The organism is Rhizobium sp. AC27/96 (assembly GCF_001692325.1).
Classification (GTDB): Bacteria; Pseudomonadota; Alphaproteobacteria; order Rhizobiales; family Rhizobiaceae; genus Rhizobium.
This window is the reverse complement of sequence record NZ_LXKN01000020.1, coordinates 1-57147: the sequence shown is the minus strand read 5'-3', so window position 1 is coordinate 57147 and position 57147 is coordinate 1. Positions and strand designations below refer to the sequence as shown.

Genomic DNA, 57147 nt, shown 5'->3' with positions numbered 1-57147 from the left:
CATGGGCACGGCGTGGAAGCCTTCGAGGCACTTGTCCATGGCATGCTGAACCGTCTGTGTTTGCAGGAAGACATCCGGCTGCAGATCGACGATCTTGTGCTGCAATTCCTTGTAGATATCGGCCTGCTGTTTGGCGTCTGCCGTTTCACGCGCCTTGTCGATCAAGGCGTCGATGGCCGGGTCCTGCAGCCATTCCGCCGAGGCCCAGGTACCGGCAGCCTTCGAATGATACTGCGTGAAGAACATCGAGTCCGGCGACGGATAGGTCGGGCCGAAGAATATCTGGCTGACGGCAGGTGTCGTGTCGACCTTGTTGGAAATCTCGGTGATGCGGTTCCACGGATCGGCCTGCTGCGTCACCTTGAAGCCGAGTTGCTCGAGGTTCGATTGCATCAGCAGGCTGATCTCTTCCTCGAACTTGGTGCCGGCGACATAGCCGAGCGTGATCGGGATTTCCTGGCCGGCATATTTCGACTGGGCAATCTCGGCCTTGGCCGCATCCATATCGAACTTCGGTGCCTGAAGGTCGTTGGCATAAAAATCGGCAAATCCGGGAGGCAGCGGGCCATTCAACTGACCGCCCGGCACGATGACGTTGCGCACCGTGTCGTAGTCGGTGGCGTAGGCGAGTGCCTTGCGGATATGGATGTCATCCGTGGGCGGCACCTTGGTATTGAGCTTCAGGTAGAAACCGATCGTCGTATCACTGCTGACGATGTTGAAACGGCCCATCTCCTTCAATGCCTTGTAGGTATCGGGTGACTGGTACTGGCTGCTCATCGTCAGCTCGCCCGATGCGGCAAGCGAGCGGACGGTCGCCTCGTCATTGGTGATGATCCAGCGGACCTCGTCGATCGGACCTTCGCCAAAACCCTTGTAGTATTTCGGATCACGCTCGATCGTCATCGACGCACCGCGATCCCAGGCCTTCAGCGTGTAGGGACCGGCACCGGCGGCGTTGGTTGCGAGATAAGTCTGGCCATCGTCGCTGCCGGCGTTTTTCTGGACGACGTCAGCGTTGAGGATGAAGACGGCAGGCACGGTGCTGAGGAACGGCGCGAAGGCCTTGGAGAGCGTAAACTTCACTGTATGCGCGTCAACGGCAGTGACGGAGCCAGGCTTCAGCACATCGGCAAAAAGATTGGCGGGACCCTGGTTGATCTTCAGCAGGCGCTCGAAGGAGTAAACGACGTCGGACGCTTTGACAGGCGAACCATCGGTGAAATGGGCGTCGGCGCGAAGCTTGAAGGTCACTTCCTTCGCATCGGGAGAGACCGTCCAGCTCTCGGCGAGTTCCGGCTGCAGATTGCCCGTCGAATCGACGGTGATCAGACCATCGTAAAGGTTCACTGCCGCCATATAGTCGGTGTAGTCGGAGATTTTGGCCGGATCGATCGTGCCGAAAATCTGAACAGTATTCATGGTCACGACCGTCTTGGCCGCAGCCGTTCCCGCAATACCTGCGACAAGGGCGGCAAGTGCAGTCGACGCAATCAATCTAAGCTTGCTCATGCAATCTCCCGGTTCGGTTCAAGGTTCCCTGCGAGCTTTTGCCCGCTTATGTCTAGAGTTCGCTCCGGCGTCTTCGTGCGCCTATGGAGTGGAGCGTCAATCATGCGGGACGATGCTCGACGGCATCCGGCGCTTGGGTCGCCGACAGCGTGAGTACGCATCCGGGCTCCTTCGCTCATCAAAGCCTTAGAAGCCGTATGGAAAAGATTGCATAGGCAACCCGGCGCGCCAACACGAACCAAGTCTAGGTTTTTGATTAAATGGTATAGGTTTTGTCGTCCTGTGACAGGCATAACCTCGCCATCAACGAGGCGTCAGCTGACCATACCCAGTGCGCGCGCAGTTCCGATCGCTTCCTGCCGATTGCGGCAGCCAAGCTTGCGATAGACATTTCCGAGATGAAACTTCACCGTCGCCTCGCTGAGCCCGAGCGTATGGGCGATGTATTTGTTGGCCGCACCTTCCGATATCATCAGCAGGATCTTGCTTTCACGGCGTGAGAGGTTGCTACGCTCGCCGGGACCGGTCGAAAGCCGGCCGCTGTCGCGCAATTTGCGGATGATCTGCTTTGCCGCAAGCGATGTGGCCAGGAAGCCGCCAATGCGTTCATTGCTGATCAATTCGTCCAGTAGAACCCGCTCCTCCGACAAGGGCGCGATCGCCCCCAGCCGCGCGCAATCCTCGAATGTCTTCTGGAGAATGGAACGCGCGCGGGTGAGATTTCGCTGCCGCTTGGCGATGTAGGCAAGCCAGATTTCCAGGCTGATCCGCTGGCGATCGGTAATGTTGAGATTACGCATGAGATCGGCGATCAAATCATCGAGACCCTCCCATGTGGGCTGCTCATAGACCATCTGCCGCATCCACGCCAACACCAGAGCCATCTCGTCTCTGTTGTCCATGCGCTCCAGCACCTGATTGGAGCCGAGCACCCAGTTTCGGTCGATGCGCGAGTCAATCGCGTTCAGGCGCTCCGCGGCTTCCTGCCAGCGATTGGCATTTTGCAGGACGGCGACCTCGCGGATTTCGATCATGACCTGGAATTGCCGGTTCGACACCTGGTAGACGCGCCAGCGGTCGAGGAAGCTTCTTGCCGCGATTGTCGAAAAATGGCTTCCAAGCGCCTGGCTGCCGTAGTGCAGTGCCAGTTCAAGCAGGCTCGGCCAGATTTCACCGTGCGAAAAATCGTCCATCTCCAGACTGAGAAAACGGGACAGCGGCTCAGCCCGTCCGGACTCGTACTCGATACAGGCTTCGAGGAGCACCTGAAGGCGCGCATCATTTGGACTTTCGAACGGAACTTCGGCCAGGCTCTTGGCGGAGAGTGCCGCATGCTTGCGCGCAGCCAGCGCATCGCCCATCAGCAGCCGGATCAACGCCCTATGCAGGCTGATATAGAAGGCGAGCATTGGCGATTTGGCGCATTCATAGTGATACATGGCGCGCTGCGCCACATCCTCGGCCTCCGCAAAACGGCGGTTGCGAATGTAGAATTCGAGGATCGAATTGTAGAAGCTGCCCCGGAAGAGATGATCATCGATCGGAAATTCGGCCACGAGCGCAAAGCAGCGATCCAGCAGTTCCTCCGAGAAGAAATAGTCGTCATAGATCAGCATCAGCAGCCGAAATGCCCGAAACTCCCTGGAAAAGACCGAACGGGGGGAAAACACCGCTTCAGGATCATTGGCAAGATCGCCAAAACGATCGGCGAGCAGGCGTCGCGCCCGCGACACATCGCCTTTCTTCAGCGCCTGCAAGGCAAGCGACAATACCAGCGCCTCCGTCTGCAATGCGAAACTGCGCGGAAAGCCTGAAAGAACGCGTTCGAACGCGTCCGGCCCGTGGAAATAGAGAAAGAAATCGCCGTGCTCATCGTTGAAGACGCGCAATGCGCTATCGAAGAAGCCCGCACGCTGAAAGGTCAGGATAGCATCGACCGGGCGCCCACTTTCGACAAAGGCCTCGGCAATCGCCTTAGCCTCGGCAGCAACGCTTAGGCGCTCCTCGATGACGACATCCAAAGCGGTGCCGAGCTCTCCTGCAACGGCCGGTGTATTGATGCCGCCATCTCTTTCAAATGGGATCAGCGGGTATTCGGATTTCGAGCGCGTGCCGCGCCCATCAAGCAACGTACGCAGATCGACAAGCGCTGTTGCCGGCATCGGGCGAAGCATTTCGTTGGCAAGAAAATCGATCAGCGCAGTGCCGGCAAGTTTGGATCTGAAGGCGGCGAGAGGCCAGCCGCCCGAACTCTTGCGGACGGCTTCGGCTCCGTCACCGAAAATATCTGCAAGTTCAGCATCGCTTAACAGCAAGTGGTTCGGATCGACCACATGAGCATTGCCATAGACCAGCGCGCGCGACAGGCCGGGCAGAACCACGTCCGGCCGCTTCGCAATGAAGATGCGCGCCGCGCCGGCGGCAAAAGCATCGGCAAGCGGCTCCGGCTTCGCGTAGGGCGGGATGTCCCAGACCTTTACCGCCCCTGGCGTCACCTCGGCCGACAGCGCCGGCCCGCGCTCGACCTCGACGCCAAAATGACGGGCAACATGATGCAACATGGATGACTTGCCCATGCCGGCTGGCGCCTCCAGCACGACGATGGGCTCCGGCCGCGAGAGCAATTCCGCCAGGAGGACGGAGCGGATGATCGGATCGTGCATGAACATTCGCCTTGGCGCGCGGTGTCAAGTTCGCAGGCGGGTATGTGCCTTGCCACACCGGCGTCCCACTTCGATTATCGGGACACTTTGCGCGAAATCGAGCCGACCGCAAGCGTCGCGGTCGTGACGATCGAACTATACTCCGCGCCAGTCGAGGTTTCACACATAGACGTCGGTGTAAAGTTCGGTTGGGTCGGGCAACGGGCTGGTCTTGGCGAAGTCGACTGCGTCGGCAACGATATCCTTGATTTCTTTTTCCATCAGCTTGATGTCGTCCTCGCTGGCATGGCCATCTTCGAGAATGCGGGCACGCGACCGGTCGATAGGATCGCTCTCGTTCCTGACCTTTTGTACCTCCTCGCGGGAGCGATACTTAGCCGGGTCAGACATCGAATGGCCACGATAGCGATAGGTCAGCATTTCAAGGATGAAGGGGCCCTTGCCAGCCCGGGCGTGTTCGACAGCCCTGATGCCCGCGGCTCGCACGGCGCGGACATCCATTGCGTCGACCTGTTCGCCCGGGATGTTCAAGGACAGGCCACGCTCAGAAAGATTGAGGTTCGCCGAAGCACGCTCGATGCTGGTGCCCATGCCGTAGTGATTGTTTTCGATGACGTAAACCACCGGCAGATCCCAGATCTTCGCCATGTTGAAACTCTCGTAAACCTGGCCCTGGTTCGATGCGCCATCGCCGAAATAGGTGAGGCAAACGCGGTCGTTGCCGCGATATTTATTGGCGAAGGCGAGACCGGTGCCGAGGGATGCCTGTGCACCAACGATGCCATGCCCGCCATAAAAGCCGCGTTTAGGCGCGAACATGTGCATGGAGCCGCCTTTGCCCTTCGACACACCCGACATGCGGCCAGTCAGCTCGGCCAGCACCGCCTTGGGATCCATGCCCGACATCAGCGCATGACCATGGTCGCGATAGGCCGTGATGACCTGATCGCCCTCGCCGATCGCCATCTGCATTCCGACGACCACCGCTTCCTGGCCAATATAGAGATGGCAGAAGCCGGCAATCAGGCCCTCGCCGTACATTTGCCCGCAGCGCTCCTCAAAGCGGCGGATCAACAGCATGTCGCGAAAAGCCTTCAATTCCTCGTCCCTGGAGAAAACGAAACTCGGGTCGGCATTCAGCTTGGTCATGATATTTCCTTCGTCTTGGGATGAGCAGCGGCGGCGAACCTCAGCTGCTCGATAGCTTGAGACCGACGATGCCGCTGAGGGTGACGGCGATCCAGAAGAGGCGGATGAAGGTCGCGGGTTCGCGAAAGATCACGATGCCCAGAACGATAGATCCGATCGCGCCGATACCGGCCCAGACGGCATAGGCCGTGCCGAGCGGCAGGACCTGAAGCGACTTGCCGAGGGCGTAGATGAAAGCGGCAAGCAGGAAGAAGGACAGGACGGACCAGGCCAAACGACTATAGCCATCGGCCATCTTCACGCTGATCGCCCAGGCAACATCGAGAAGACCGGACAGGATCAACAATCCCCATGCCATGCCCGTTCCCATACGCGTCTCCATTGCATCATTGTCTTGACTTGCAGCCTGGCGGACGCGGACCGCGTCGGCAAAAGCATGAGCCCGGATGATAGGAGTGCTGAGCGCGCAACGCCCGTTGTGGTTTTGCAAGCCGATATTTCCGCCTGACAACCGAGACGCCGCAACCGTTCGGCTTTCACCTCGGCGGCTTACAGCTTGCCGTTCGGAAAGTCTGGCTTGCATCTTTGCAATGCAAACCGTGCCGTTTGGAACTTATACTGGGACGGGAAGAGACATCGATGCTCGGACGCCGTTCGACAACACGCTTTCCGATTTGCAATGCATCATGTCCGGATGCAGATCCAATTTGCGAGGTAGCAAGAACATGACGGACTGGAACGAATTCAGGATTGTGCTGGCGATTGGGCGGGCTGGGTCGCTTGTCGGCGCGGCAAAGGATCTGGGCCACGACCATTCGACGGTGTTCCGTTGGCTGAATGCCTTGGAGAAGCGCCGAGGCGTGCAGTTGTTTGATCGCACATCGAGCCAATATGTGCCGACCGACGCCGGCTTGCAGATGGTCATGGCTGCCGAGCGGCTGGAGACGGAGATTCTTGCGATCGATCGTTCGATCACGGGCCAAGACACCCGACTGTCCGGCAAGCTCAAGATCACCTCGTCGGAGACCTTGGCCTACCGCATTCTCAACGAAGTGCTTGCGGGCTTTCGTCGCGAACATGACGGTATCGAGCTGGAGCTGCTTGTCGATAACAGGCAGCTCGATCTCCTGAGGCGCGAAGCCGATATTGCCATCCGAGCCACCCGCCCGCATGAGGGCGAGCTGTTCGGCCGCAAGATCGCATCGACGCCCTGGACCTTCTATGGCAGCAACGCCTATCTTGCAGATCGCGAACGTCCCACCGACATCGCCTCGCTTTCGAGCCACGCGGTGATCGGCTGGGACAGCGGCGCTGTGGCTGCGGCAGCGAGGTGGTTGACGGAGAATATTTCGCCCCGCGCCTTTGCATATCGCTCCAGCAGTCTCATCAATCAGCTCATGGCGGTGAAAGCAGGCTTGGGCTTGGCGCTCCTGCCCTGCTACCTTGGCGATCTGGAGCCCGATATCGAGCGGGTTCAGGACCCGCTCGACGAACTCACCCGGGAACTGTGGCTGATCACGCATAAGGATCTGCGCAACACGGCACGCGTACGGGCTTTCTTCGATCATGTCGGCGGCGGCCTGCTCGCACGGCGGGCGCTGCTGGAGGGAGAGCGCGTTGGTGCTTTCAGCGTCGCCGGTTGAGCGAACTCGGTACTTACCCGCGCGCCTGCTATTTGCGCAGGCCTTCGGCAACGAGCGTCATACGTACGCCTGGGCGTTCGGCAATCTCAAATAGATAGCGCGTCAGATTTGGCCACGCCCCAAGATCGATACGAAGCCCCCTGGACCAATTCATGATGGTGAAGCAATAGGCATCGGCGATGCTGAAACGGCCTCCGACCAGATAATCCTGTGTCGCCAGATGAGCCTCCAGAATATCGAAGCGCTGCCGTAGCCTTTCCTTGGCAACCTCGGCAGCCTGTGCGCCATATTCGGGATGGAACAGCCAGGGGCTGAAGGTCTTGTGCAGCTCGGAGCTGATGAAGGTGAGCCATTCCTGGAGACGATAGTGCTCAAAGCTGCCCTGTTCAGGCGTCAGCATTGCGTCCGGCTTTTTGTCAGCCAGATAGAGCAGGATCGCGACGCCTTCAGTGAGGATCTCGCCATTGTCGAGTTCCAGCACCGGCACCACACCCTTTGCACTGACCGCCTTCAGATCACGGCCATCCTCGACGCGATGAGGCTCGCTGCGAATGTCCACCTTTACCAGATCGAGAGTGAGCCCGGCCTCGACGGCAACGATATGGGCGGCCATCGAACAGACGCCCGGCGCATAATAGAGTTTCATCTGGAGTTTCTCCTGTGTGTTTTTCGCAGCTACAGGATAGGCGCCTTGAGAGCGGAATGCTGGTTGGAAGCTCGCAAGCGCGCGTTGCTACCCGGCAAGGCACTGGGCCGCGTGGTCCGGCTTGCAGAATCGCAAGCCGGCATTGCCATATGGCAACACGCCCATGCGAGACGTAGGGTAAGATCATCCGCTAGACAGGGTTTGCCCCGTGATGCGGAACAGAACAATGATCGTTCGCCGCATCGAATCCAATACATTCAATTCACAGAATGGACCGATCCAATGACAATTCAGCTCTACAGCTTCTGGCGCTCGAATGCGGCGTTCCGCGTCCGGGTCGCACTGGCGTTGAAGAAGCTTGCCTTCGAGGAAATCGAAATCGACATTCTTTCCGGCCGTCAGTTCGATGCCGACTATGCCGAAGTGAACGCCGAGCGCGTCGTGCCCACGCTCGTCCACGACGGCCATCGCATTTTCCAGTCGCTGGCGATCATGGAATATCTCGACGACATCAAGCCGGAACCGCGCCTGATGCCGGCCGACGCCAAGGAGCGCGCCTATGCCCGGTCGCTGGCGCTGGTTTCGATCGCCGACGCCCACCCCTTTATCGTGCCGCGCGTTCGCAAGCATCTGGGCGAAGCATTCGGTGCCGATGCCGATGCAATTGAGTCATGGTGCAAACATTGGACCGTGGAAGGACTTGCGACCTATGAGCGGTTGCTGACGCGGCGTCCCCCTGCTCCATTTGCATTGGGAGCCACACCGGGGATCGCCGACATCTGCATTGCCGGCCAGATCGTCATCGCCAATCTTTACAAATTGGATCTCGCAGAATTTCCCACGGTAGCAGCCCTCGGGCGGCAATGCTTCGAGCGTCCGGAATTCGCCGAGGCACATCCGTTCCAGCAATCCGGCTACCGGACCGGCAAAGCACAGCACTAGCAGGGCAGCACGGTTCACTATCCTAGAGAACTTCGGGCACCATCTCGCGCAGGATTTTTCGCAGAAGCGGGCGCACGGCCGTCGTTGCCGGCGAAAGCGTGCGCTCTCGTGCGGTTATGATACTGACCTGGCGTGTGATTGCCGGGCCAATCAGCGGGCGCGCGGCAATCCCCCGCCCGTTCAGCGCCGCAAAGGCATAGGTCGGCAGCACCGCGACGCCGGCGCCGCTTTCGACGAGCGAAAGCGCCGTGTGTATCTGATGCACTTCCAGATGCGGACGAAGCGGCAGTCCGGCGGTCTCGAAACCGATTTCGGTCAGCAGGCGGATATTGCTCTCCCGCGTCAGCGTGATGACGCGCTGATCCGCCAACGCTTTCCAATCCACTTCTTCAAGTGATTTGAAAGGGTGATTCATTTCGATGAACACCATCAGCCGGTCGCTCAGCACATGCTGGCGGTCGATCCCTTCCTCGTCGGCATTGAAGGTGCCGATGCCGATCTCGTAAAGGCCGTTGCGGACGCGCGGCACGATCAGATCGGTTCCCACATCTTCGATCCGCAGCCGCAGGCTCGGATGAAGCTTGGCCACCTCCTGCAGAAGCCTGGGAAGGACGGTGGCGCCCAAAAGCGGCGGCGCTGCAATGCGCACCAAGCCAGTCCGCAACTCGCTGAGGTCGCGCACGGATTCCACGGCGCGCTCGATTTCAGCGAGCCCCGGCAACACGCCGGCGGCGAAAATCTGGCCCGCCTCGGTCAATTCCACGCGCCGTGTCGTGCGGTCGAAAAGGCGCGTGCCCAGCAACGCTTCTAGATCATGAATGGCATGCGAGACCCCCGCCTGGCTCGTGCGCAATCGCTCGGCTGCGCGGGAGAAATTGCCAAGCTCGACGACGGCTTGGAAGCATTTGATCTGACGTAAATTGATCATCGGTCGATCCATACTGGAATTAACATGAATATATGCAGTTTCCGCCGGTTCTTGAATAAAAAAATCTGCTGCTTAATGGTTCGGGAGATAGAACTTTGCCAAACACGCCGGCCTTAAGGATCGGCAATCGGAATGCACGGAAACGCTGGAGGAATGGTCGCGCTCAGCCGCATCTCAGTGGCCACGTTACCGACATGCCCCTCCTGGCGCCCATGCCCCGAACATTCCGACGATCAAGGAGGATCCATGAAATACGACCGCAAGAACGCCAAGGCCCATTCGCGCGCGACCATGCGCGGCATTTGGGCTGCGGCCAACACGCCCTTCCATCAGGATGGTGCCATCGACGAGGATGGTTTCCGGCGGAATGTCGATCATTGGATCGGCGATCTTGCCATCGACGGCCTCTTCATCGCCGGCAAGCAGGGCGAGTTCTTTGCCATGTCGCTGGACGAACGCAAGCGGCTGTTCGACCTCTCGGTCGAGGCGACCGCCGGCCGGGCGCAGACGATCATGTCCTGTTCCGACCAGAACATGGATGTCGTCATCGAGCTTGCCAAACATGCGCAGGCCTGCGGCGCCGACTATATCGTCGTCCATGCGCCGATCCTGCATTTCTTCAAGGCGCAGGACGAAACGCTGCTGCGTTATTACGAAATGATCGCCTCCAAGGTCGATATCGGCATGGCGCTGTGGTCGCATCCCGATAGCGGCTATCTGATGAGCCCCGAGCTTTGCAACCGCCTCGCCGATATTGAGACGGTGGTTGCCATCAAATATTCCGTCCCGCGCGACATGTACAAGGAGCTGACCGCGCTCGCCGGTGACCGCATTCTTGTGTCCACCGCGTCGGAAGAAGAATGGATCGACAATGTGCTGGAGCTCGGCTGGCAGCTCTATCTCTGCTCGTCGCCGCCTTACACTCTGCAGACCAAGGTCGATCGGCGCATGCGCGATTATACCGACCTCGCTTTCGCCGGAAAGGCGGCCGAGGCGAAGGCCGTCAGCGCAAGCCTCCAGCAGGCCCGTGATGCCTTCAAGCGTTCCCGCCCGGCCGAAAAGCCGCATGCGCACCAGAAATACTGGCAGGAACTGCTGGGGCAGGCCGGCGGCCCCGTGCGAGCGCCGCTGCTGGAGTTGACGGAAGCAGAGAAACGCCTGACCCGCGAGGCCTTCGAACAAAGCGGATTAAAACTCGGCTGAATAAGAGAAGAGAGGAACGACGATGACCAGATTGAGCGCATTCAACCTTCAGAAATGGATCGACGAACACCGCCATCTGCTGCAGCCGCCGGTCGGCAATCAGCAGATCTGGAAGGACGGCAACCTGATGGTAACGATCGTCGGTGGCCCGAACCGGCGCACCGACTATCATGACGACCCGTCCGAAGAATTCTTCTACCAGCTCAAGGGCGACATGGTCCTCAAGCTCTATGACGGCAAGGAGTTCTATGATGTGCCGATCCGCGAAGGCGACGTTTTCCTGTTGCCCGCCCATATCCGCCACTCGCCGCAGCGCCCCCAGGAAGGCTCCATCGGCCTCGTCATCGAAGCGGTCCGCGAGGAAGGCGCTCTTGACGCAGTTGAGTGGTATTGCTTCGAATGCACAACTTTAGTGCACAGGGCCGAGGTCGATCTGGAATCTATCGTTGACGACCTGCCCCCGCTATATGCAAAATTCTACGCAGACGAGAAACTTCGCACCTGCCCGAAATGCGGGACTATCCACCCCGGCAAGATACCGCCGGAAGGCTGGGTGAAGCTGCAATAACCTCCGCCCTGGGAGAGGCGGAAGGAACCTTAAGAACAAATGCAATAACGACATAATGGGGAACCCAATGAAACTCAGGAACACGCTTTTTGCGCTGACCGTTGCGCTTGCCAGCGCGACGGCCGCGCTCGCTGCCGATCCGGTCAAGATCGGTGTCATCACCACCCTGTCCGGTCCCGGCGGCTATCTCGGCCAGGACGTTCGCGACGGCATGAAGCTCGCGATCGACATGGAAGGCGGCAAGCTCGGCGGCGTACCGGTCGAACTCGTCGTGGAAGACGACGCGAATAAGCCGGCTAATGGTCGGCAGATCGCCGAAAAAATGATGGGCGACGAAAAGATCAAGCTTTTGACCGGCATCATCTTTTCCAACATCGCGGGCGCCGTGGTGCCCGACGTCGTTGACGGTGGCGCGATCTATGTCAGTGCCAATGCCGCGCCTTCGAATCTCGCCGGCCCGGACTGCAACGCCAATTATTTCGTTGTCCCCTGGCAGAACGACTCGCTGCACGAAGCCTCCGGCATTGCCGCGAAGGAACTTGGCTACAAGCGCGCCTTCGTCCTGGCGCCGAATTATCAGGCCGGCAAGGACGCCCTGAACGGTTTCAAACGCACCTTTGGCGGCGAGATCGTCGGTGAGGTCTATACCCAGCTCGATCAGACCGATTATTCCGCCGAAATGGCGCAGATTCGCGCCGCCAAGCCGGATGTCGTCTTCCAGTTCCACCCTGGCGGCCTCGGCATTGCCTTCCTTCGCCAATATCAGCAGGCAGGCCTGCTCGGCCAGATCCCGATGGTGCTCTCGGAGCCGTCCAGCGACGCCGTCGTGCTGAAGAGCCTCGGCGATGCGGCCGTCGGCCTGAAGGTGACCTCGCATTGGAGCCCAGATTTTGACAACGCCGCCAGCAAAGAGCTGGTCGCGAAGTGGAAGGCGACCTATCCCGATCGTCCTCTGACCACCTACGGCACGCAGGGCTACGACGTAGCTCGCCTGATCGCATCCGCGCTGAAGGCAACCGGCGGTGTCGACGATATCGACGCTTTCCGTGCCGCCGTGAAGAAGGCCGATTTCCAGTCGGTGCGCGGCAAGTTCAGCTTCGGCTCGAACCAGCATCCTGTACAGGACTGGTATCTGCTCGAAGTCGTGAAGGGCGCCGACGGCGTGCCGACCACCAAGACGCTGCGCAAGCTTGTCGAAAACTACGGCGATATCCACGCCAAGGATTGCAAGCTTTAATCCGAACACAATGGCCCGGCGACGCCTCGCGCGCCCGGGCCATTGCGCTTTGGCTTCGATTCACGCCCGACGGAAGGTCGCTGGACCGCGCAATGACCCTTATCCTTGAACAATTGCTCAACGGCCTGCTCTACGGCGTCATGCTGTTTTTAATGGCCGCGGGGCTAACCCTCATCTTTGGCATCATGGGCGTCATCAATCTTGCCCATGGCTCGCTCTATATGGTCGGCGCTTTTGCCGGTGCCTGGGTGGCGAATGCCACCGGCAATTTCTGGCTCGGTCTGCCTGCCGCGCTGGTCGCTTCTACCGTCGTCGGCATCATCGTCGAGCTTGGCGTGATGCGCCGCCTCTATGAAAGAGACCATCTCGATCAGGTCCTGGCCACCTTCGCCCTCATCCTTATCTTCAATGAGCTGACAGTGCTGCTGTTTGGCCGGCAGCCGGTCTTCCTGCAGCTTCCCGACATGTTGTCACAACCGATCGAACTGCTGCCGGGGCTTCTTTATCCGCCCTTTCGCCTGCTGATCATCCTCGTCGGTCTGCTCGTGGCGCTCGGCCTCTATCTGTTGATCAACCGCACCCGCATAGGGATGCTGGTCCGCGCCGGCTCGACCAACCGCGATATGGTGCGAGCCCTCGGCGTCGATATCAAGCTGCTCTACACCCTGATCTTCGGACTGGGGTCGATGCTGGCCGGCCTTGCCGGTTTCATGATGGCCCCGATCGTCAGCGTTCAGGTCGGCATGGGTGAACAGATCCTGCTTGCCACTTTCGTCGTGGTCGTCATCGGCGGTGTCGGCTCCGTCAAGGGTGCCTTCGTGGCCGGCATCACGCTCGGCGTACTGGACACGGGGCTCAGAGCCTTCATGCCGGGATTGTTGCGTCACCTTATGGCTGGTCCCGATGCGGATGCGCTCGGTGCAGGCATCTCCTCCATGGGCATATACCTTTTGATGGCTATCGTGCTGCTCGTCCAGCCGAAGGGCCTCTTTCCGGCGAAAGGCTGACCATGCGCCGCCTCTTTCTTTATCTCGTGCTGATCGCCTGTCTCGCGGCCCTGCCATACGCGGCGCCCGCTCTCGGCCAGCCGGCGCTGCCAAGCCTTGTTGCGCGCGTGATGATCTACGCCATCGCGGCGGCAAGCCTCAACCTGGCGCTCGGCTCCGGCGGCATGGTGTCCTTCGGTCACGCTGCCTTCTTCGGCATCGGCAATTATGTCGTCGGCATTCTCTACTACCACCATGCGGAGGGCGTGCCGCTCTTCGGATTCATTCCAGGCACCGACCAACTGCTGATCACCATACCGGTCGCCATTCTCGTCTCGGGCCTGCTGGCGCTTGTCATCGGCGCGCTGGCGCTGAGAACAGGCGGCGTGCAGTTCATCATGATCACCCTCGCCTTCGCCCAGATGCTGTTCTCTTTCTTCGTCTCGCTCAAAACCTATGGCGGCGACGACGGCATTATCGTGCGCAACGCCAATACGCTGTTCGGGATTGGGCTGCGGGACAAGACGGTCGTCTATTTCGTGATCCTCGCCGTTGCCGTCCTCTATTTCGTCTGGCTGAACCGTGTGATCGGCTCATCCTTCGGCACCATGCTCGCCGGCATCCGGCAAAATGAGAAGCGCATGATCTCGCTCGGCATCGAGCCGTTCCGATACAAGCTCTTCGCTTTCGTGCTGTCAGGCATGGGCGCGGGGCTCGCCGGCGCGCTGATGGCGGTCTTCATGCGTTTCGTCAGCCCCGACACGCTCGCCTGGACCAAATCCGGCGAGCTTATGATCATGATCATCCTCGGTGGCGTCGGCACCTTCGTTGGCCCGATCTTCGGAGCAACCGCTTTCATCTTTCTGCAGACCTATCTGGCAAGCTGGACGGAACATTGGCAGCTCATTCTCGGCATCCTCCTGCTGGTCGTGGTGCTCGGTAGCAAGGGCGGCATCAATGGCGTCCTTGCCCGCTTTCGCAGGAGGGCAGCATGACGGTGATCCTTGAAACACAAGGCTTGGTGAAGCGCTTCGCCGGGCTGACGGCAACCGACAATGTCAGCTTCACACTCGAAGAGGGGCATATCCATGCCCTGATCGGCCCGAACGGCGCCGGGAAATCGACGCTCATTCACCAGCTCTGCGGCAACTTGCTGCCGAGCGAAGGCCGGATCCTCTTCGCCGGCCAGGATGTAACAAGGCTTGCACCCGCCGCACGCGTCGCCCTTGGGCTCGGGCGCACATTCCAGGTTACGAGCCTGCTCGGCGAATTCACCGTGCGGCAGAACATGGCCGTCGCCGTCCAGGCAAGGCTCGGCGGCAATTTACGCATTTTCGATCGCATGACGGCGCGCCGCGAGGTCTGGGAAGAGACCGATCAGCTGCTCGGCAAGAGTCCCCTCGGCAGGCGGGCCGACATCATTGTTGACGACCTCTCTCAGGGAGAGCGAAAGCAACTCGAGCTTCTGGTTTCGCTCGCCGGCCGACCGAAGGTCTTGCTGCTGGACGAACCGATGGCCGGTCTCGGCCATGCCGAAAGCCTTGATATGATCGAGGTGCTCAAGGGCCTGCGCGGCACGGTGACGATCCTGCTGGTCGAACACGACATGGATGCCGTCTTCGCGCTCGCCGAACGCATTTCGGTGCTTGTGTACGGGCGGATCATCATGACGGGAAGTGCCGAGGAAATCGCCGCCAGCGCCGAGGTGCGCGAGGCCTATCTCGGGAACGAGGACGAACTATGCTGAGCGTCGAGAGACTTCAAGCCGGCTATGGCCACAGCCAGGTGCTGTTCGATATTTCACTCGAGGTCGCCAAGGGCGAATGCGTGACGCTGATGGGGCGCAACGGCATGGGCAAGACCACGTCGATCAAGACGATCATGGGTCTCGTTCCCGCCCGCGGCGGCAGGGTAACGATCGGCGGCCATCCAATGACCAGGCAGCCGCCGGAACGTGTGGCCCGGCTCGGACTTGGCCTCGTCCCCGAAGGACGGCAGATCTTTTCGACCTTGACCGTGCGGGAAAATCTGGTGGCGACCGCGGCCAACCGCAAAAAATACGCCGACGGCTGGACGCTGGAGCGGGTGTATGAGTTGTTTCCCCGCATGCGCGAACGCGCCGAACAGGCCGCCGGAACGCTGTCCGGCGGGGAGCAGCAGATGCTCGCCATCGGCCGGGCTCTGATGACCAATCCATGGCTCCTGATCCTCGATGAGGCGACCGAGGGGCTGGCGCCCGTCATCCGCGCGGAAATCTGGAATGTCATTGGAAAATTGCGGGCGGCGGGCCAGTCGATCCTGCTCGTCGACAAGAATCTCGCCGTGCTGAAGCAGCTCGCCGACCGGCACTATATCATCGAGAAGGGGCGAAGCGTCTGGTCTGGCAACGGCGCCGATCTCGATCGGGATTACGAACGGGTGCAGGCTTATGTCGGAATCTGAAGCGATCTGTCTTGTCGGCTGGGGTGCGATCAACCAGCGTGTGGCCACACTTTTGGCCGAGCGCAACTCTTCTGTTGCAATCGTCGCCGTCGCCGTCCGCGATCCCGAACGTAAACGCGCCGACCTGCCCGCAGGGGCGCGGCTGATTGTAGAACCCGGCGACCTTGCCGCAACGGGCGCGACGCTGGTCGTTGAGGCGGCAGGGCGAGACAGCGTGCTACCCTTCGGCCGCGCAGCCTTCGCCGCCGGCATGGACTTTGCCGTCTCCTCGACCTCGGGCTTGATCGATGAAGCAGCACTTTCGGAGCTGGTAACCCTGGCAGAAGCGAAGGGACGGAAATTACTTGTGCCTCCGGGCGCGCTCGGCGGTGTCGATGCGCTGGCAGCAGCCTCCAGGCTCAATCTCACGGATGTTGAGCACCGCATCATCAAGCCGCCAAAGGCTTGGCGCGGGACGCCAGCTGAGACGCTCTGCGATCTCGACGCGCTACGGGAGCCCCTCGCCTTTTTCGAGGGATCGGCACGGGAGGCGGCCGATCGCTTTCCGCAGAATGCCAATGTCGCTGTCATCACCTCGCTTGCCGGCATCGGCCTCGACCGGACGCGGGTGACGTTGGTTGCCGACCCGAACGCTCGGTTCAATGCCCACGAAATCCGGGCCGAAGGCGATTTCGGCTTGCTCGAAATCCGCCTGCAGAACCGGCCTCTGGCGACCAACCCGAAGTCCTCGGAAATGACTGCACTCAATATTGTCAGACTGATCGAAAACCGGGCCGCCGGCCTCGTTCTTTGAGACCCCTTCAGGAGAAAATGATGAACCGTTTCGCCAGCGCGCTGATATCAGAGGGGACCTGGCCGCGAGAACGGCTTGATGTCGATTACAATGCGCGTGCCACCGTCGGTGACAATTTCCCTGAGGAAATGCGTGCCTATCGTGAGACCTCGGACGAGGTACGCGGTGACTGGCTCCGCTTTGCCGATATCATTTATGATCGCGAAAGCAATCAGACGCTCGACATTTTCGGACCCGAGACTGCCGACGGACTACGCCCCGTATTCCTCTTCGTTCATGGCGGCTATTGGCGGGCACTATCCAAGCACGATTCCGCGATGATGGCCGGAATGCTCGCCAAGGCCGGCATCATGACGGCTGTCGTCGATTATCGCCTTGCGCCGACCGTCAGCCTCTCCGAGATCGTCCGCGAAGTACGCAGCGCTCTCGCCTTCCTCTGGCAGAATGCCGGCCGCTATGGCATCGATCGCGACCGCATCCATATCGGCGGCAGCTCGGCTGGCGGTCACCTCACCGGCATGCTGCTGGGAGGCGGATGGCACGAAGAGTTTGGTGTCCCTGTAAACGTCGTCAAGTCAGCCCTGCCGATGAGCGGCCTGTTCGAGCTTGCACCGCTGGCCGCCAGCTTTCCGCAGGAATGGCTTTCGCTCGATGAGCAGCAGGTGGATAGTTTGAGCCCCATTCGGCATCTGCCACCGCTTGGATGCCCGATACTGGTGGTCTGGGCGGAGAAGGAAGCTCCGGGCTTCAAGCGCCAATCAACCGCATTCGCCGAGGCTTGGAGCGAACTTGGCTATCCGCTGCAAACGCTCGAAATATCCGGCCGCAATCACTTCGATATCCTCATGGAATTGCGAAGCGAAGAGACGGTTCTTTCTCAAGCGCTGCTGGCGATGATCAAAGGGCGCTGACCGCCATGCGCTCTCCCTCATCGGCGTCCCGCTAGCACGTGCCGATGGAAGAGACGCGCGCTCACTCTATGAGATGCGAGATGTTCTTGACGATCATATAGTGGAGGATACCCTCGCTTCCACCCTCGCGGCCAAGGCCGCTTTCCTTCACACCACCGAACGGCGTTTCGGCACGGGATGCTTCGAGTGTGTTGATCGAGACATTACCAGCCTCAAGGCACGTCACGATCCTGTCGACATTGGCGGCCGAACGGGTAAATCCGTAGGCCGCAAGGCCGAAAGGCAGTGAATTTGCTTTTTCAAGCGCCTCGTCGATGGAGCGGACCGGGTTGATCAGCGCCAACGGACCGAAGGGTTCTTCGCGCATCGCGCGGGCATCATCGGGCAGCTCGGCGATTGCCGTCGGGGCGAAGAAGTAACCGCGCCTTTCCAGCCTGTGGCCGCCACAAAGGATCCTGGCACCTCTCGCGCGACCATCATCGACCAGCGCCTGCAGCGCCTCGATGCGGCGGCCGTTGGCGACGGGGCCCATCTGCGTTGCCGGGTCGAGACCGTCACCGACTTTGATCGACTGAGCCTTTTCCACGAAAGCTTGGGTAAAGCGCTCATAGATGCTCTCATGGACGAAGAAGCGCGTCGGCGAGGTGCAGACCTGGCCGGAATTGCGGTATTTGCGGCTGGCACAGAGGATACCGGCCGCGACCGGATCGGTGTCATCGCAGACAATCACAGGGGCGTGGCCGCCGAGTTCCATCAGAGCCGGCTTCATGTGGCGGGCGGCAATCTCGGTCAGATGTTTGCCAACGGCGGTGGAGCCGGTGAAGGCGATCATCCGGATCTCGTGCCGAGGGATGAGGAATTCGGATATTTGCGCTGGAATGCCGAAGACGAGGTTCAACACACCCGCCGGCAGGCCGGCATCCTCAAATGCTTTGGCAATATGCATCACCCCGCTTGGCGTTTCCTCCGAAGCCTTCATGATGACCGAGCAGCCGGAGGCAATAGCGCCGGCAATCTTGCGCGCCGGCTGGCTCATCGGAAAATTCCAAGGCGAAAAGGCCGCGACAGGACCGATGGGTTCGTGAACGACGGTATAGCGGATGCCCGGCTCGCTCGGGATGACGCGGCCATAAAGCCTGACGCATTCGCCGGCATCCCATTCGAAGAACTCGCAGCCGCGAATGACCTCGAGCCGCGCCTCGGAAAGCGACTTGCCGTTTTCAACCGTGATCGATCGAGCGATGTCCTCCGACCGCTCGCGCATGAGCGCACAAGCCTTCAGGATAATTTCCGACCGCTTCCATGGTGAGGTGCGGCTCCAGCTGCGAAATCCATCGGCTGCAGCGGCCAGCGCATCCTCAAGATCCTGCGGCCCGGCAACGGCGACAGTTCCGATAATCTCCTCGGTCGCCGGATTGATGATCGGCAAGGTCTCCGCAGTCCTCCGCCAGCTGCCGCCGATGTAAAGTGGAACGTCAGCATTCATCGTCATCTGGGCACCTCCCCGCACGCGAAAAGAAACGAACTTTCAAGCCTGCCGGCTGGATGCCCCATGGATGCAATTCATTCGGTCATATAACAATCCACATAAATGGAATGAATTCATATCGATTTTGGATAAATTCCGCGACGCCTTGATGCAGTGGTTTGATGGCGGAGGCGAAGATGTATTCGCCTCTGAATTCAATTCGCCTGCGATGCCTGTTTCGTTTGGTTGTGCAGCAACGAAAGACCGAGAAGTGTCCCGAAGGCGACGATCGATATGGCCAGGGCCAGCCACAGGGCGGCGTGGGGACCCCAATACGTCATGATGGCGGTAAAGAGAGGCGGGGCAGCGGCATAGGAGAGATTGAGCGGCACCGCCAGCTGTGCCGATGCGCGGGCATAGGTATCACTGGGGAAGATCTGCAACGGCAGCGTGGCGCGGGTAACCGCGGTGACGCCGCTGGCAATGCCGTAGAGCAATGCGAAGAGCATGGCGCCGGCAAAGCTGCTGGTCAGGAGAAGGACGGCGAAGCTCAGCGGAAACAGGGCAGAGGCGACAAGGCCGGTCAGGAAGCCGGACCAGCGCCGGCCGCCGAGAAAATCGACCCCGCGCCCGGCCCATCGCGCAATGCCAATGAAGGCTGCGGCCGTCAACGCACTGGCGTGATCGAGGCCCGCTGCCTCGAACAGGATGATGATGGTGAGGGCAAATCCCCAGGTTATGAAGCCGTTGCCGGCAAAGCTCATGGCCAGTAGGAGGAAACTCGGCCTGTCGATGGGGGCGGGCTCGCTTGTCGCCTTAGCTGCCGATTGCTCCCGGGGCCGGCGTGCAAGCGTGAGCCAATGCAGCGGCATGCAGACAAACAGCATGGCTGCGGCATAGGTCAGGGTCGTCGTGCGCCAGCCCCATTGATCCTGCAAAAGTCCGGTCAGTGGCCAGACGATGGTGGAGGTCAGCCCACCCGCCAGAATGAGCACGCCGAGCGCCTGGCGTGCTTTTTCACCGGCGATCTCGGTTACCGCGATCTGCGCCGGTGTGGTTAGCATGCAGGCGCCGGCCAGGCCGAGAATGGTCCACGACAGGATATAGGACACCGGGCCATAGGCTAGGCCCATGATCAGCAAGCCGGCGGCGCCAAGAGGAGATCCGAAAGCCATGACCGGGCGTGCGCCGTGGCGCTCGAAGATGGTGCTCAGCGGCCAGGACACGATGGCCATGACGACAAGCATGACCGTCGGCCCTGCCATGACCATGGGGAGCGCCATGGCCAACTCTGCGGCCATTGCCGGGCCGGTGACCGCCGGCAGGTAGAAGGTCGCGCCCCAGCCGATGAGCTGGGTGAGTGACAGTGCCGCAACGACACGGGCTGTCGGCGAGCGGAACGGCATCCGGGCAATCGGTGCGGAACACACGATCAAGTCGCGATAGCGGTGTGGAAGGGAAGGCATCAGGAACCTTTGGAAACGAGTAGTTTTTTGTTTCCGCCAAAACAAGGAAAAGGCGGCGTCTTCCTCAATCGCCAAGAATAAAGAAATTAATGCTGCTTCGGTCCCCGCTCATGCTATGGCTCTGGCATTGGCGTGGATCTTCTCGAGCATATCGCTTATTCTGAGCGGCTTTATGCGCCAGCTTGTGCTTGATTTTCGGACGGCACTCAAACGAGGAATTTGAGGGGAGCTTGAGAAAAATTCATGCTGGAAAAGCATCGCATCTCCCTTAATGCCATCAGGGTATTCGCGATCGTAGCCCGCACCGGCAGCCTGACGGCCGCGGGCGCCGAACTTGGGGTTACATCCGGCGCGGTCAGCCACCAGCTCAGGAAGCTCGAGGATGAGCTCGGGGTGAACTTCTTCCACCGGGGCAACAACACCGTCTCCCTCACCGACCTGGGACTGCGGTTCTACCAGCAGGTGGCGCCGGCGATCGGGCTCATCGAGCGTTCGGCGGATGCCCTTTACCGCGATGAAAACGAGATCAGCGTCCACGCGACCACATCGCTCGCGCTGCGCTGGCTCATCCCGTCGCTTGATCGTTTTCGCACGCTCTGCCCGCAGGTGCGCGTTCGCGTGGAGACGAGTTCCGCGCGGGGCTTCCCGGTCGTTCCCGACTCCGATGTCAGCATCCGCTATTTCCGGGCGGCGGAAGCAGCCGAGGGCTGGGACTTTCTTGCAAGCGACCTGCGCCGTCCCGTCATTTCTCCGAGCTTGCTGGTAAAGGCCGCCAATCGTCGGGAAATCGCCATTTCAGACATACCGGCACTTCAATGCTCCGTCGGAAATTGGGACTGGAAGCTCTGGTGCGAAGCATCTGACATTCCGCTGTCGAGCCTTTCCCTCGCCCATGCTTTCGACACGGACGATGCGGCGCTGCACGCTTGCGTTGCCGGTCTCGGGACGGTGCTGGCACCGACGATTCTCACAGGCCGGGAAATGAAATCGGGCGCGCTTGTCATCCTGCCCGGATATAAGCCGGTCGAGACCGGAACATATCGCTACCAGCGCCGCTCCGAATCGAGAGCCGTCCGACAATTCTGCAGCTGGATGGATGCCGAAATGCGGAGCCTCGAAAGCGGCTCCTAGAGCCCTTTCGCTTTTCTTCGAATCGTGAAAGGGCTCTATCTCTTTGTTTTTACGCATTTCCGGACGGAAAACCGCTGCGCACTTTTGCTGGAAATGCTTTAGGCGGGATCGCCGATCCAGTCTTCATGTCCATGGCGTATTCTGATCACGAAAATGGCGCTGCTTTCTTCGATCCGGTAGACGACGAGATGGGCTTTGAATGGATGTATCCTGACCGGCGGCGAAATTTCTTCTCGCTCGCGTGCCATTCGCGGGCTTTCGGCAATCAGGTCCAGCACGGCGAAAAGCTCGTCATGGTAACGCCTGGCTTGAGCCAATCCAAACATGTGGACACCTTGCTCGGCGATCGCAATGACGTCCTCTTCCGCTGCGGCAGAAAGGATAAAGGCCATTATTTGCTGTCGCGCGTCGTTTCCGCACGCGTAACCGCCGCGGCAAAGAGCTCGTCCTTCGACCGGCTGCCAACGCCGCTGTTCAGACCATCGTCGACGAAGCGTTGCATGGCGGCAATCTTGTCACTGCGCGCCTGGTCCCGGCGAATAAGGTCGCGCACATAGTCACTGGCATTGGAATATCGCCCGGTCCTGGCTTGCGCCTCGACCCAATCCTTCATCGGATCCGGCAGGGATACGTTCATCGTGGCCATTCGAACCTCCATATTGCCTCCAAGCTAGCTGATTTTGGCAAAGTTTGTCAAATTCGCTTTGCCTGAGATGCACGGACGCAAATCGGGCCTCTGGCTGCTTGCAGGCGATCGCGGCCTAGTCCGACAGTTCCTTTGGCTTGGCAGCACGCAGGGCGTCGCTAAGCTCCATCCTGGCCGTTCCGATCAACTGCTCCATGGCGAAGCGAGCAGCGTCGGGGCGGCGCATGCGGATGGCATCGAGAACATCCTGATGCCGGGCGATCGCATATTCATGCGACTGGCTGGCCCGGTTGGTCAGACGGAAACTTGCAAGCAGGGCTGCGCGGATGGCGGTGGCAAATTGACGGAAAACCCAATTGCCGCTGGCATTGATGATGGCGGTGTGAAACTCCAGATCCGCCTGGCTCCATGCCTCGTTGTCGCGGGCATTGGCGGCGACCATATCCTCGAACGCCTCGGCGATCTGCGCGAGCTGCTTTGCGGTGGCATTGGCGGCCGCCTGTGCAGCGGCAGCGGGCTCGAGCACTTGCCGAGCGTCAAGCAGGGAATCGTAGAAGCTGCGATCATTACTGAGTGCCAGGGTCGCATCGAGAACCAGCGGATCCAGGTAATTCCAGTTCTCTCGCGGAAGCACCGTGGTGCCGGCCCGCGTGCGAGAGCGGACGATTCCCAGCGCCGACAGATATTGCATGGCCTCGCGCAGGCTGGTGCGGCTGACGCCGTAGACCTCGGAAAGCTCGGCTTCATTGGGAAGGATCGAGCCCTCCGCCAGAGCGCCCGAGACAATCTGCCCGATGAGTTTCTTCAGCAGTTCCTCGCGCACGCTGCGCTTTCCCTGCTCGGGCGCGCCGCCGCCCTGTGTCGTCCGCAACGACTCCAAACGCGTACTCATCACTTGCACTCCCTTCCGCTGACCCGGTGACGATCATGAGGCACGCCACGCCCAGGCATCAATGCGCAACAGCAAGTCCGCCAAGCTTCTCCCGGAGAATCTGATCCTGACTAGCGGGCGCGATGCCCTGCCGCCGACGAGCGCAGATTGTCAAGCAGAACGGCAATCAGCAGAATGCAGCCGCGCACCAGATATTGGTAGAAGGCCTGGATGTTGAGCAGGTTCATGACGTTTTCGGCGATGCCCATGATGAGGACGCCGACGATTACACCGGTCATCGCCGCGCGGCCGCCGGCAAGAGATACGCCGCCAAGCACACAGGCTGAGATGACGGAGAGTTCGAGCCCCGTTGCCGCATTTGGCTGACCCGAGGTGATGCGCGAGGCGAGCAGAATGCCGGCAATGGCGCAAACAAGGCCCTGCAATGCAAAGATCCAGATGCGCATGTTGACGACATTGACGCCTGCAAGCCGTGAAGCCTCGGGATTGCCGCCGATCGCCAGTGTATTCTTGCCGAAGACGGTGCGGTTCAACACGAAGCCGAAGACGATAAACAGCAGCCCCATGATCCAGATCGGCGTCGGCACGGTCAGGAAGCGCGACAGCGCCAGCTGGTAGAAGGCCGGGTCGTTGATGCCGACGGCGCGGCCATCCGAGGCAATCAGCGCAAGCCCGCGAACGATCTGCATCGTCGCCAGCGTGGTGATCAACGCGTTGATGCGGAATTTGGCAATCACCACGCCATTGATGACGCCGACGAAGCCGCCGCAGATCAGCGCGGCCAGCAGGCCAAGAGGGATGGAGCCTGTCGCATTCGACACCATGACGGCGACCATACCGGAAAAGGCGACGGTCGAGCCGACCGACAGATCGAAATCGCGCGAGGCCAGGCAGAACATCATCGTGCAGGCGACGATGCCGATCGTGACAACCGACTGCAGCAGGCCGAGCATGTTGCGTTCCGTCAGGAAGCTCGGAACGAAGAGCGAGACGATCACGAAGGCGATCGCAAAGATCACCACCAGACCCTGTTCGCCGAGAAGAATTTTTTTCACCGAGTTCATCATATCGTTCCTGAATTATAGTGTGCCGGCGGCATTCTTGTCGGGCAAAGCCGCGGTCAGAATGCTGCGCTCGTCGAAATCGGCCCGTGGGACATTGGCGGCGATGCGGCCCTGGCACATGACCATGATGCGATCGGAAATACCCATGACCTCGGGAAGCTCGCTGGAGATGACGACGATCGCCATTCCGCCGGCCGCCAGCTCGTAGAGGATCTCATAGATCTCCGACTTGGCGCCGACATCGATGCCTCGCGTCGGCTCGTCGATGACGAGCACCTTCACGCCCTGCTCCGAAAGCCACCGGCCGAGGATGACTTTTTGCTGGTTGCCGCCCGAGAGGTTGACGACGTCCTGCTTGCGGGAGGGTGTGCGAACCCTGAGCTTGGCGATGAACTGTTCCGCGACCGAAGCCTCTTTTTTGGCGTTCAACAGGCCGAAGGGCGAGAAATGCCGTCTTGAAGAGATCGCGATGTTCTCTTCGATCGACCGCCCCTGGATGATGCCGTCAAACTTGCGGTCTTCCGGGCAGAGAACCATGCCGGCGCTGATGGCAGCCTTCGGATTGTTGGGCGAAACCCCAACGCCATCGATGGTCACCGTGCCCTGGTGGCGATGGTCTGCGCCGTAAAGCAGCCGCGCCATTTCACTTCGTCCCGCGCCGATGAGACCGAAGAAGCCGAGAATTTCACCCTTGCGAACGGAAAAGCTGATCGGGTTGCGCAATTTGGAACCGGAGAGCGTCCTGACATCGAGACGGACATCGCCCAACGGCCGGTCGCGCCAACCCCAGATATTGCTGATCTCGCGGCCGACCATCTGCGCGATGATTTGCTCGCGCGTCGTCTTCGCAATGTCAGGGTGATGCGCCGCAAGCTTGCCGTCGCGAAGGACGGTCAGGCTGTCGCAGAGCCGGAAGATCTCATCCAGGCGATGCGAAACATAGATGATGACGGTGCCCTTGGCTCTCAGCCTGTCGATCAGGGAAAAGAGGATTTCGCTTTCGCGTGAAGACAGCGACGAGGTGGGTTCATCAAGCGCGATCACCCGCGCATCGACCATGACGGCCTTGGCGATCTCCACCATCTGGCGGGCGCCGATCGAAAGCGAGGAAACCTTGGCCGCGGGATCGACGTCGATGCCGATTTCCTTGAGCCTGGTGCGAACCGTCTCCACCAGGGTCTTGCCGTCGATGATGCCGGCCTTGCCGGGAAAACGTCCGAGCCAGAGGTTCTCGGCAACAGTCAGCTCCGGCACCAGCTGGAGTTCCTGGTGAATGACGATGACGCCGGCATGAAAAGCATCGCGGACGGAACTATAGTTCTGCTCCACGCCATCGATGACGATGCTGCCCGTATCCGCCGCCTGATCGCCGGAAAGCACGCGGATCAGCGTGGATTTGCCGGCGCCGTTTTCGCCCATCAATCCGTGTACCGCGCCCTTCTTCACGCCGAAGGAGACGTCGGACAACGCCTGGACCCCAGGATAGCCCTTGGAGATGCTCTTGAATTCGAGGAAATCCATCTTCGCTCCATCGAAAAAATACCCGGCGGCATACGCGCCGCCGGGACGACACTCATCTTGAGCAGATGATCATTCGATGCCGAGATCCTTGCGAACCTTCTCATAGTCGCCGCGCAAGGCAAGCGAGCCGGAGGTCAGCGTCAGCTTCGGCGGTTCTTTGCTGTTGGCGATCCAGTCATACATGTTCAGCGCCGTTTCGTAGCCGTGACGCTTCGGTGAAATGATGACCGTGCCGAAGAAGCCGGTTGCGGAAGGCTTCTTGAACTCATTGATTGCCGAATCGGCACCACCAATGCCGACCGCGATCACATTGGCCGCCGGAATGCCAACGGATTCAGAGGCACGCACGGCGCCAAGAGCCGCTTCGTCATTGAGGCCAAAAGCAACCCAGTATTTGACGTCGGCATGTTTGTTGAGAACCGTAGTGGCGGCATTGAGCGCGGCCTCGGTGTCGGTCTTTGCCTGCGGTGCATCATAGATGTTGGCGGCCGGGAAGCCCGCGGCCTTCAATACCGAGATCGCGCCCTCGACGCGGTCGACGGCCGTCGGCAGCTGGTCATAGGAGACGCGGATCGCGCCGACATTCTTCATGTCCCAACCGCGCTTCTTGACTTCGTCGACGATTGCCTGCCCGACGGTTTCGCCGATCTTCGTGGCGGAGATGCCCATATGCGGAACGTCTTCCAGCGGCTTGCCCTGGGCATCGACCAACCGGTCGTCCACCGTCATGAGCTTCAGCTGATTGGCTGCGGCCTTGGCGACGATGCCCGGCCCAAGCTTGACGTCCGGCGTGCAGACGATGAAGCCTTGAGCGCCCTGCGCACCGAGATTATCGATCGCCGACTGGACCTTTTCGCCATCTTCGGCGCCGATCTTGACGAGCGTAAAGCCCTTTTCCTTGGCGGCCTGGTCAGCGAATTTCCATTCGTCCTGGAACCAGGGCTCCTCGGGCTGCTTCACGATGAAACCGATCTTGACGTCCTCCGCAAAAGCGGAGCCGGCAGCCAGAACGGCAAAGGTGCCGGCAAGGATTGCCGCTTTGAAAAAGCGCATGATCTCTCTCCCTTTGTTTGCGCGTCCCCATCCATCTCCTGGGGAACCGCTCGACTTCCCTAAGTTATATTGTAATACGATTCAATTATTTGTATAACAATTAAGCCGTACCTGCAGTCCACTGGACCCGAAGCCTTGAATATGAAAAAACATCATACCAGTCAATATTTGTGTATGATTTTTATATCGATACCGCAGCTTATATCTGTACGATATCATTATGAACGTGCGATTCATGGGGAATTGCGGATGAAATCCGTGAAAAATTGGAAGAATAGAGAAAATAAATCATATATATCGGTGCCAAACTGGATATCGATCCATTCGGCACCGGCTTTGATTTGCGAGAGGAAGGCAATCGCTTAGTGGCCATTATCGATTTGCAGAACGGCGCACTTTCAGCGCGCATATCAACTTCCGGCGGCATGTTGCTTGACTATTCCTGGATGGTGGATGGCAGCAGGATCGCCCTATTGAGGCCCGCGGATGATGCCGATCCGTCATCTTCTGCCTGCTACCCCCTCGTGCCTTTCGGCAATCGCGTGAGAAACAATCACTTCGTATTCGAGGGACGCGACTATAACCTTCGACCGAACACGGCTTCGGATCCCCATTATCTGCACGGCGATGGCTGGCGGACAGAATGGTCTGTTCTGAACCGCAGCATGGACGAATTGCAGATCGGCTTTCTTCACCCGGAGGGCGATACGCCCTATGGCTACGAGGCAAAACAGACCATAACCCTCTCATCCCACGGGTTGACGCTTCATATGAGCGTCAAGAACACCGGCAAGGACACGCTGCCCTTCGGGCTGGGCTGGCATCCCTATTTCCCGCTCACCCCTGAAACGACCCTCCTTGCACCAGCACAGCGATTCTGGACGGAGACCGAGGGCTGGCTGCCGGGAGAGCGCGCCGACATTCCTGCCGATCTCGATTTCTCCAAGCCTTCGCCGCTGCCGCGTCGCTGGGTCAACAACGGTTTCGAGGAATGGAGCGGCAAGGCGGAGATCATCTGGCCGGAGAGACATGCCAGCCTGCGACTGACTGCCGACACATCGGTCAGGCATGCATTCATCTTCATCCCCGACAAAAGCTTCAACCCGAGTTTTCGCGAGGATTATTTCTGTTTCGAGCCGATGACCCATATCGCAAACGGTCATAACCTTCCCGACCTGGGAGACTTGAAGATCCTGCGACCGGGGGAAATCCTTGCGGGATCGATCCACCTGCAGCCGCAAAGATATCCGGAATAATTCGCGACCGGATCACCACCCGGATTGCCGGGCCAAACTGAAAGAGGAATGCCGAATGCCAAATCGCCTTTCTGGAAAACGCGTCTTCATTACCGGAGCCGCCCAAGGGATCGGGTTAGCCATCGCCGAGGCTTGTGCAGCCGAGGATGCCAGCATCTTCCTCATCGACCGCGACGAGACCCTTCTGCAGCAGGCGGCCGGCAAACTGAAGGAAAGCGGCGCCAGGCTTGGCTACCAGGCCGCCGACATTACCGATGCCGAAGCGGTGCGCGCAGCCGTGGCCAAAGCCGCCGGCGAGATCGGCAGCATCAACGCCCTGGTCAACAATGCCGGGGTCAACGTCTTTGCCGAACCGTTGCAGACGACGGACGAAGACTGGCAGCGTTGCTTCGACATCAACCTCAAGGGCGCCTGGAATTGCTGCCGGTCCGTCCTGCCTGACATGATCGCTCGCGGTGGCGGCGTCATCCTCAACATCGCCTCGACCCATGCCTTCACGATCATTCCGCACACCTTCCCCTACCCGCTCGCCAAGCACGCGCTTCTGGGCATGACCAAGTCACTGGGGATCGAATATGCGCCGAAGAATGTGCGCGTGAACGCGCTCGCGCCCGGCTATGTCGCCACGCAGAAGGCCGTCGATTATTGGAACAGCTTTCCCGATCCGGAGAAGGCTAAGGCGGAGACGATGAAGCTGCATCCGGGTGGGCGCATCGCATCACCGCAGGAGATCGCGCTTGCAGCCGTTTTCATGATCTCGGACGAATGCCCGTTCATGAATGCCACGAGCCTGACCGTGGACGGTGGCCTGAGCGTGCTGCATCATCAATGACCGCATAGGGAAGCGCTCTGCCTGCCCACGTCACCGCGGACAGGCGATTGAGCAAGGCGACCGGGCCTGCGAAGAAGAGGCTCGGGCGACGGCGAGCGCTTTCATCCCAATGTCGAATTGAAGGCGCCACCGTCAAGCAGAAGGTTCTGCCCGACAATAAAGCCCGAATACTGGCTGCAGAGGAACGCGGCGGCGGCGCCGAACTCCTCCTTGGTGCCAAACCGGCCGGTCGGGTTGGCGGCATGGGCTTCAGCACGGGCCTGCTCGATGGAAATGCCTTTTGTTTCCGAGGTCTTCTCCAGCAATCCCCTGATCCGATCGGTCTCATGCGAGCCCGGTAGCAGGTTGTTGATGATTACGCCGTGGCGCGCCACCTGTCGTGCCGTTCCGGCCACAAAACCGGTGAGACCGCCGCGAGCGGCATTCGACAATCCAAGCTGGGGAATGGGCGACTTGACCGAGCCGGAGGTAATATTGACCACGCGGCCCCATTGGCGCTCGATCATGCCGGGCAGGATCGCGTTCATCAGGTAGATCGGCGTCAGCATATTGGCATTGACCGCGCTCAGCCACTCTTCCTCGCCCCAATCCGACCAGAGGCCCGCGGGCGGACCACCAGCATTGTTGACCAGGATATCCGGTTGCGGTTCGGCGGCCAGAAGCTCCTTGCGGCCTTCCTCTGTCGTGACATCCGTCGCAACGATCTGCACCTTGACGCCATAGGTATCGGCAATCTCCCTTGCCGTCGCGCGCAACACGGATTCCGTGCGCGCATTCAACGTCAGGTCGACGCCCGCTTCCGCCAGCTTCTCGGCAACGCCACGACCGAGCCCCTTCGAGCTCGCGCAGACAATTGCCCGCTTGCCCCTGATTCCCAGATCCATCCTGTCTTCACCTGTCCTTTTTTCCGTCAAGCCGCCCGCTGCGCGAGAGCAGCAATATGGTCGCAAAGACGGTCGATTTCATCCGTTGTGTTCAGATAGCTCACCGACGCACGCGCAATCTCGGTAAGGCCGCGCGCAGTCATGTCAAGCGGAGTGTAAGGTATGCCATTTGCCGCAATTGCAATCTGTTTTTCCGCAAGCTTGCTGCGAATAGTCTGCGGCGCAACGCCGGCCACGGTAAATGAGACCAGTCCCGATTTCTCGGTCCCGAGATCCTGGACAGTGACACCGGGAATAGAGCCGAGCTGATCCCGCAACTGCCCGGAAAGATCCTTGATCCGCTGGCGGATGACATCGACGCCGAGGTGGCGCGCCTGCTTCAGCGCGGCCCCCAGCCCCAGCAGCAACGCAATGGGCTTTTCGCTTGTCTCGAAGCGCTGTGCATCCGTCCGCACATTGGGTCCGTCCTCTCCCCATGATGACGAAAGGACATCGAGATAGGCTGGCTCCAGTTTCTCCAGGAATGCCTTGCGCAGATAGAGAACTGCAACGCCGCGCGGTCCGCGCAGAAACTTCCGGCCCGAGCCCTTGAGCATGTCGCAGCCAATGGCGCCAACATCCACGGGAAGCTGGCCGAGCGCCTGCGCCGCATCGATGAAATAGGGAACGCCAGCCGCTCTCGTCACCTTGCCGATGGCAGCCGCATCGTTGATGAGCCCGCCATTGGCCGGAAGCCATGTCAGGGCAACAAGACGAACGCGATCGTCGATCATATTGGCGAGGGCACTGGCATCCACGCTGCCGTCTTCGTTGGCGGGAATGGTCTCGATGCGCGCCCCTGCCCTTCTGGCCGCCGCCTGCATGGTCGATAGATTGCCGCCCCATTCCTGACGGCCAACCAGAATGCGATCACCCGCAACGAGTGGCGGCAGAGCGGCAAAGGCCAGGCCCCATGCGGCGGATCCGCTGCTGGCAAAGGCAATTTCAGCAGACGTCGCGCCAACCAGGCCGGCAGCATCCGCCCTCACCTCATCGATGAGGCCCGCAGCATTGACTGCTGCTTCCATCGGGCCATGAAGCGACTCACGTCGCAGATGTTCCGTCGCGGCCGCCAGCACAGCATTCGAGGACAATGAGGAGCCCGCATGATTGAAATGCGTGCCGGTGGCACAGCCCGGCGTTTCCGAGCGCAGCTGTTCGATATCGAGCGTTTGGGCCACCGTCAGCCCTCCAGCTCGACAAGCGCGTCGACTTCGACCGCGACACCGCGGGGCAACGAGCTGACGCCGACGGCGGCACGGCTATGACGTCCGGCATCACCGAACACGGCAACCATGAGATCCGATGCACCATTGGCGACCTGCGGGTGCTGGTTGAATTCAGGCGTTGCAGCCACAAAAACACCCAGGCGAACGATGCGACGTACGCTGGCGATCGCTCCATCCGTTGCGGCCGCAATCTGGGACAGCACGTTGATTGCCGCGATCTCTGCGGCCCTGCGGCCTTCATCAATGGAAACAGGGGCACCGACAATACCGAGCACGGCATTCTCGTCATCAATACGGCTGATCTGTCCCGATATGCTCAACAGATTGCCCGCACGGACAAACGACACGTAATTGGCAACCGGCACCGATGCGACCGGTAGTGTGTGGCCAAGGGTTGCAAGCTTCTCCGCTATGGTGGCTAACATCATCATCTCCTGCTGTCTCTCCGGCGGTATTATCGGCCGCACTGCCCTGACAGATCCAATTCAAAACACCGACTTCACTGATCGATCTGGCTAATGTCTGATCAAGTCGATAGACTGATGGCCGACCCAATCACATGCCCACGAAAGCATTGAACCGAATGCGTTCCTCCACCACCTTGCCGCCATTACAGGCGCTCCGAGTCTTTGAGGCCGTCGCGCGGCTGATGAGCTTTCGGCGGGCCGGCGAGGAACTGCTCATCACGCAAAGCGCGGTCAGCCATCACATCCGCCAGCTGGAGGAGTTTCTCGGTCTGCCGCTGTTCGTACGCAAGGCACGCAGCATTGCTTTGACTGCCGAGGGCGAGGAGTATCGCACGCGAACCGCCGATGCATTGCGCCTGATCACGGCCGCCACCTCGGACCTGCGCAGCAAGAGCGGGCGCAATGTGGTCCGCATCAGCCTGCTGCCTTCCTTCGCCGCAAACTGGCTCGTATCGCGCCTGCACAGATTTCAAACTCGCCATCCGCACATCGATCTCGAGCTTGACCCGTCGCTGCGTGTCGCCAATGTCGCGGCCGGCGAGACCGATATCGCCATTCGCTATGGCGACGGAAGCTGGGCCGGAGTCGATGCCCGGCTGCTCATGGCCGAACAACTTAGCCCCGTGGTCAGCCCGATGCTCCTGCAGTCGGGTGGGGCCATCGTGACGCCGCAGGATTTGCTGCGCCATACCTTGCTGTTCGCCAAGAAACCTGTCGACTGGCAGGTCTGGGCCTCCGCCGTGGGGCTGGATCTCTCTCAGGCCCGCAGCATTCAACTCACCGACTACAACATCACCCTGCAGGCGGCGCTCGACGGCCAGGGCATCGCGATAGGACGCATGCTGCTCATCCCCGATCACTTGCGAACCGGACGCCTGGTACAGCCGTTTCCGCAGACGATCACCTCCACCAGAACAGCGCATTGGCTGGTGACACAGAAAGACCGCAAGATCGCTCCCGCTGCCCAAGCCTTCATCGATTGGCTGATCTCTGAAACCGAAGCCGCGGTTAACCAGAAAAATGCAGAGGCCAGCAAGGACGGGCAAATCTGATGCAGATACCCACGCATCGAGCCCCTCCTCCGGCTCCGCCGCGAAGCAGCCAGGCATTTGTAATGCCGATGCAATGTTTGGATTCTAGAACCACTGCCTTTGTGGAACCGCCGCGAACCAAGGTCAGGCAAGACATCCCATGCGCATCCTGCTAGTCGAGGACGAACCGGAAATGGCCTCCGTGCTGAAGACAGCATTGAAGCGCCAGGATCTCGTGGTGGACCACGCCTCCAACCTCGCCGACGCAGAAGCCATGGTTCGCTTCGGCGCCTATGACGCCATCGTTCTCGATAGACGCCTTCCGGATGGCGAGGGCCTATCCTTGATCCCTCGGCTGCGGGCGCTGAATATCGAGGCTCCGGTGATTGCGCTCACGGCCATGAGCGGGCTGCGCGAGCGTATCGCCGGGCTCGATGCCGGTGCGGACGACTATATGGGCAAACCCTTCGCCAGCGAAGAACTTGTCGCTCGGCTCAGAGCCCTGCAGCGGCGTCCCTATATCCGGCGGGCGGATCAGACTGTCGTCGGCCGTCTTACCTATGATTTCCGTCATCGCGAGGCGCTGATCGACAATCAACCCCTGGACCTGCCGCGTCGTGAGCGCCTGGTGCTGGAAACGCTGATCCGCCGGCCCGGCCGCACCATCATGCGCAACATGCTCGAGGAGGCGGTCTATGCGCTGGACGACGAGATCGGCTCCAATGCGCTCGATGCCCATATTTCCCGGCTGCGCCGCAAGCTGGACGATGTCGCTGCCGGCATTGAGATCCGCGCGGTTCGCAATCTCGGCTATCTGTTGCGAGCCGCGACATGAAGCCGGCACGCGCCCGCTCCCTGCAATGGATCCTGGTGTGGCGGCTGATCCTGCTCCAGGCGGCGATGCTGGTTTTCTTCATCATCCTGCTGATCGTGGTGCTATCCGTGGTCAAACCGCGGCTCATGGTCGACAATGAAGCAGCCGTTACCGCCATTGTCGGCGCGATCGATCGCGACAAGGCTGGCAGGCTGATCGTGAACGACACCAGCGAACTTGCGCAATTTCGCGCCGAACATCCCAAGGTCTGGTACGTCATTCACGATGCCACGGGCCAGACTGCGCGCGTGGGCGCGGCCCCGCCCGACTATGATCGCGAAATTGGGGGCCTGCTTACCGCCGTCGACCATGCGAGTATCGGCTTTGCGGGCAAGCATGACGGGCAGGAAATGCGCCCGGAAGCCCTTGTCCAAAAAGTCGATACCAAGGTTGGGACCGTCCAGGTCGTCACCTCGACATTCTTTTCACGGGCCGACGCAGAAGGCTTCGACATCAGCATTACCGCCATCGTCAACCTTGCCCGCAAACCGGACGGCACCGTCGACTGGGCCCGGGTCTTCCCTGGCCTGTTGTTCTTCCTTGGCATCGTGCTTTTGCCGATCATCCTGGCCATGGGCGTAACCACCCTGATGACGACGCCGGCCGTCGTGCGTCGATCGCTTGCGGGCCTGGTTGGCACCGCCGACCAGGCGGCACGCATCGACTTCAAGACGCGCGCGATGCAATTGCCGGTCAGGAATGTGCCTCAGGAGATCGTGCCGCTGGTCCATGCGTTCAATCAGGCTCTGACCCGCCTTGCCCAGGGCATCGACAGTCACAACCGCTTCCTGACGGATGCTGCCCATGAACTTCGCACGCCCATCGCCATCCTGCGCACACGCGCCGAATTGCTCAAGGAGGAGCCTGAGAGCCTGCGGCTGCGGCAGGATATCGAACGCCTCTCCCATCTGGCGCAGCAATTGCTGGATCATCAATCGCTGGAGCGCCCGACGGACCATCGAGAATTGATCGATCTTGTCGATCTTGCCGGCCGTGTTGCCGCTGATTTCGCGCCGCTGGCGATCGAGGCCGGCTACGATCTCGCTTTCGAGCCGCCGCAAGGCCGGGTGGACGTCGAGGCCAATGAACTCCAGATCGAGCAGGCACTTGCAAACATCATCCGCAACGCCATCGAACACGGCGGCGGCCAGGGCACAATTACCGTTGCGGTCGACCGGGATGGAGGCCTGGAAGTACAGGACGAAGGCCCGGGAATTCCGGTGGAGGAGCACGACAATGTCTTCGAGCCCTTCTACCGCCTGCATCCGCGCTCTCGCGGTGCGGGCCTTGGGCTCAATCTCTCGCGCCAGATCGCACAATTGCACGGCGGCAGCATCACCATCTTGACCGGCCCATGGAAGGGAGCGCGCGTGCGCATAAAACTCCCCTTGCTCCATAAGGCGGCATAGGCCGACGCACTCGCGCGAATATTCGCTGGCTCACCGTCGAGCCTCGATCCCTCAGATCTGCCCGAGACCGCTCAGCCCGATCAACGCTCCCGCTCCCAGAACGAACAGCGGATGTATGCTGGTCTTTGTCAGGACGATGGCGCACACGGCCGCGACTGCCGCGAGGACGAGATTGGGCGCCGAGGCCTCAGTGATGACTGCGGCGCTCGCCGTCACGAGGCCTGCGGTCATCGGCACCAGCCCGGATTGGACGATCCTGCGCCATGGCCGATCCTTGAAGCGGGTCCAGACATGCAGCGCGATGCCGGTGACGATCGACGAAGGGCCGAACTTCGCCGCCGAACTCACCAGCACGCCGGCCCATCCGGCGACATGCCAGCCGACCAGCGGAACCACCATCAAATTCGGGCCCGGAGCCGCCTGAGCCAGGGCGAAGAGGGCGCCGAACTCCTCGGCTGTCATCCAGTGATGGATGTCGACAACCTCGCGATGCATTTCCGGAAGAATGGAATTTCCACCACCGAAGGCGAGAAGCGAGAGCTGTGTGAAAATGGTAGCCAGATCAATCAGGTCGGATGTCATGCTTCCAACCTCCAGGTTGCCAGTATGCTGATGGGAGACAGCACCAGCATGGTCGGCAGCAGAGGAAGCTTGAGGACGGCGATCGCGATGAAACACAACACGGCGACGGCGATCGCCACAGGCCGCTTGCGAAGCGGCATGACGATCTTGATGGCCATGGAAATCAGAAGCCCCGCGGCCGCGGCAGCCAGGCCCGCGAACATATGCGTGACGTAGGGATTGTCGTGAAACTGGTCGTAAAAGATACCCATGGCGATGACGACCGCCGTCGGCGCCGCGATGAGACCGAACAGAGCAGCCAGAGCGCCGGCAACGCCTTGAAACCGCAGGCCGATGGCAACCGACATGTTGATGATGTTACCGCCGGGCAGGAACTGACAGAGCCCGAGCAGTTCGGAGAATTCCTCACCTGAAAGCCACTGGCGTTTCTCGACAACCATTCTTCGGGCAAGTGGCAGAACGCCACCAAAACCCGTGAGGCCGAGAGTAAAGAATCCCCAAAACAGATCCGTCACGGTGGGAGAGAGACGCTGGCTTTGGTGGGGAAGAGAAAGAGTATCCATGGATCGGCCTGTCTTTAGGTCACTGCGATACGGAGAATTTAAACTTCTCTCGCCTGCATGTCTAATATATGAATAATGCTAATTGCATACTTTCAGGATATGACATGATTGAGCTTCGACATCTTCGTTACGCCGTGACTGTCGCGGATGAGGGTCATATCACGCGTGCCGCCGAGAGGCTGGGCATCCAACAGCCGCCGCTTAGCCAGCAAATCCGAAATCTGGAGGATCTGGTCGGGGCGACGCTCTTCCAAAGATTGCCGCGCGGCGTGGCATTGACCGAGGCGGGACGCACATTCGTCGACCGCGCGCGCATCATTCTGCAAGACGTCGATCTTGCCGTGGAAGCAACGCGCCGCAATGCGCGCGGCGAGGAAGGCAGTCTGGCCATTGGCTTCACCAGCTCTGCCGCCTTCCATCCGCTGGTGACGACGGCGGTGCGTTCGCTTGGCGAGATCTCCCCCGGCGTGCGGATCAAGCTCGAGGAATCCAGCACCAGCGATCTCATCGAGGCGCTGCGGGCACAGCTGATCGACGTTGCATTCGTCCGCTCGCCGGTCGAGCAGTCGAAAGGACTATCCGTGTCCAAAATCCTCGATGAGGAGATGTTCGTGGCGCTGCCCGACAGTCATCGCCTTGTCGTCAAGGGAGCGAGACGCACGTCGCCGATCCAGCTGTCCGACCTGGCAGACGAGTCCTTCATTCTGTACCGGCGCCCGTCCGGTCCGGGATTTTACGATGCGATCATAGCGGCCTGTGGCCGCGCGGGATTCAGCCCGCAGGTCAAGCATGAAGCACCGCGCCTCATGTCGACCCTCAGCCTTGTGGCAGCGGGCCTTGGCATTTCGATCATTCCGAATTCGATGACGCGGCTTGAGACGAACGGCATCGCCTATCTGCCGCTGGATCGAAGGACACAGCTCGTAGCGCCCCTTCACCTTGCCCACAGGAGCGAGCCTTCGGGAGGCGCGCTAAAACTCTTTATCGAGATCGTCAGCCGCGCCGTGCCGGAGCTGGGATGACAATCGAAGGGCTGAATATGGGCCGACTTCGTCAGCTTGGCGCTTCCTGACTAGCTCGTTGACAGGGCCTGTCGGCGCGCCTGTCTTGCTCAGGGTGTTGCGCAAGCCAAATAACAGCTCGCGTGGGATGGGGGCACACGTCAGTGCCCCCACGATACATAGCAGCCGCAGGCCCGCAGACCCTGCTTCTTCCCGCGCTCGCGGCGATGGCCGCCGCCCTATTGGTCCGCCGTCACTTCCAGCTGCTATAGTCGGAAGCGGTGCACCCAAACGGCGCCCGCTGATCGCCGAAGCGCTTCTTCAGCTGGTCGCAACCCCAGCGGTTGACGGATTCCGGCATCATATTGTTGATGTCCATGGCGGGAGACGTAAATTGCGACGTTGCGCTGGTCACATACCAAAGCCAGTAGCCAAAAATACCGCCGATGATCAGCAGTATGACGAGAAGGGCCGCTGCGAGCCGCGCCTTGATGGACCACCCCTTCTTTCCCTGCACGACGAGCCCCGGCCGAGAATCGCCCAACTCGGCAGCCAGCGGTGCGAGTGCCGCCGTGCGCTCCTCCGGCGTCATCTCGATCCGCTCCAGCCGCTCATCCAGCAGCACCGGGAGCGCCGTGTTCCCATGCCAGACGGCAAGCCCGACTGCCTTGCCGCCATTTTCGCCGACGATCAGAGGCTCCTGCCCCGGCTCGAAATGCGTATGGCCTGCTCGCCCGGTCTTTCTTCCACCTATCTTGTCCGCATAGGTCACCGACAAGCGCTGGCGTCGCCGATCGAATCCCGTGATTTCCACCGGCACCGGCTCGAGCCGGGCTGGCTCGCGCAATTGCCCGCGAACACGCCAGACGCGCAGGATCAGGAAAATCATCGCAAGGCAGGTACCCCCAAGAAGGGCGACAAACACGGCGAGCGTTATGATCCGGTTCCAGAGCATATCCAGCCCGAGGCTCAGGGTGGCCAAGTCCGGGTGATCACCGGAAATGACGAGATTCGTGTCGTAATCTCCGGAATGGATGTCGACGAACATGATCTCGACATCCTTGTCATAGCTCTGACCCTTATAGGTATAGTTGAGATGGGCAGAGCAGTTGGTAAAGAAGCCCTTTCTCGTCGAGCATTTTCCATCGCGGATATCGCCGCTATCGAGCACGACGGGGTTCTGGTTGATCGTCCAATCCCTCAAGATGCCCGGTGTTTCGGAGATCGCCAAAAAAGCAGTGAGGGCGATGAGGACCGGCAACGAGAAAAAGCTGGCTTTCGGCGTGGAGATGACGCCCTGAGAAAGCATGAGAGCTCTCTGCGGAAGCTGAATATTGGGGAATGTCATTGTCTGCCTGAGACTCCGAGTGGTTGCGGTAGGCGTCCGCAGAGCAAGGGGCGAAGCCTGAGCCTCGCAAGATCCTGGGGGTTCAACGTCGCGCCCGTGTTTACAGCGCCGAAAATAGCGGCCCTGCCTCAAGGTTCAATACCCGGTTGCAGAAGATCCACCAACTTCGCGCCACGGGCAATCGCCCCCAGGCCGCTCAGCTCTATCTCTCAGCAGGCCCGCTTGCGCTTCATCATCGCTTTCAGCGCCTCGGCGCCGGCATCGTCAACGGGCATGTAGACGATCATGCGCTCGTCATTGCTTGGGCTTGCCCACCAATTGTTGGATTGAAGCGCAAGGATCGTGCCGTCCGCCAGGCGGAAGCGCTTCACCACATTCTCGATAGCCTTGAGCTGGTAGCGATCCCATACGATGCGGAATTGATCGGAAACGCTCATATAGCGCTCCAGCTGCAGCTCCCAGGACGGATCGTCGCGATGCTCGGCCATCGACGCCCGGAAAAGCGCGGCCATGCTCGCCAGCACTTCGTCGGGATCGGCCTGGCTCGCGCGCCACGCAGGATTGACCAGCGACAGATAGATACAGTTGCGATCCTCCAGCGGGAGGGCATTGAGGTCAACGCCAACGAGCCGGCGGTAGGCCTCGTTGAAGCCGCGAATATTGTAACGTTTCGTCTGGATGACGGCAGGATAGGGACAGAGCTGGTCAAGAATGCGCTGGCTTGCCGGGGTGAGCGGTTCACAGACCCGCGGATTATCAAGCCGGGCCGGAACGGGCAGGCCAGCCAGCCGGAACAGGTGCTCCGTTTCGAATACGTTGAATTCCAGCGCATGAGCAACGGCAAAGAGCACGCGCGGCGATACGCGGATCTCTCGGCCCTGTTCGAGCTTCGTGTACCAGGTGATGCCGATATCTGCGCGCGCCGCCACTTCTTCCCGCCGCAATCCCGGCGTACGAATCCGGCCGACGCGGCCAATGCCGAGACGCTTGGGGTCGAGCGCTTCGCGTTTCCGACGCAACATCTCGCCAAGTTCCTGCGCCCGTGACGGCAGGTGATTGGCGGATATATCGAGCGTACCGTGCATTTCCAGTCTCCAGCCTGACACTGCTTATACCAGTCTAAATAGAGGGCTTGTACCAGTTTAGCATAGGTATAGAAGCCTGTGGACTCTGTTTCGGAAACGCATTGAGGTCCCCATGTCATCCGCACCAATCCGGCTCGGCCAAGTCGGCCTGATGATCCTGCTCGCCGGGCAATTGCTGCTGCAGCTCGATTTTTCCATCATCAACGTGGGCCTGGCAGCGATCGCGGTATCGCTGAAGGCCGGTGAAACCGAACTCGAACTCTTTGTTTCAGCCTATGGCGTTGCCTTCGCGATCTGCCTGGCGATGGGCGCGCGTCTCGGCGACAATTTCGGCCGCCGGCGCATGTTCGGTGTGGCCGTCCTGATGTTCTGCCTTGCCTCACTGCTCTGCGGCGTGGCGACATCCGTTACCTTCCTCATTATCGCGCGTGCGCTGCAGGGATTTGCCGCCGCGCTCATGGTGCCGCAGGTGCTGGCAACGATCCATGTCAGCCTGAGCGGACGTGACCATGCCCGCGCCGTTGCGCTCTATGGCGCAATCGGCGGTATTGCCTTCATTGTCGGCCAGGTTCTCGGCGGTTTCCTGATATCGGCCGATATTGCCGGTTCCGGCTGGCGCAGCATCTTCCTCATCAACCTGCCGATCTGCATCCTGATCCTGGTGAGCATGTGGCGCTACGTCCCCGAAACGCGCGGCCACCGCAAGGTGCCGGTTGACTGGTCGGGCATGGTGACATTGGCGCTGCTGACGCTCTCCGTGCTGGTGCCGACGGCGCTCGGCCCCTCCCTCCATTGGAACTGGCTCTGCCTGCTCGGCTTCGTGCCGACCCTGCCGCTGGCAGCACTTCTATGGCGCATCCAGAGGGCCAAGGAGGAGCGTGGCGCCTTCCCGATTCTGCCGCCCTCCCTCACCCGCATCTCCAGCATGCGCTTCGGCGGTCTGATCGCGATCATCTTCTTCACCTCGTGGAGCGGCTTCATGTTCGTCATAGCGCTGACGCTGCAGGCAGGCGCCGGGTTGACGCCGCTGCAGTCCGGCAATGCCCTGATCGCGCTCGGCGCGTCCTATTTCGTCTCCGCCGTCTTTGTGACGCGCAAGCTTGCCGGCATGCGCCGCGAGGCCATGCTCGTCACCGGCTGCCTGATCCAGATGACGGGTCTTGTCCTGCTCATCGTGACACTGGACCTGGTGTGGCCACAGCCGAGCATCATCAACCTCATACCATCAACCGTTCTGATCGGCTTCGGCCAGGCATTGATCGTCAATTGCTTTTACCGGCTAGGACTTGCAGACGTGCCGCATGAACATGCCGGCGCCGGTAGCGCCATGCTCGCCACCATGCAGCAGGTTTCGCTTGGTCTGGGACCGGCGATCCTGGGCGCCGTGTTCGCGCAGGTTCTGCAATTTTCGAACCACTACCAGGCAGCTGGCATGACCGCGATTGCCGTCGAGCTCGTGCTGATGGTCATCCTGCTCGCAGCCACGCTCCGGCGGCTCGCCCGCGAACGTGCCCCGGCCGAAGAGATCGACGAGGCATTGATCGTGGCACCCGACTGAAAGCACCGATAGAATCGTAAAGGCTGGAGCATGGCGAGGCGCCCTGCTCCAGCCTTTCTTCATTCGCCTCGCCATTGGGCGTTCAATGGCTCACACTCATCAATTTCCGCTCGCGTCTCCGTTGCGGGCAATGGTGTGCTGAACGGCCAGAACCAGCACCGCCGTAATTGCCAGGCACAGTGCCAGGAAGAACATTGGCGCGGTGGCGCTCCCCGTCGCATCGCGGATCCACGGCACGACATTCTGGGCAACGAATCCGCCCAGGTTGCCGACCGAATTGATCGCTGCCAAACCGGCAGCAGCGCCAGCGCCTTTCAGAAATTTGGATGGAAGATTCCAGAAGACGGGCTGCCCCGCAAAGATGCCCGCGGCAGCCAGGCACAGGAATGCAAATTGCAGAGCGTGGTTGGTCAGGACCGCGGACGCGACCAGGCAGACAATTCCCACCACGGCAGGGCCAATAATATAGGCCGTTTGGGATTTGGATCGCGCCGCGGCGGTAGGAACGAAATAGAGGCCTATGGCAACCAGCACCCAGGGGATGATGTTCAGGAATCCATTCGACATGCTGTCGACGCCGAAGCTCTTCACGATAGTCGGCAGCCAGTAGCTCAGCCCGTATGCCGACAGGGGGAAACCGATGAAGCAGACGGACATGAGGATCACTCTGGCATCCAGCAGCGCCATCAGCGGATTTCGCCCGTGAGCATCGATGCCGGCATCTTCCGATGCCAAGCGCTGCGCCAGCCATTTCCTTTCGGGTTCGTTGAGAAAAGCCGCTTGCTCGGGTCTATCCGGCAATAGAAACAGTGTCGCAATTCCGGCAAGCACGGCAGGAATTCCAGTCGCGAGAAAGACCCACTCCCATCCGGCAAAGCCGAGCATGCCATCGAGGCTGAGAAGCGTCCCACCCAGCGGCGCGCCAACCGCATTGGCAACGGCACTGAAGATCATGAACAATCCGACCATCCTGCCCCTATGGTCGGAAGGATACCAGAGCGTCAGCAGATAAAGGACGCCGGGAAAGAAGCCCGCCTCACATGCGCCCAGCAGGAAACGCAGGATATAGAACATGGTCGCGTTCGCGGTGAAGGCGAGCGCGATGGTGACGATCCCCCACGACACCAGAATGCGGGCAAACCATTTGCTGGCGCCGAACCGGGTCAACAGAAGATTGCTCGGCACCTCGAAAATGAAATAACCGATAAAGAAAAGAGACGCACCCAGCCCATAGGCATATTCGCTGAGGCCGAGAGCATCGACCATCTGAAGCTTGGCGAAACTGACGTTCTGCCGGTCGATATAGGCAATGAGATAAAGAAAGCCCAGCCAGGGCATCAGCCGCCAAGTAATCTTGGCGACCAGTTCATTTTCGGAAACCATCGATCTCCTCCTTCTTATGGTTTTCAGTACGGATGAATTAGTGACTTTCGCGCGGCACCTTTGCGCCGCGTCCTCCAACCAGAAAGTCAAGATCCGCGCCGGTATCTGCCTGCATGACCGTCCTCACGTAGAGGCTCTGGTATCCGGATGTCATCGCCGGCGCCGGCTCCTTCCAGGCAGAACGCCGTCGTGCAAGCTCTTCTTCCGGCACCTCGAGAACGAGTGTGCGGGCATCAACATCGAGCGCAATGAAATCGCCCTGCTGGACGAGAGCCAGTGGACCGCCGGCGGCCGCTTCGGGGGAGACGTGAAGCACCACGGTCCCATAGGCCGTACCGCTCATTCTGCCGTCTGAGACGCGCACCATGTCGCGAACACCCTTCTCGAGCAGCTTACTTGGCAACGCCATGTTGCCGACTTCGGCCATGCCCGGATAGCCACGCGGGCCGGCGCCCTTCAGTACGAGAACAGAGTTCTCGTCGACATCGAGGTCGGGGTCGTCGATCCTGGCATGGAAGTCCTCGATGTTTTCGAAGACCACAGCCCTTCCGCGATGACGCATCAGATGCGGTGACGCGGCGGAGGGTTTCAGCACCGCGCCATCCGGAGCGAGATTGCCCTTGAGCACGGCAATGCCGCCGCTCTCGACGAGAGGGGTCGCCCTGGTTCGGATAACGTCGGGATTGTGATTGACGACGTCAGCGATATTCTCGCCGACGGTCATGCCTGAAACGGTGAGCGCGTCGAGGTTCAAAAGATCCTTGATCTCGGACATCACGACGGGGATGCCTCCGGCGTAACAGAAATCCTCCATCAGGTATTTTCCCGACGGCATAAGATCGACGATCGTCGGAACGTCGCGCCCGAGCCTGTCCCAATCCTGAAGCGAGAGATCGACGCCGATCCGTCCGGCGATGGCAAGCAGATGGACGACGGCATTGGTCGAACCGCCGACGGCACCGTTGATCTTGATGGCATTTTCAAACGCCGCTCTTGTGAGGATCTTCGAGAGACGCACATCCTCCTTGACCATGGCGACAGCGCGTCGACCCGTCATTCGGGCAAGCCGCGCGCGCCGGGCATCGACAGCAGGCCAGGCCGCGTTGGTGGGCAGGGCGACACCGAGGGCTTCCACCATCGAGGCCATGGTCGAGGCCGTCCCCATGGTCATACAGTGACCGGGAGAGCGTGACATGGCGCTTTCGGCCTCCATGAACTCCTGCCGGCTCATCGTACCTGCCCGCACCTCCTCGGAGAATTTCCATACATCCGTCCCCGAGCCGATCGGCTTGCCACGGAAATTGCCGTTCAGCATCGGCCCGCCGGAGATGACGATCGTCGGCAGGTCGCAGCTTGCGGCACCCATGAGCAGCGACGGCGTGGTCTTGTCGCATCCTGCCATCAGGATAACGCCATCCATCGGGTTGGCGCGGATCGCCTCCTCGACATCCATCGACGCCAGGTTGCGAAACAGCATGGCGGTCGGGCGGAGATTGGATTCGCCGCAGGAAAACACCGGAAACTCCAAAGGCAGGCCGCCGGCTTCCAGAACACCCGCCTTGATGTGGGTGACAAGCTCGCGGAAATGCGCGTTGCACGGCGTGAATTCCGAGAAGGTGTTGCAGATGCCGATGACGGGACGGCCGTCGAAGACGTCATCGGGCAGACCGCCATTCTTCATCCAGGACCGGTGTATGAACCCGTCCTTGTCCACCCCGCCAAACCAGGCCTGCGACCTGCGCTTCGGATCCTCGGACATGATAGCTCCTATTTGTATAATGATTTATATTTTTGTTATACAAATTAGCTGGACCCGTCAAGCGGCGCGGAACTTGTGACTACAGGCTGAAGAAGCTAGAGATGTCCTGATTTGGGGAGAGCGAATGGCCGGCATGAATTCAGGCGCCGACGAAACAAGCCTCGGCACGAGAGAGCGGTTCCACGACGCGGTCGTGCAGGCTCTTGGCAAGCGAATCGTCGGAGGTTCGCTTGCGGCCGGCGCCTCGATCGGCACCGAACAGGAGCTATGCGACCAGTTTGGAACGTCGCGCACCGTCATTCGCGAAGCCATCAAGATCCTGTCGGCCAAGGGCCTTCTCGACAGCCGCCCCAGAAGCGGCACCAGGGTCACCGATCATTCCGAATGGCATCTGCTGGATCCCCAGGTTCTCGCATGGCGGCTTGGGGCGATCGACGGCAGCGAAAGAGCGCGGCTCGACCTTTACGAGCTGCGTCAATCCTTCGAGCCGGCCGCCGCCGAACTCGCCGCCGCGCGGGCGACCCCGCAAACATTGCATAAGATGAAGCATGCATTGCTGGGCATGACGCTCGCCTCCAGCGCTGACGAAAAAATCGAGCATGACCTCGCATTTCATACCGCCATTCTGGCGGCCACCGGCAATGCCTTCTATCTCGCGCTGGGCTCATTGATTTCGGCCGGGCTGAAGCATGTCTTCAAGGTTAGCCTCGAGCAAACCGCGAAAGAGGACGAGCGCTGGATCCGCCGTCACCAGAATGTCTATGAAGCCATTGCCGAGGGCAACGGTCAGGCTGCGGCGGAACAGATGAAAAACCTCCTGCGCGAAGCCCAGGAGGTCCAGAAGCTGGAGCCACCGAAATCCGGCAGTTAAGCGCTACCGTATTTGCAGCATGCCGAGCGCCCTGGCATGCTGGACAATGAGGCTCTGGCCGAAATCCGTCGGGCGCATGGCGGGTGCGCGATCATGGACCGCCAGGCCGGCCCTTTCCGCGAAGAGGCGCTTGCCGTAGCACATCAGATGCTCGATCCCCTGCATGACGGTAACGGCGGATGGCAGCATGGCCCGGTAGGCCTCCTCGGCGCGGCTTTCGTCCTCAGCGCGAAAGGCATTGTATGCCCTGACCGCGTAGTCGATGAGATCTGGCGCAAGAATATAGCCGGCGCATCCGGCACGCAGCCCGTCCAGCAACTCCAGCCCGCCCCTGCCGTTGAAGACAGACATATCGGCGCCGACCGCATCCATCAAGGCCTTGACCTCCACCGCTGATCCTTCCGCCTTGAGCACGCGCACATTGGGATGCGCGTTGCGCAGTGCGGCAAGGTCCGGTCCCGTCAGCCCTCGCCCAAGAAAGGCGGGCGCGTTCTGGATTGCCACCGGCAGGGCCGTCGCATCGGCAACGCGACCGAAGAAGTCGATATATTCCTTAGCCCCGAAAGAACCGACCGGCGGCGGCTGAAGTATCACCCAGTCCGCCCCTGCCCGCTCCGCATGACGGACCTGCTCAATCTGTTCGGCAACCGATGTGCCGAAAATGGTGAAGGCGAGCGGAAGACGGCCGGCATTGTCCTCGGCAAGCCAATCCATCACGGTGCGCCGCTCATTGCCCGTCAGCTTGGATACTTCCGTGGCAAGCCCAAGCGCCGCCAGGCCATGGACGCCTTGGGCAATGCAGATGTCCGTCTGCCGTTTCATCGCCGCCCGGTCAAGCTTCTCGTCTCTGTCAAAGAAGGCATAGAGGATCGCGTGAATGCCGTGCAGTTTCTCAGGTTCGAATGTCATCCTTGGTAACCTCACTGTCTTGAAAGCCGAAGGGCCGGTGTCCCTGTCCGGACGATCGCGATGCCGAGCACGCCGCCCGCGATCAGAGCCGATGCCACCAGGGTCAGCGCGATGTCGTATGTTCCGGTCGAGTCCTTGATCCAGCCGATCACCGGGGGTAGCGCGAGGCCGGCAACGTTTGCCAGGGCATTGATCAACGCGATCGATATGGCGGCCGCGAGGCCGGAGACGAGTTCGGTCGTGACGGCCCAGAAGATCGGAATGACAGCCCAATTGAGCGCAACGGAAAGCACCAGCAACAGGTAGGAGAGGCGCGGGTCGCCGACATAGGTAGCACCCAGAAGGCATGCCCCCGCCAGCGCTAGCGGAAGTCCCAAATGGAAGGCCCGCTCGCCGGTCCGGTCGGAATGCCGGCTATTGAAGAACATGAAGACGCAGGCGGCAAGGAACGGCACGGCCGAAAGCAGGCTCACCGCCAAATTGCCGCCGCCGGAGAGGTTCTTGACGATCAACGGCATGAACAGGGTGATGCCGATCGTGCCAAAGGCCTGCAACAGCCAGAAGAAGGCGAGAAGCCAGACACGAATACTCGAGAAGGCAACACTCCAGGATGCGTGGTGGGATACCGGCGCTTCCGCCTCCTCGGCGGCGATCGTGCGCTCGAGACTATCCTGCTGCCCCGCCGTAAGCCAAGCCGCATCCTTTGGACGATCCGGCAGGAACTTCAGCACTGCAAAGCCCAACAGAACGGCTGGAATACCTTCGATCAGGAACACCCAGCGCCATCCCGAAAGACCGAGAGTACCATGGGCATTGAGCAGCAGGCCCGAAAGCGGCAGGCCGATGACCGATGCGAGCGCGGCGCCGATATAGAAGAAGGACATGGCGTTGGCGCGATCGCGCGATGGATACCATTTCGCAAGATAGTAGATGATTCCAGGCGTAAAGCCGGCTTCCGCCGCGCCGAGAAGAAGTCGCATGCCGTAGAGCTGGTGGGCGCTCGAAACAAACGCCATGCCCGCCGCGACGATCCCCCACGTGATCATGATGCGCGCAATCCAGCGGCGCGCACCGAAGCGGGTCAGGAGCACATTGCTCGGTATTTCGAAGACGATATAGGTCGCAAAGAATATGCCGGCCGCGAGCCCATACATCTGGCTCGTCAATCCAAGTTCGGCGTTCATACTGAGAGCGGCCACCGAAATGTTGGATCGGTCGATATAGGCAACGAGATAGAGCAGCATCAGAAACGGCAGAATGCGCAGATTGATGCGGCGAACCGCTTCCGTGTTGGTATCGAGATTCATTTTCCCCTCCCCGCCACCTTCGTGGCGTCCATCAAACATCATACCTTTAACATATGATGTTTGATGAGCAACATGCCATTTGCATTTATTCGCGCATTCTGATTGGTCTGCGTGGCGACTGAGGCGAGGAATCCGCATGACAAAACCGAACAGGACGATGGCACTTGTGGAGGCCCTTGGCGTCCGCATCGCCTCCGGGCAGATCGCTCCGGGCAGCTATCTTCCGTCCGAAACCGAGCTGGAGCATGAGTTCGGCGTCAGCCGCACGGTCGTGCGCGAGGCGGCGAAGATATTGTCGGCCAAAGGCCTGGTGACAGTCAGGCAGCGGACCGGCACGAGGGTCGAACCACGCGAAAATTGGCAGTGGCTGGATGCCGAGTTGATCGGGTGGCTGTCGAACGGGCGCATCTCCCATGCCGAACTGCTGGCATTTGCGGAAGTGCGCGAGATCGTCGAGCCCGGCGCCGTGGCATTGGCGGCCCTACGTGCCAGCACTGCTGAACGGGAAGCCATCATGGCCGCATACCGACGCATGGAGGAAAGCCAGCACGATCCGGTCGCAGCCGTTGCCGCGGACAAGGAATTTCACCTCTCCATATTGGCGGCCACGCATAATCCAGTACTGCAAAGTCTGCGCCAGGCGATTGAATCGATACTCGATGCCGTATTTCCCCATACGGTCGGGGCTTTCTCGTTCAATCTCGAAAACCACCATGCCGTGGCCCACGCGATCATGACGAAGGATGCAATGGCCGCTCGGGCCGCAATGGAAAATCTGCTGGGCGAAACCACCCGGTTTCTAGAGAACCTGCCGAAGCCGCCGATCAAGGATGCCACACTAGGCTGATATTGCCGGCTATCGCCATGACCTTCCTGATGACTATGAAGCCCCCGATCGAACGAGAGTGTGCGTGACAGGCTGTCACGTCAGAACAACCGTGCTGCGATGAAGGATAGGCTTGTTTGGTCACCTAGAGCAGATCCTGTTCAATCCGGGTCATATCCGGCGGCCCTGAAGTAGTTGGCGCATTCTGCCGGTGTGGAGCGGGGGGTCAAAGCACCGACTGCGTCCCACAGGGCATCGATCTTTCGCTCTGCCCGGCCTCGCTACATGGCTTTCAGTTTTGAGAATGCGTTCTCGATGGGATTAAAGTCGGGACTGTAGGGCGGCAGGAACATGAGTTTGGCGCCGGCACGCTCGCCGGCATCGCGAACTCCGGTTGTCTTGTGTGCCGGCAAGTTGTCCATAACGATGACGTCCCCGGCCTTAAGAGCCGGGACCGGCACTTGCTCGACGTAGGCGAGGAAGACGTTACCGTTCATTGCGCCATCGTAAACAAACGGTGCGGTCATTCCGGTGAGGCGCAGCGCTCCGGTAAAGGTCGTTGTTTTCCAATGCCCGTGCGGTACGCCAGCTCGGTAGCGCTCGCCTCGAAGCGCATGTCCACGCAGACGTGCCATCTTCATTGAGAGACCGGTTTCGTCGATGAAGATCAGCCTCTCCGGATCGAGATCGAGCTGACCATCAAACCAGATGCGCCGACGCTTCAGGACATCCGGCCGGTCTTGCTCCAATGCATGCGCGGACTTTTTTAAACGTCCATCCGCGTCCTCGCAGCCAAGCGCCAAGTGCACTCCGGCTGATCTTCACCTGCCGCTCGACGGACAAGCGCTCGACCATTTCATCGAGCGTCACGTCCTTACGGTCTTCGATCAGTGCCACGACGAATGCCTCGTGTGTATCCAGCGCTGACGTCGCCTCCAGCCTTGCGGTCGGGAGGTCGGCTCACCTTCCTTCGCTCTTGCGATCCAGCGGATCGCCGTCGAGATCCCAACTCCGAACCTGGCTGCGGCCTGTCGAGCAGACATCCCTGCCGCCGACGCTTTCAACACACGTAACCGAAGATCATCGCTCAATGCCTGCGCCATCATCCACCTCTTTGCTGTGGATGTTGCATCAGCTTCGGCTCCGCCAGTCACCTCACAATCGATTCATCGATCACAGGACCTGCTCTAGATGTTTGAATCCTAAGGCTAAGAGCCGCGGATCGTTATGCACATCTCACCGTTTCATTGCCCAAACCGCGTCAATCGGAAGGTCTCGTCGCGTAAAAGCTCTTAGCCCAGACGAGGCGCTTCGTCATGAAAACTGATAGAGGATCAGGTTGATACTAGCCGAACAGGCTTGGCAACTCTGACCCACGATTCACTTCGTGAGCGATCTGGTCGCAGAGGCTGCCACCCGTTTGCTCCGCGTACACTCCGATCTTGGTGAGCGACCATCGTCGAAACCGAAAACGACAGCTTCCGATTCAAGAACAGCTCAGCGCATGAACCCAAAATCGCAAAGGAGAAAAGTAGGAACTTGACCACCACCACCACCGACCCGAAACATACCTAAGAGGCGGGTCAATTCCCGGTGCAAATGCCGGGTCACTTCTCAGTGCAAATCAACAGTCTGTCTTCTGGAGCGACTGTACATACTACAGTGGAGCAGACAACTGCCCTGTTGAACGAGAAGGCGACACGTGCTTGGCCGCGTGGCAGGGCCAGTGGCCCACCCAAGAGCGAGATTGTTGAGGCCGCCGCAATGCGCAGCCGCGCGATGACGTCGGAAAAAAGTGCGTCCTTCTCGCCTCAACCGTGACATCCCGGTCACAAAACCTTCATAGGCCGTTCAACGATCTGTCGCACAAGGCCGTTACATCACTCCGCAGTGCAATCAAATTTGCAGATGGAGATATAAATGTCACCGATATTGCAGACGGTTTTGGCGACCGGAGTGGCCGTTTTCCTTAGTACAGTGGATGTAGCGAACGCCGCAACCACGGTGAAGTTTTGGCACACGTTCAGCAAGTCGCAGGGCGAGGCACTCAACAAGATCATCGACAAGTTCGAGGCGGCGAACCCAGACATCGACATCGAGGCCGAGTTTGTCGGCGACTATAACGACGTCGTCTCAAAGCTGCAGGCAGCAATTCCGGCACGCCGGGCACCCGACGCTGTCATCCTCGAAGTGACGCGTTACGGATTGTTCGCGAACAACAATATCCTCATAGACCTCGCGCCGTATTTCGACGCCGACCCGCTTAAGACTGATCTCTACGATTACGCACGTGAGGTCGGCGTTATCAATGGCAAGAACTTCATCGTTCCGTTCAACTCGTCAACGCCGGTTGTCTACATCAACAAGGATATCTTCGAGCGGGCCGGACTTTCCCCTGAAACGCCACTGAAGACGTTTGCCGACATCTCCGCGGCGGCGAAGACAATTTCAGATAAGCTCGGTTCTGAAGGCATTTCCGGCATCGCTGCGCCCGGCCAGTTTGCCCGCTGGGGCGTCGTCATGGCCAACGATAGCGAACTGGTCGATCCTGCCTCGGGAGCGATCTTGCTCGACAAGCCGAATACGATCGAAGCCTATCAGTGGATGGCCTCGCTGGTCCATGACCAGAAGGTTGCGTCCCCCGATGGTGTCACCGACGAGGACAAGGGACGCGACGCGTTCCTCGCCAAGAAGGTCGGGATCATGATGAACTCGACCGGCAATTACGGCGGGTCAAAGAAAGCTCTTGGCGACGCGCTCGCAGTTCGCCCAATGCCTTGCAACAAAACGTGCTCAGTTCCGATCGGCGGCGCCGGTATCGGCATTCTGGCCTCGTCGTCGAAAGATGTTCAAGCCGCCGCTTACAAGTTCATCAGCTTCGCGGCTTCGCCGGATGCCAACGCTTCGTGGTTTGCCGCGACGGGCTACATGCCGATAAACAAGAAGAGCGCAGACCTTCCTGTCGTGAAGGAAGCGCTGGCTACTCAGCTTGGCATCGACGTTGCAATCAACTCCCTACCCGTTGCCCACGGTCGGGCCCGGACGACTGTAGTCACCTGGATGCGCGCTACCGAATATAAGATGTGGGAAGCGATGGCCCTCGGTCAGCGGCCTGTAGATGAGGCCATGAAGGACTTCGCCCAGCAGACGCGGGACGAGGAAAAGCGGGTCAGCAACTAAAAACAGAAAGATGCCGGCACATGACCCGTCATGTCGCCGGCGCACTCAACAGCCATGCGCCTTATCCTCACACCTTATATGTTCGTTGCCCCGTTGATGATCTTCATCGCGGTGTTTACTTACGTTCCGATTTTCATGAGCCTAGACCTCAGTTTCCGGCAATGGAATTTTCTCTCGCCGGACATGCCATTCGTAGGTCTCCGCAATTACGAGCAGCTTCTATCGTCGCGCGACCTATGGAACTCCCTTCAGGTCACGGCGCTTTTCACGGCCCTCTCCGTTCCACTCCGCTTGGTGCTAGCCGTCTTCACCGCCAGTTACCTCGTCCGGGAAACTATGCCGTCTCGAATTCTTCGCGGCGCACTTTTCCTACCAGCGGTCACCTCTACAGTTTCTATTGGCGTGGTCTTCTCCTGGGTATTCGCCACGGACTACGGGATGATCAACGCGCTACTGGTGAAACTTAGACTAGACAAGGTCCAATGGCTGCAAGATCCGCATCTCGCGCTCTGGGTACTGATCTTCGTCAACACCTGGAGGCAGCTTGGATACGACATTGTCATCTACATTGCCGGTCTCCAGGCAATCCCGCAAGACCTGTACGATGCTGCATCGATCGACGGCGGACGACGGCTCCATATCTTCCGTCGCGTAACGCTACCGCTTGTGATGCCGACCACCTACTTTCTGCTCGTAATCTCGGTCATCGAGGCTTTCCAGGTATTTACCATTGTCAACGTCATGACGCATGGCGGCCCCGCAGGCGCAACGGACATGCTGGTCAATCTCCTCTTCGAGATCGGTTTCGGGCTTTTCGATATCGGGCGAGGCTCGGCACTTGCCGTGCTGCTGTTCATCCTGCTCGTCGCCCTCGCCTTCCTCAAGTCCTGCATTATCGGCCGCAAGGTGCACTATGAAGCCTGACAACCCCTTGTTCACAATAACCTCTCTCGTAATTGGATTGCTATTCCTTTCACCGGTGCTATATACGATCTGGATGTCGTTTCAGACGGTCGACGCCTATTACGCAGGCCATGCCAGCTTCACACTGGACAACTACACCAGGGCCGTGAGCGAGTTCAATTTCGCGCGCTACCTACTGAACAGCCTTATCGTCTCGGGTTTGGTGACACTGCTCGGTATTACACTGGCCACGATGGCGGCGTATGCCTTTGCGCGTTTCACCTTTGCCGGCGGGAACTTCTTATTCGGCGTGACCGTCGCAACGCTGATGATCCCCAGTCATATCAGCCTCATTCCCAATTATCTGACACTTGCGAAGGCCGGGCTGCTCGACACCTATGCCGGGCTGATCCTTCCGGCGATTTCAAACGGGTTCGCGGCGTTCTTTCTGCGGCAGTATATCCGAGGCATTCCGAAGTCGCTGGACGAGGCCGCCTACATGGACGGTGCGACACCGTTGAAAGTGCTCTGGCGGGTTATTGTGCCGCTGTCCCGACCGGCGATCGCCTCGATGGCGCTCTACATCTTCATGACGGAATGGAACAACTACATCTGGCCCCTCGTCGCAGTTGGCAAGGAGGACCTCTACACGCTGCAGATCGGCCTCGCTCGCCTCTACCGCATCAATCCCGGTGAAGGCCTGATCGACTGGCCACTCGTGATGGCGGCATCGACTATCACCATCCTGCCAGTTCTTTTGGGTTTCCTCCTAGTCGAGCGCCACCTCGTGCGAGGTATAACGCTCGGCGCCGTCAAGTAATCAAGGACAATAAGAGAATGACACGCATTGCATCCCACAGAGGCGGAACACTCGAATTCGGCGACAGCACACCGCGGGGATTCGCAGCGACTTCCCTGATGAAACTGGAGGAGGTCGAGTTCGACGTGCACCCAACGTCCGACGGAGGCATCGTTGTCCACCATGACGCCACGCTAGATGCTACGACGGACATAGCTGGCGAGATTGCGCAGATGACTTTGGATCAGGTCCGCGCGGCCACCATTCGCTACAGCGCAGGCGGTCACCCGCTTACTCTCGATGAGCTCTGCTCGATTTATGCCAACAGCCACGTCAACTTCCGTTGCGAGATCAAGCCCGGTGTCGATGGTATGCCGTACAAAGGCTTTGTCAGCCGCGTCGTCTCACTGCTGCAGAGCCGGTCGATGCTCGAACGCACGACGTTCTCTTCGTTTCTGCTCCGCTCCATGGACGACATCGCCGTGGCTACAAATCGGCCATCGCTGTGGCTTGTCAGTCCCCCGGTTCTCAGACAGCTTGGGCAGGACGCCGTCATCGAGCTCTCCAAGGCTCACGGCATTCGCGAGATAGGCGTTCATATCGACACGGCGGAAGCCGCGTTGAAAAAGGCGTTGCTCGACGCGGGCGTCGAATTTGGCTGTTGGGCTGCCCACACGACGAGGCAGATAGAGAAGGCGCTGAAACTTGGTGTTAAGGTGTTCACAACCGACCGGCCGTCGCTTGCGATTGCGATCCGGGAGACATTCCGGGCCGGAGGCGCACGATGAGCGGCATTTCCCTGCGTGATATCCGGAAATCCTATCCGAACGGCCCACGCGTACTGCACGGTGTATCTATGGATATCCAGCCCGGCGAATTTGTTGTCATCGTCGGCCCGTCAGGCTGTGGCAAGTCGACCTTGCTTCGTCTCATCGCCGGCCTAGACCGCTGCGAGGAAGGCGACATCGAAATCTCAGGACGGCGTGCCAACGACCTAGCACCGCGGGACCGCGACATTGCGATGATTTTTCAAAACTACGCGCTCTACCCACACATGACGGTTCGCGAGAACATCGCGTTCGGGCTGGAATTGCGCGGCATCAAGAAGGCAGAGCGCACTGCGAAAGCGGAAGCCGTCGCCAGAACGCTGCAGCTCGACAAATTTCTCGACAGGAAGCCCGGAGCGCTCTCCGGCGGCCAGCGCCAGCGCGTCGCCATGGGACGGGCGATGGCACGCGATACCTCCATCTTCCTGATGGACGAACCGCTGTCCAACCTCGACAACTCGCTCAGAGTAACGATGCGAACCGAGATCAAAGAGTTGCACAGGCAGCTCAACGCTACAACTGTCTATGTCACGCACGATCAGACAGAAGCGTTGTCGATGGCCGACCGTGTCGCGGTCATGAAGGACGGTCATCTACTTCAGTTCGACCGACCAGAGGTCATCTATGACAGACCACGAAACCGCTTTGTCGCAAGCTTCTTGGGCGTGCCACCCATCAACCTTGTGCCGGCCTCGGCGGTGCCGGGATGGGGAGGTCCCGGCGGTTTGACGGCCGGGCTTCGACCCGAGATTCTGTCTCTGCACACGCACAAACCGGACCACCCGGCCTTGCCTGGCCGCATCGTGTTGTCGGAACTCACTGGGTCGGATGTGCTACTTCACTGCGAGACGTCCGCTGGCAGGTTGACGGTCTCCACACCTCGCAGGCAAGGTGTTCCGGCCGACGGCAACGCGTGGGTCTCGTTCGATATGGAACGCGCATTGTATTTCGACGAGAGCGGCGAGCGTGTTGATCTCGCTCGGCGTGGGCCGCAATGATGGAGAGACACGGAACTTTGACAAACAGTCAGGACACGGCACCTTTAGCGCTCAGTGATTTGATCAGCAGGCATTCCACCCGCCTCACTGAGGCAGACATGCGACTGCTCGACGTTCTTGTACGAGCTCCAATGCGCGGAGCCATGGAGAACGGCAAGGACGTGTCCGCGCGCGCGGGCGTGCATCCGGCATCGGCCGTTCGGCTTGCCCGCCGCCTCGGGTTCAAGGGCTATCCAGAGTTTAGAGCGTTTCTGCAGGCCAGCCTGACTGAAGGTGGCACTGACTACGAGAGTTCAGCCGCCCGCGTAGCGGCCCGACTCGTTCGCGCGCAGGAAGGCGGGGTCCTCGCCTCTCTTATCGACAGCGAGATCACGGCGCTCAGCAGTATCCGCACGTCGGTTTTGGACAGTGATATCCGCGCATTTTCGGAGTGCCTGCGCGACTCCCGGCGTATCTTTATTCTGGGTCGTGGTCATTCGGCTGCCCTGTCAGCGCTGATAGCTCTTAGACTCATACGATCGGGCTATGAAGCGATAGACTTGGGCGGCTCGATGCACCAACTGCCGGAGGTCTTAAATAGCCTTGGCAAGAATGACGTGGTGTGGCTGATTGCCTTCCGCCGGGCACCCTCCCTCATCCACGAGGTCCGCCAGATCGCTGCAAAAAAGGGCGCGAAGACCCTTGCGATCACCGATTTTGGAGCGGCCCGCATTCAGCCTGCGCCCGAGCACCAGATCGTGGCGTCGCGGGGCGCGCCAGGCGAATCCCAGTCGCTCGTGGTTCCTATGACCATCGCCAACGCTGTAATCCTTGACCTTGCCGCGATCGACGACGGAAGGTCGCTGCGTTCGCTCGGTGAGTTTCGGGACTTTCGGACAGCACTATCATCGAACGTGTCGTGAGCAGTGCCTCATTGCTGCATAGCCGATCGGACCTGGCAAGTACGACAAATCAATGCGATCGATCGAGGCGGTTCAACACCGTTAAATTGGCAGCATGGACAACGGCGGGTCATCATCTACTTCGCGAGCTTATACGAGGGCGTCGCGTTGGTTTCCCGCTGAACAACGCTTCGCGTGAACGATAAGAGAACACTTAGGCCGCTTGCGCTCCGTCCGAGATGGCAAGCATTTTCCGGGAACTGCTTTTCTCAGCCTGTCGCCAGAGGAAGTCACCTGAGAAAGCGATGTACTCCCTTCCGACCGGAGAAGTATGCGCCATCATCGCATCGTCGACGACCTTTCCGGCCGAACGTAGATGCGCAAGTGCGTCGGCCAAATAGATCGAGTTCCAGTAAACGATCACGGCGATGACGAGGTTATCCTCGGGCGCCAACTATGCCTTCACCGACCCGTTCTCGGCCTATGGCTCGGTTGAATAGTCTGGCGGCCGTGGCCGTGATCTGACGGGAAAGATCGGTTTGTCTCTCCGCTTTTAGCAAGCTTTTACCTGTCAGCGCGAAGGGTCGCCCCGCTCGCGCCGCCGATCTGTTCGAGCAATCAATGGCGGCGATGCATGCCGTCCGAAATGAGCACGTCAAAGGGATCTCAATGCAAAAAGGGAATATGAAGCTTCCTGCCGCAGACGTATTGCGCAAGCATCTTGAAGATGGAATGAACAGATACCAAATCGCGGCTCTTTACGATTGCCGCCTGAACACTGTGCGGCAGAGGCTGAAGCGAGCTGGACTGATCGCCGGAAGACGTAAGGCAACGCCAACAGATCAAGGCGCGGCGGCCAGTAAGGCAAAGAATGACGGCCGTAGAGTGGGCGGCCGCGGGATAGAGGTCGAGGACGATCATCTGGTGCTGACCCGTGTCGTGACCGCTGGTGATACCGGCGGAACCGCCGTCAAGCGCATTTCGCTGCCCTTCAACAGCATGCATGCTGCCAAGTTGCGGGAGTGATTGAGGCTGCCGGCCAAGGAAAAATGGCTCTGCCAACTCGCTGAAAGCAGAGCCATTCTTAGGAATATTCCGTTACACGTACAGGGGCAGTCAGATAGGGGCCTTTTGCTCCTGCGCCGACAGAAATAGTCGAGAAACAAGTAAGGCCATATTATCATTTGGCAGTGGGTACCCGACTAATTGTCTTGGACCTGGACACGCAAAAAAAGCTCTGCCTTCGGGGAAGAGCAGAGCCAAAAGTGGGAACTTAACGTCATCAAAGCAGGCGCTGGCTAGGAAACTTGGCTTGCACCTGCGCTGATGACCGTAGTCTGACACGATCTGTTATTGCAGTGCCATTTGGCGGCACATCGAACACTGAACCGCGCCGGGTTTGCCGGAGGCTCCAACTTCTGAGAAAGTGGAGCCGATATGAGCAAGACAACGAACAAGTTTTCACCTGAAGTCCGCGAACGT

At 59.9% G+C, this 57147-nt stretch carries 53 protein-coding genes and 2 pseudogenes (1 of these 55 only partly in view); 28 read left to right on the top strand and 27 right to left on the bottom strand.

What is annotated here, in order from left to right; genetic code table 11:
* The 4 genes from A6U86_RS19025 to A6U86_RS19010 form a co-directional block, all read right to left on the bottom strand.
* Positions 1-1512, bottom strand: partial view of an ABC transporter substrate-binding protein gene (locus tag A6U86_RS19025; RefSeq protein WP_068394369.1) — the 5' portion only. The gene continues 48 nt to the left of window position 1, outside the view; only the first 1512 of its 1560 coding nucleotides appear in the window; it begins with the start codon at positions 1510-1512; the stop codon falls past the left edge of the window.
* A gap of 314 nt (positions 1513-1826) precedes the next feature.
* Positions 1827-4175 (bottom strand): helix-turn-helix transcriptional regulator, encoded by a 2349-nt coding sequence (locus A6U86_RS19020; RefSeq protein ID WP_068394416.1) that lies wholly within the window; start codon positions 4173-4175, stop codon positions 1827-1829.
* 159 nt (positions 4176-4334) lie between these two features.
* On the bottom strand, positions 4335-5324 hold the full coding sequence (gene pdhA / locus A6U86_RS19015; protein WP_068394367.1) for a pyruvate dehydrogenase (acetyl-transferring) E1 component subunit alpha: 990 nt from the start codon (positions 5322-5324) through the stop codon (positions 4335-4337).
* A gap of 40 nt (positions 5325-5364) precedes the next feature.
* Complete coding sequence (locus A6U86_RS19010) at positions 5365-5694, bottom strand: multidrug efflux SMR transporter (RefSeq protein ID WP_141683747.1); 330 nt, start codon at positions 5692-5694, stop codon at positions 5365-5367.
* 355 nt (positions 5695-6049) lie between these two features.
* On the opposite strand from A6U86_RS19010, the gene A6U86_RS19005 reads away from it, so the two are divergent.
* The gene (locus A6U86_RS19005; protein WP_068394363.1) at positions 6050-6967 is read left to right on the top strand and encodes a LysR family transcriptional regulator; all 918 of its coding nucleotides are present in this window, start codon (positions 6050-6052) and stop codon (positions 6965-6967) included.
* A 28-nt stretch (positions 6968-6995) separates the two neighbouring features.
* On the opposite strand, the gene gstA is transcribed toward A6U86_RS19005, so the two are convergent.
* Complete coding sequence (gstA, locus tag A6U86_RS19000; protein ID WP_068394361.1) at positions 6996-7613, bottom strand: glutathione transferase GstA; 618 nt, start codon at positions 7611-7613, stop codon at positions 6996-6998.
* Positions 7614-7895: 282 nt separating this feature from the next.
* Here gstA and maiA point away from each other — a divergent pair, with 282 nt between their 5' ends.
* Positions 7896-8555 carry a maleylacetoacetate isomerase gene (gene maiA, locus A6U86_RS35465; RefSeq protein ID WP_158008766.1) on the top strand — a complete coding sequence of 220 codons (660 nt, stop codon included), beginning with the start codon at positions 7896-7898 and terminating at the stop codon, positions 8553-8555.
* 22 nt (positions 8556-8577) lie between these two features.
* On the opposite strand, the gene A6U86_RS18990 is transcribed toward maiA, so the two are convergent.
* Positions 8578-9483 carry a LysR family transcriptional regulator gene (locus A6U86_RS18990; protein ID WP_136686923.1) on the bottom strand — a complete coding sequence of 302 codons (906 nt, stop codon included), beginning with the start codon at positions 9481-9483 and terminating at the stop codon, positions 8578-8580.
* Positions 9484-9729: 246 nt separating this feature from the next.
* Between A6U86_RS18990 and A6U86_RS18985 the strand changes: the two genes are divergently transcribed.
* The 9 genes from A6U86_RS18985 to A6U86_RS18945 all read left to right on the top strand — a co-directional run bounded on the left by A6U86_RS18985 (position 9730) and on the right by A6U86_RS18945 (position 17623).
* Positions 9730-10686 carry a dihydrodipicolinate synthase family protein gene (locus A6U86_RS18985; protein WP_068394357.1) on the top strand — a complete coding sequence of 319 codons (957 nt, stop codon included), beginning with the start codon at positions 9730-9732 and terminating at the stop codon, positions 10684-10686.
* Positions 10687-10708: 22 nt separating this feature from the next.
* Positions 10709-11254, top strand: coding sequence for a 3-hydroxyanthranilate 3,4-dioxygenase (locus A6U86_RS18980; protein WP_068394354.1), 546 nt, complete (start codon positions 10709-10711; stop codon positions 11252-11254).
* A gap of 67 nt (positions 11255-11321) precedes the next feature.
* Positions 11322-12491, top strand: a complete 1170-nt coding sequence (locus A6U86_RS18975) for an ABC transporter substrate-binding protein (protein ID WP_068394353.1) — start codon at positions 11322-11324, stop codon at positions 12489-12491.
* Positions 12492-12583: 92 nt separating this feature from the next.
* Positions 12584-13498 (top strand): branched-chain amino acid ABC transporter permease, encoded by a 915-nt coding sequence (locus A6U86_RS18970; protein WP_068394351.1) that lies wholly within the window; start codon positions 12584-12586, stop codon positions 13496-13498.
* 2 nt (positions 13499-13500) lie between these two features.
* Positions 13501-14472, top strand: coding sequence for a branched-chain amino acid ABC transporter permease (locus A6U86_RS18965; protein WP_244510005.1), 972 nt, complete (start codon positions 13501-13503; stop codon positions 14470-14472).
* Positions 14469-15224, top strand: a complete 756-nt coding sequence (locus A6U86_RS18960; RefSeq protein ID WP_068394347.1) for an ABC transporter ATP-binding protein — start codon at positions 14469-14471, stop codon at positions 15222-15224. The genes A6U86_RS18965 and A6U86_RS18960 overlap by 4 nt, the downstream gene beginning before the upstream one ends.
* Positions 15218-15919: an ABC transporter ATP-binding protein gene (locus A6U86_RS18955; RefSeq protein WP_068394345.1), complete on the top strand. Its 702-nt coding sequence runs from the start codon at positions 15218-15220 to the stop codon at positions 15917-15919. Before A6U86_RS18960 ends, A6U86_RS18955 begins: the two co-directional genes overlap by 7 nt.
* Complete coding sequence (locus A6U86_RS18950) at positions 15906-16712, top strand: aspartate dehydrogenase (RefSeq protein WP_068394343.1); 807 nt, start codon at positions 15906-15908, stop codon at positions 16710-16712. Before A6U86_RS18955 ends, A6U86_RS18950 begins: the two co-directional genes overlap by 14 nt.
* Before the next feature lie 20 nt (positions 16713-16732).
* On the top strand, positions 16733-17623 hold the full coding sequence (locus A6U86_RS18945; RefSeq protein ID WP_068394341.1) for an alpha/beta hydrolase: 891 nt from the start codon (positions 16733-16735) through the stop codon (positions 17621-17623).
* Between the two features lie 61 nt (positions 17624-17684).
* Here A6U86_RS18945 and A6U86_RS18940 read toward each other — a convergent pair whose 3' ends face one another.
* Both A6U86_RS18940 and A6U86_RS18935 read right to left on the bottom strand, forming a co-directional pair.
* Entirely contained in the window at positions 17685-19109 is a 1425-nt protein-coding gene (locus A6U86_RS18940) for an NAD-dependent succinate-semialdehyde dehydrogenase (RefSeq protein ID WP_141683748.1), read from the bottom strand.
* A gap of 197 nt (positions 19110-19306) precedes the next feature.
* Entirely contained in the window at positions 19307-20557 is a 1251-nt protein-coding gene (locus A6U86_RS18935) for an MFS transporter (protein ID WP_244510004.1), read from the bottom strand.
* A gap of 243 nt (positions 20558-20800) precedes the next feature.
* Here A6U86_RS18935 and A6U86_RS18930 point away from each other — a divergent pair, with 243 nt between their 5' ends.
* Positions 20801-21688: a LysR family transcriptional regulator gene (locus A6U86_RS18930; RefSeq protein ID WP_068394335.1), complete on the top strand. Its 888-nt coding sequence runs from the start codon at positions 20801-20803 to the stop codon at positions 21686-21688.
* Positions 21689-21786: 98 nt separating this feature from the next.
* Here A6U86_RS18930 and A6U86_RS18925 read toward each other — a convergent pair whose 3' ends face one another.
* The 6 genes from A6U86_RS18925 to A6U86_RS18900 form a co-directional block, all read right to left on the bottom strand.
* Positions 21787-22080: a type II toxin-antitoxin system RelE/ParE family toxin gene (locus A6U86_RS18925; protein ID WP_068394333.1), complete on the bottom strand. Its 294-nt coding sequence runs from the start codon at positions 22078-22080 to the stop codon at positions 21787-21789.
* Positions 22080-22334: a type II toxin-antitoxin system ParD family antitoxin gene (locus A6U86_RS18920; protein ID WP_068394331.1), complete on the bottom strand. Its 255-nt coding sequence runs from the start codon at positions 22332-22334 to the stop codon at positions 22080-22082. Before A6U86_RS18920 ends, A6U86_RS18925 begins: the two co-directional genes overlap by 1 nt.
* Before the next feature lie 115 nt (positions 22335-22449).
* Positions 22450-23226: a FadR/GntR family transcriptional regulator gene (locus A6U86_RS18915; protein WP_068394329.1), complete on the bottom strand. Its 777-nt coding sequence runs from the start codon at positions 23224-23226 to the stop codon at positions 22450-22452.
* 110 nt (positions 23227-23336) lie between these two features.
* A complete protein-coding gene (gene araH, locus A6U86_RS18910) occupies positions 23337-24290 on the bottom strand; it encodes an L-arabinose ABC transporter permease AraH (RefSeq protein WP_068394327.1) in 954 nt (317 codons plus the stop codon).
* 15 nt (positions 24291-24305) lie between these two features.
* Positions 24306-25811: an L-arabinose ABC transporter ATP-binding protein AraG gene (gene araG / locus A6U86_RS18905; RefSeq protein WP_068394324.1), complete on the bottom strand. Its 1506-nt coding sequence runs from the start codon at positions 25809-25811 to the stop codon at positions 24306-24308.
* Positions 25812-25880: 69 nt separating this feature from the next.
* Complete coding sequence (locus A6U86_RS18900) at positions 25881-26864, bottom strand: arabinose ABC transporter substrate-binding protein (protein WP_068394322.1); 984 nt, start codon at positions 26862-26864, stop codon at positions 25881-25883.
* A gap of 365 nt (positions 26865-27229) precedes the next feature.
* Between A6U86_RS18900 and A6U86_RS18895 the strand changes: the two genes are divergently transcribed.
* Complete coding sequence (locus A6U86_RS18895; protein WP_068394320.1) at positions 27230-28120, top strand: aldose 1-epimerase; 891 nt, start codon at positions 27230-27232, stop codon at positions 28118-28120.
* A gap of 55 nt (positions 28121-28175) precedes the next feature.
* A complete protein-coding gene (locus A6U86_RS18890) occupies positions 28176-28952 on the top strand; it encodes an SDR family oxidoreductase (RefSeq protein WP_068394318.1) in 777 nt (258 codons plus the stop codon).
* A gap of 101 nt (positions 28953-29053) precedes the next feature.
* Here the strand turns inward: A6U86_RS18890 and A6U86_RS18885 are convergent, their stop codons facing one another.
* From A6U86_RS18885 to A6U86_RS18875, 3 genes are read right to left on the bottom strand one after another with little or no spacing between them, the layout of a single operon-like run.
* Entirely contained in the window at positions 29054-29836 is a 783-nt protein-coding gene (locus tag A6U86_RS18885; protein ID WP_068394316.1) for an SDR family oxidoreductase, read from the bottom strand.
* Between the two features lie 26 nt (positions 29837-29862).
* Complete coding sequence (locus A6U86_RS18880; protein ID WP_068394314.1) at positions 29863-31056, bottom strand: aminotransferase class V-fold PLP-dependent enzyme; 1194 nt, start codon at positions 31054-31056, stop codon at positions 29863-29865.
* A 2-nt stretch (positions 31057-31058) separates the two neighbouring features.
* Positions 31059-31529, bottom strand: a complete 471-nt coding sequence (locus A6U86_RS18875; protein ID WP_068394413.1) for a RidA family protein — start codon at positions 31527-31529, stop codon at positions 31059-31061.
* Positions 31530-31687: 158 nt separating this feature from the next.
* On the opposite strand from A6U86_RS18875, the gene gcvA reads away from it, so the two are divergent.
* The 3 genes from gcvA to A6U86_RS18860 all read left to right on the top strand — a co-directional run bounded on the left by gcvA (position 31688) and on the right by A6U86_RS18860 (position 34885).
* Positions 31688-32623 (top strand): transcriptional regulator GcvA, encoded by a 936-nt coding sequence (gene gcvA / locus A6U86_RS18870; protein WP_068394312.1) that lies wholly within the window; start codon positions 31688-31690, stop codon positions 32621-32623.
* Positions 32624-32762: 139 nt separating this feature from the next.
* Entirely contained in the window at positions 32763-33437 is a 675-nt protein-coding gene (locus A6U86_RS18865; RefSeq protein ID WP_068394310.1) for a response regulator transcription factor, read from the top strand.
* Positions 33434-34885 carry a HAMP domain-containing sensor histidine kinase gene (locus A6U86_RS18860; RefSeq protein WP_068394308.1) on the top strand — a complete coding sequence of 484 codons (1452 nt, stop codon included), beginning with the start codon at positions 33434-33436 and terminating at the stop codon, positions 34883-34885. Before A6U86_RS18865 ends, A6U86_RS18860 begins: the two co-directional genes overlap by 4 nt.
* 51 nt (positions 34886-34936) lie before the next feature.
* Here A6U86_RS18860 and A6U86_RS18855 read toward each other — a convergent pair whose 3' ends face one another.
* Entirely contained in the window at positions 34937-35467 is a 531-nt protein-coding gene (locus A6U86_RS18855; protein WP_068394306.1) for a chromate transporter, read from the bottom strand.
* Entirely contained in the window at positions 35464-36030 is a 567-nt protein-coding gene (locus tag A6U86_RS18850; protein ID WP_068394304.1) for a chromate transporter, read from the bottom strand. Before A6U86_RS18850 ends, A6U86_RS18855 begins: the two co-directional genes overlap by 4 nt.
* A gap of 104 nt (positions 36031-36134) precedes the next feature.
* On the opposite strand from A6U86_RS18850, the gene A6U86_RS18845 reads away from it, so the two are divergent.
* Positions 36135-37052, top strand: coding sequence for a LysR family transcriptional regulator (locus tag A6U86_RS18845; RefSeq protein ID WP_083196904.1), 918 nt, complete (start codon positions 36135-36137; stop codon positions 37050-37052).
* Between the two features lie 232 nt (positions 37053-37284).
* Here the strand turns inward: A6U86_RS18845 and A6U86_RS18840 are convergent, their stop codons facing one another.
* Both A6U86_RS18840 and A6U86_RS18835 read right to left on the bottom strand, forming a co-directional pair.
* A complete protein-coding gene (locus A6U86_RS18840; RefSeq protein ID WP_244510003.1) occupies positions 37285-38340 on the bottom strand; it encodes a hypothetical protein in 1056 nt (351 codons plus the stop codon).
* Positions 38341-38588: 248 nt separating this feature from the next.
* Positions 38589-39464 carry a helix-turn-helix transcriptional regulator gene (locus A6U86_RS18835; RefSeq protein ID WP_068394298.1) on the bottom strand — a complete coding sequence of 292 codons (876 nt, stop codon included), beginning with the start codon at positions 39462-39464 and terminating at the stop codon, positions 38589-38591.
* Between the two features lie 112 nt (positions 39465-39576).
* Here A6U86_RS18835 and A6U86_RS18830 point away from each other — a divergent pair, with 112 nt between their 5' ends.
* Entirely contained in the window at positions 39577-41022 is a 1446-nt protein-coding gene (locus A6U86_RS18830) for an MFS transporter (RefSeq protein WP_068394296.1), read from the top strand.
* A gap of 99 nt (positions 41023-41121) precedes the next feature.
* On the opposite strand, the gene A6U86_RS18825 is transcribed toward A6U86_RS18830, so the two are convergent.
* Complete coding sequence (locus A6U86_RS18825; RefSeq protein WP_068394294.1) at positions 41122-42405, bottom strand: MFS transporter; 1284 nt, start codon at positions 42403-42405, stop codon at positions 41122-41124.
* Between the two features lie 37 nt (positions 42406-42442).
* Positions 42443-44164, bottom strand: a complete 1722-nt coding sequence (locus A6U86_RS18820) for an IlvD/Edd family dehydratase (RefSeq protein ID WP_068394292.1) — start codon at positions 44162-44164, stop codon at positions 42443-42445.
* A 124-nt stretch (positions 44165-44288) separates the two neighbouring features.
* Between A6U86_RS18820 and A6U86_RS18815 the strand changes: the two genes are divergently transcribed.
* Positions 44289-45035 carry a FadR/GntR family transcriptional regulator gene (locus tag A6U86_RS18815; protein WP_083196903.1) on the top strand — a complete coding sequence of 249 codons (747 nt, stop codon included), beginning with the start codon at positions 44289-44291 and terminating at the stop codon, positions 45033-45035.
* 3 nt (positions 45036-45038) lie between these two features.
* On the opposite strand, the gene A6U86_RS18810 is transcribed toward A6U86_RS18815, so the two are convergent.
* Entirely contained in the window at positions 45039-45944 is a 906-nt protein-coding gene (locus tag A6U86_RS18810) for a dihydrodipicolinate synthase family protein (protein WP_068394290.1), read from the bottom strand.
* Between the two features lie 11 nt (positions 45945-45955).
* Positions 45956-47251, bottom strand: coding sequence for an MFS transporter (locus A6U86_RS18805; RefSeq protein ID WP_068394409.1), 1296 nt, complete (start codon positions 47249-47251; stop codon positions 45956-45958).
* A gap of 136 nt (positions 47252-47387) precedes the next feature.
* Between A6U86_RS18805 and A6U86_RS18800 the strand changes: the two genes are divergently transcribed.
* Positions 47388-48098, top strand: coding sequence for a FadR/GntR family transcriptional regulator (locus A6U86_RS18800; protein ID WP_068394288.1), 711 nt, complete (start codon positions 47388-47390; stop codon positions 48096-48098).
* Positions 48099-48238: 140 nt separating this feature from the next.
* Here the strand turns inward: A6U86_RS18800 and A6U86_RS34805 are convergent.
* Positions 48239-49180 (bottom strand): annotated as a pseudogene (locus A6U86_RS34805) (IS630 family transposase).
* Positions 49181-50021: 841 nt separating this feature from the next.
* Here A6U86_RS34805 and A6U86_RS18790 point away from each other — a divergent pair.
* The 6 genes from A6U86_RS18790 to A6U86_RS18765 are packed head-to-tail and all read left to right on the top strand — an operon-like array spanning position 50022 to position 55686.
* The gene (locus tag A6U86_RS18790) at positions 50022-51257 is read left to right on the top strand and encodes an ABC transporter substrate-binding protein (RefSeq protein ID WP_343287075.1); all 1236 of its coding nucleotides are present in this window, start codon (positions 50022-50024) and stop codon (positions 51255-51257) included.
* Between the two features lie 54 nt (positions 51258-51311).
* Positions 51312-52181: a carbohydrate ABC transporter permease gene (locus A6U86_RS18785; protein WP_068394284.1), complete on the top strand. Its 870-nt coding sequence runs from the start codon at positions 51312-51314 to the stop codon at positions 52179-52181.
* On the top strand, positions 52171-52980 hold the full coding sequence (locus tag A6U86_RS18780) for a carbohydrate ABC transporter permease (RefSeq protein ID WP_068394282.1): 810 nt from the start codon (positions 52171-52173) through the stop codon (positions 52978-52980). The genes A6U86_RS18785 and A6U86_RS18780 overlap by 11 nt, the downstream gene beginning before the upstream one ends.
* Before the next feature lie 17 nt (positions 52981-52997).
* Entirely contained in the window at positions 52998-53747 is a 750-nt protein-coding gene (locus A6U86_RS18775) for a glycerophosphodiester phosphodiesterase family protein (RefSeq protein WP_068394280.1), read from the top strand.
* Positions 53744-54784: an ABC transporter ATP-binding protein gene (locus tag A6U86_RS18770; RefSeq protein WP_068394272.1), complete on the top strand. Its 1041-nt coding sequence runs from the start codon at positions 53744-53746 to the stop codon at positions 54782-54784. Before A6U86_RS18775 ends, A6U86_RS18770 begins: the two co-directional genes overlap by 4 nt.
* Positions 54781-55686 (top strand): MurR/RpiR family transcriptional regulator, encoded by a 906-nt coding sequence (locus A6U86_RS18765; RefSeq protein WP_309559778.1) that lies wholly within the window; start codon positions 54781-54783, stop codon positions 55684-55686. Before A6U86_RS18770 ends, A6U86_RS18765 begins: the two co-directional genes overlap by 4 nt.
* A gap of 259 nt (positions 55687-55945) precedes the next feature.
* Here A6U86_RS18765 and A6U86_RS18760 read toward each other — a convergent pair.
* Positions 55946-56104: pseudogene (locus A6U86_RS18760) on the bottom strand (Tn3 family transposase); the annotation flags it as partial.
* A 182-nt stretch (positions 56105-56286) separates the two neighbouring features.
* Between A6U86_RS18760 and A6U86_RS18755 the strand changes: the two are divergent.
* A complete protein-coding gene (locus A6U86_RS18755; RefSeq protein ID WP_068394266.1) occupies positions 56287-56691 on the top strand; it encodes a hypothetical protein in 405 nt (134 codons plus the stop codon).
* The last annotated feature ends 456 nt before the right edge of the window (positions 56692-57147 follow it).

Coding starts and splice junctions, on each gene's coding strand:
- A6U86_RS19020 (WP_068394416.1), bottom strand. CDS start 4,175: ATGCACGATCCGATCATCCGCTCCGTCCTCCTGGCGGAATTGCTCTCG.
- pdhA (WP_068394367.1), bottom strand. CDS start 5,324: ATGACCAAGCTGAATGCCGACCCGAGTTTCGTTTTCTCCAGGGACGAG.
- A6U86_RS19010 (WP_141683747.1), bottom strand. CDS start 5,694: ATGGGAACGGGCATGGCATGGGGATTGTTGATCCTGTCCGGTCTTCTC.
- A6U86_RS19005 (WP_068394363.1), top strand. CDS start 6,050: ATGACGGACTGGAACGAATTCAGGATTGTGCTGGCGATTGGGCGGGCT.
- gstA (WP_068394361.1), bottom strand. CDS start 7,613: ATGAAACTCTATTATGCGCCGGGCGTCTGTTCGATGGCCGCCCATATC.
- maiA (WP_158008766.1), top strand. CDS start 7,896: ATGACAATTCAGCTCTACAGCTTCTGGCGCTCGAATGCGGCGTTCCGC.
- A6U86_RS18990 (WP_136686923.1), bottom strand. CDS start 9,483: ATGATCAATTTACGTCAGATCAAATGCTTCCAAGCCGTCGTCGAGCTT.
- A6U86_RS18985 (WP_068394357.1), top strand. CDS start 9,730: ATGAAATACGACCGCAAGAACGCCAAGGCCCATTCGCGCGCGACCATG.
- A6U86_RS18980 (WP_068394354.1), top strand. CDS start 10,709: ATGACCAGATTGAGCGCATTCAACCTTCAGAAATGGATCGACGAACAC.
- A6U86_RS18975 (WP_068394353.1), top strand. CDS start 11,322: ATGAAACTCAGGAACACGCTTTTTGCGCTGACCGTTGCGCTTGCCAGC.
- A6U86_RS18970 (WP_068394351.1), top strand. CDS start 12,584: ATGACCCTTATCCTTGAACAATTGCTCAACGGCCTGCTCTACGGCGTC.
- A6U86_RS18965 (WP_244510005.1), top strand. CDS start 13,501: ATGCGCCGCCTCTTTCTTTATCTCGTGCTGATCGCCTGTCTCGCGGCC.
- A6U86_RS18960 (WP_068394347.1), top strand. CDS start 14,469: ATGACGGTGATCCTTGAAACACAAGGCTTGGTGAAGCGCTTCGCCGGG.
- A6U86_RS18955 (WP_068394345.1), top strand. CDS start 15,218: ATGCTGAGCGTCGAGAGACTTCAAGCCGGCTATGGCCACAGCCAGGTG.
- A6U86_RS18950 (WP_068394343.1), top strand. CDS start 15,906: ATGTCGGAATCTGAAGCGATCTGTCTTGTCGGCTGGGGTGCGATCAAC.
- A6U86_RS18945 (WP_068394341.1), top strand. CDS start 16,733: ATGAACCGTTTCGCCAGCGCGCTGATATCAGAGGGGACCTGGCCGCGA.
- A6U86_RS18940 (WP_141683748.1), bottom strand. CDS start 19,109: ATGAATGCTGACGTTCCACTTTACATCGGCGGCAGCTGGCGGAGGACT.
- A6U86_RS18935 (WP_244510004.1), bottom strand. CDS start 20,557: ATGCCTTCCCTTCCACACCGCTATCGCGACTTGATCGTGTGTTCCGCA.
- A6U86_RS18930 (WP_068394335.1), top strand. CDS start 20,801: ATGCTGGAAAAGCATCGCATCTCCCTTAATGCCATCAGGGTATTCGCG.
- A6U86_RS18925 (WP_068394333.1), bottom strand. CDS start 22,080: ATGGCCTTTATCCTTTCTGCCGCAGCGGAAGAGGACGTCATTGCGATC.
- A6U86_RS18920 (WP_068394331.1), bottom strand. CDS start 22,334: ATGGCCACGATGAACGTATCCCTGCCGGATCCGATGAAGGATTGGGTC.
- A6U86_RS18915 (WP_068394329.1), bottom strand. CDS start 23,226: ATGAGTACGCGTTTGGAGTCGTTGCGGACGACACAGGGCGGCGGCGCG.
- araH (WP_068394327.1), bottom strand. CDS start 24,290: ATGAACTCGGTGAAAAAAATTCTTCTCGGCGAACAGGGTCTGGTGGTG.
- araG (WP_068394324.1), bottom strand. CDS start 25,811: ATGGATTTCCTCGAATTCAAGAGCATCTCCAAGGGCTATCCTGGGGTC.
- A6U86_RS18900 (WP_068394322.1), bottom strand. CDS start 26,864: ATGCGCTTTTTCAAAGCGGCAATCCTTGCCGGCACCTTTGCCGTTCTG.
- A6U86_RS18890 (WP_068394318.1), top strand. CDS start 28,176: ATGCCAAATCGCCTTTCTGGAAAACGCGTCTTCATTACCGGAGCCGCC.
- A6U86_RS18885 (WP_068394316.1), bottom strand. CDS start 29,836: ATGGATCTGGGAATCAGGGGCAAGCGGGCAATTGTCTGCGCGAGCTCG.
- A6U86_RS18875 (WP_068394413.1), bottom strand. CDS start 31,529: ATGTTAGCCACCATAGCGGAGAAGCTTGCAACCCTTGGCCACACACTA.
- gcvA (WP_068394312.1), top strand. CDS start 31,688: ATGCGTTCCTCCACCACCTTGCCGCCATTACAGGCGCTCCGAGTCTTT.
- A6U86_RS18865 (WP_068394310.1), top strand. CDS start 32,763: ATGCGCATCCTGCTAGTCGAGGACGAACCGGAAATGGCCTCCGTGCTG.
- A6U86_RS18860 (WP_068394308.1), top strand. CDS start 33,434: ATGAAGCCGGCACGCGCCCGCTCCCTGCAATGGATCCTGGTGTGGCGG.
- A6U86_RS18855 (WP_068394306.1), bottom strand. CDS start 35,467: ATGACATCCGACCTGATTGATCTGGCTACCATTTTCACACAGCTCTCG.
- A6U86_RS18850 (WP_068394304.1), bottom strand. CDS start 36,030: ATGGATACTCTTTCTCTTCCCCACCAAAGCCAGCGTCTCTCTCCCACC.
- A6U86_RS18845 (WP_083196904.1), top strand. CDS start 36,135: ATGATTGAGCTTCGACATCTTCGTTACGCCGTGACTGTCGCGGATGAG.
- A6U86_RS18840 (WP_244510003.1), bottom strand. CDS start 38,340: ATGCTTTCTCAGGGCGTCATCTCCACGCCGAAAGCCAGCTTTTTCTCG.
- A6U86_RS18835 (WP_068394298.1), bottom strand. CDS start 39,464: ATGCACGGTACGCTCGATATATCCGCCAATCACCTGCCGTCACGGGCG.
- A6U86_RS18830 (WP_068394296.1), top strand. CDS start 39,577: ATGTCATCCGCACCAATCCGGCTCGGCCAAGTCGGCCTGATGATCCTG.
- A6U86_RS18825 (WP_068394294.1), bottom strand. CDS start 42,405: ATGGTTTCCGAAAATGAACTGGTCGCCAAGATTACTTGGCGGCTGATG.
- A6U86_RS18820 (WP_068394292.1), bottom strand. CDS start 44,164: ATGTCCGAGGATCCGAAGCGCAGGTCGCAGGCCTGGTTTGGCGGGGTG.
- A6U86_RS18815 (WP_083196903.1), top strand. CDS start 44,289: ATGGCCGGCATGAATTCAGGCGCCGACGAAACAAGCCTCGGCACGAGA.
- A6U86_RS18810 (WP_068394290.1), bottom strand. CDS start 45,944: ATGACATTCGAACCTGAGAAACTGCACGGCATTCACGCGATCCTCTAT.
- A6U86_RS18805 (WP_068394409.1), bottom strand. CDS start 47,251: ATGAATCTCGATACCAACACGGAAGCGGTTCGCCGCATCAATCTGCGC.
- A6U86_RS18800 (WP_068394288.1), top strand. CDS start 47,388: ATGACAAAACCGAACAGGACGATGGCACTTGTGGAGGCCCTTGGCGTC.
- A6U86_RS18785 (WP_068394284.1), top strand. CDS start 51,312: ATGCGCCTTATCCTCACACCTTATATGTTCGTTGCCCCGTTGATGATC.
- A6U86_RS18780 (WP_068394282.1), top strand. CDS start 52,171: ATGAAGCCTGACAACCCCTTGTTCACAATAACCTCTCTCGTAATTGGA.
- A6U86_RS18775 (WP_068394280.1), top strand. CDS start 52,998: ATGACACGCATTGCATCCCACAGAGGCGGAACACTCGAATTCGGCGAC.
- A6U86_RS18770 (WP_068394272.1), top strand. CDS start 53,744: ATGAGCGGCATTTCCCTGCGTGATATCCGGAAATCCTATCCGAACGGC.
- A6U86_RS18765 (WP_309559778.1), top strand. CDS start 54,781: ATGATGGAGAGACACGGAACTTTGACAAACAGTCAGGACACGGCACCT.
- A6U86_RS18755 (WP_068394266.1), top strand. CDS start 56,287: ATGGCGGCGATGCATGCCGTCCGAAATGAGCACGTCAAAGGGATCTCA.